Raw genomic sequence first — 56,152 nt, forward strand, 5'->3', positions numbered from 1 at the left:
CTCCCCAAAAAACCAACCACAAACCCCACCCCCCCCCCCCCCCTGGAGCTCCCCCCGCGGCCGTCCGGGGGCGCGGCGACGCGGGTAGCCGGACGGGGAGTCGACCGGGAACGACGAGGATCCGGTGGACGGCGGCGGCACGGGGCGCCGGACCCGAGGTCGCCGAGGATCGATCCCCACCGACGGAGCGCGCAGCTGGGCCGCTCCTGGCAGATGAGCAGTTGAAGGAACCATATGCGCACCATCACCCATCGCACCGCGTCCGTCTCGGTGGCCGTGACACTCGCCCTCACCCTGGCCGCCTGCGGCGGCTCCGACGACGACGCGGGCAGCAGCGACGAGCCCGTTGTCATCGGCATCCCGGCCGGCTGGGAGGAGGCGCTCGCGACGGGTCACCTGTGGCAGCGGATCCTCGAGGACCGGGGGTACGAGGTCGAGCTCGAGACCGTCGACATGGCGGTGCTGTGGACGGGTCTGGCCGAGGGCGAGTACGACCTCAACTACGACGTATGGCTCCCCGACGCCAACGCGCCGCACATCGAGGAGTACGGCGACCGGGTCGAGGAGATCGGCATGTGGTACGAGGAGGCGCCGATGACCATCGCGGTCAACGAGGACGCCCCCATCACGTCCCTCGACGAGCTCGCTGACCACGCCGACGAGTTCGGCAACCGGATCGTCGGCATCGAGGAGGGGGCCGTGCTCACCGGGCTCACGGAGGACGAGGTGATCCCCACCTACGGGCTGGAGGACATGGAGCTCGTGACCTCGTCGACCACCGCGATGCTCTCCGAGCTCGACGCCGCCGTGTCGTCCGGTGAGAACATCGTCGTGACATTGTGGCGCCCGCACTGGGCGTACGACGCCTTCCCCATCCGGGACCTCGAGGATCCGCAGGGAGCGCTCGGCACCCCGGACGACATCTACGTGTACGGCACCGCGGGCTTCTCGGAGGACCACCCCGAGATCGCCGAGTGGCTCAGCGGCTTCTACATGACCAGCGACCAGCTGCACTCCCTCGAGAACATCATGTTCAACGAGCTGGGCGGCGAGTCGAACGACGAGGCCGTGGACCAGTGGCTCGAGGAGAACCCCGACTACGTCGACGCGATGCTCGCGGGGGAGTACGCGGGAGGGCCCGGCGCAGAGTCGAGTTCGGAGTCCGGTTCCGGATCCGGGTCCGGGTCCGGGTCCGGGACGGAATCATCCGACGACGACGAGAGCTCCGAGACCGAGAGCTGACGCCCGGGGCGGGGGACGGTCGGCGTCGGTGCGCTCAGCGCGTGGCGTGCGGACCGGCCCCCGGCCCCAGGCCGTCCGGGGCGCGAGCCCCCGGTCGCGGCACCGTCGGCTCCGCGTACCCGGGTGGCCGCGGCGTCCGGAACCTCAACCACGACACCACGCTCACGAGCGGCACGAGGACCGCGACGAGGACCGCCACCAGGACGAACGCCTCGCCGTCCTCGAACGCGACGAGCCCGACGAGCGGCCCGGCCGGGGCCATCAGCCAGGCGGCCCCGATCCGGGACACCTTCGCGACCCGTGAGCGGGGCGCCAGTAGCCGCGGGTCCCCCTTCCGTGGCTGTGCCTCGCCGGCCCAGACCTGCGCGGTCGCCCCGCGCAGGGCGAGCAGTCCGGCACCGGCGCCGACCGCCGCGAGCCCGCTCTCCGGGTGCCGGGAGAGGTCGATAGCCGGCAGGACCACCAGCGGCGGGATCGTGAGCAGAGCGGCCTGGACGAGGTCGACGAGCAGCACGGCGCCGGTGCCCATCGATCGCGCGTCGCCGCGTCCCTCGTACCAGGGTCGGCCGTTGCGCCACCGCCGGTAGACCGGCAGGACGACGAGAGCGACGACGAGTCCGACGGCCGCGGCCGCAATCGCCGCGGCCGGCGCGCCGTCGGTCCCGTCGAAGAGGTCGACACGCAGACGGCCGGTGTCGTCGAGCAGCGCGGGGGCGAGGGTGGCGGCGACGAGCACGGCCACGACCGCCATCGTGGTGGTCGCCACGAGGTCCCAGCCCGCCGACGGCCACGATCGGCGTCCCGGCCACAGCTCGTCGGCCGGCCCGCGGTCGGGGGCCGGCCAGGGCCGTCCGTCCGGCGGCCGGCTCATCGGTCCTCCCTCGGCGGCCGGCTCATCGGTCCTCCCTCGGCGCCCTGCTCATCGGTCCTCCCTCGGCGCCCTGCTCATCGGTCCTCCCTCGGCGCCCTGCTCATCGGCACCCCCGTGGCGCGCAGCTCATCCGCGCCCCCTCGGCGCGTCCCTCACCCGCGCACCTGCTGCTTCCGGCGCGCTCGTTCCTGGCGCTCGGCGATGATCCGCTCGCGTCGTCGGCCCTCTTGCCTGTCCCAGCGGTCGTTGAGCCGGAGGAACACGCCGGCGGCCGACCCGAGCACGAAGATGATCGCGAGCATCATGCCGAGCACGGGGCGAGGCTCGGGCACGAGCGCACCCGCAGCCGCCCCGGCGGCCGCGAGCACGAGGCCGAGCAGCATGCGCAGGAGCCGGGACGGGACGGCGCGCCGGACGAACCCGACCACCGGCTCGTAGCGCGCGGACTGGTTCGGTACCTGACGCAGGCCGGTGTGGAGGAGCGGCCAGCGCACGGCCCACATCGCGGTGAGGACGCCGAGCACGACCGCGCACGTCGCCCCGGTCAGGGCGAGGTCCCGGTCGCCCCGCTCTGCGGCGAGCACGGTGAGCACCACGGGCGGCGCGTAGAGCAGGACTCCCTGGACCTGGTCGAGGACCAGCGCGGTGGGCAGGCTCATCGACCGGCGGTCGCTGCGCGGCGTGTACCAGGACCGGGCGTCCATGCGGAACCGCTGGACGATGCGGACCACCGCGTAGGCGACGGCGCCGGTGCAGGCGGCGATCGTGGCGTTCGCGCCGGGTGCGTCCGGATCGGCGTACGTGGCCATGAGGTGGAGGACGCCGACGGCGGCGGCCGTCATGAGGAGCGCGCCGAGCGTTGTCGCCGCGATGTCCGAGATGCTCGACCTGCCGCCGTCGAGCGGCGGCTGCTCCCAGGTCATCGCGCCCGCTCCTCCGGTCGGGTGCCGCCGGGGGCCGTCGAGAAGGCCTTGCGCTCGACCTTGTCCCACCAGGCGTGGATGCCGAAGAAGATCCAGCCCGCGATCGCCATGACCATGAGGATCCCGACCATCATCCCGGCCTCGGGCGTGGGCTCGGGGACGACGACGGCCACCGCGCCTGCCGCCGAGCCGAGCACCACCCCGAGCAGGAACCGTGTCCAGCGCGTGGCCCGGCCGCGCCGGGCGAAGCCGTCGACGACCTCGTGGATCCACTCGTGGCGGAGGTTGCGCCGGAACCCGTCGCCGCGCAGCGGGTCGCGGGAGCCCCACACCGCCAGCGTGAGGCCGACGAACATGGTCGAGGCGAAACCGGCGAGCGAGAGCAGGCGCTCGCCGGCCGCCGCTGCGCCGATCGCGAGGCCCACGGGTGCCGCGTAGCCGAGCAGGGCCTGCGCGAGGTCGAGGCCGAGCGCGGTGAGCGGGCCCATCGAGCGGGCGTCGCTGCGCGCGACGTACCAGGCACGCTCGTGCACCCGGAAGCGCTGGAGGAGGAGCACCACGCCCCCGACGACGACACCCGCGCCTGCCGCCAGCGTCGCGATCAGCCCGGGGGCCATGTCGTCAGGCCCGTTGGCGTCGATGAGGACGGCCGCCGGCGCGGCGACCGCGGTGAGGACGATCGAGGCGATCGTCGTCGTCGTGAGGTCGGAGCGTGTGGACCTGCCCGGGTCGATCGGACGTCCGGAGCGTGCGCGTGGGTCGTCGCGGAGCTGATCGACCGACAGGCCGCCCGGTCCCCCGGGCGGGAGCTCCCAGAACCGGCCGTTCCACACGCTGCCGTCAGCACGGCGTGCGCCAGGTGGCGGCGCGGCGTGCTGCTGCGCCATCAGAGGCCGCCCGGGAGGATGTGCCCGAGGAGGTAGCCCACCCACGAGACCACGAGGGCGCCGACCAGCAGGATGAGGCCGAGGACGACCTGCTCGCCGCCGTACCCCGGCACGAGGAGGATCGGCGCCAGGCTGAGCAGCCCCAGCAGGAGCGCGACCAGCGCGCGGGAGACGCGCGTCCGGCGGGTCGCGCGACGGTCGTCGGGGCCGTGGTCGAGCAGGCGCCAGGGGATGCGCAACGCGGCGACGTAGCCGAAGGTGGCCGACGCGAGCGCACCCGCGAGTGCGAGAGGTGCGTCGTCGAGGCCGTTGCCGGCGCCGGCGACGACCGCCGCGGGGACGATCGCGAGGAGGCCACGCAGGAGGTCGAGCCACGGGTTCTTCGGCTCGGTCACGTTCCGTGCGCCGCCCGACCAGCGTCGGTAGGGCAGGGCGGCGAGCAAGATCCCGTAGCCGAGCAGCGCGACGACGAGGACGCCGGCGACCGTGATCACCTCGTCGAACGTGGTTCCGCGGAAGTCGGGGATCTCGCCGAGGATCGGGAGGGCGACGGCCGCGGCGGCGGTCGCGAGCAGCGCGCCCGTCCCGATGGCGATGGTGCGGCGGCGGGCGAGCCGGCGGACCGTCGTCCGGGCGAGGGGCGGTGCCTCGGCGGCATGCCGGCCCTGGACGGTGTGGGCGCCGGGCGACGGGTGCGCCCCGTAGGGGTCGTGCATGCCCGGACGGTCGTGCGCCCCGTGAGGCGAGCTACCGGGTGGTGGGCCCGCCGAGGGGCCGCCCGGCCCGCCGGGCGGGAGCTCCCAGAAGCGGCCGTTCCACACGCTCCCGTCGGGGGCGCGCGTGCCGGGCGCCGGGACGGGGTGATCGCCGTGCAGGGTCATGCGCCCATTGTCGGGTCTGCGGTTCCGTGTGGGCGCCGGGTCCGGGACCGGAGCCAGACCACGAACGTGATGATCGGGAGCATGACGGCAGTGACTGTGGCGCCGGCGTGGATGAAGTCGGTGTCATCGAACGCGAGCAGCCCGACGAGCGGGGCACCCGCCGCAGCAACCACGGCCAGTGCGACCCGGAGGAACGTCGCGCCCCGGCCGCGTCCCACGAGCGGACGGCTGTCGCCGGTACGTGGAGACGGTTCTGCCGCCCAGCCGAGCGAGCCGAGGGCACGGGAGATGTGCAGGAAGGCGGCGGTGCTCACCATCGCGAGGCCGACCTCCCGGTCCGCCCGCACATCGGTCGTCAGCAGGATCAGCGCCGGCGGAAGAACGAGGAGCACCGACTCGACGAGGTCGACGCCGAGGCACGCCCCCGGACTCATCGAGCGGGCATCGCCGCGGCCCTCGTACCAGTCTCGGCGGTCGCGCCAACGGCCGTGGAGCCGCAGGACCACGAGCGAGAGGACCAGGGCGATCGTGGTCGCGGTGAGTGCGGCGCCCGAATCGCCCTCGGGCATGCGGCGCCCGCCCTCGAGGCGGAAGTCGCCCTGTTCGTCGATCAGGAGCGAGGCGAGCGTGGCAGCGAGGAGGGTGGCGATCAGCGAGGTGGCGGTGACGGCCGCGACGTCGGCCGCCGCGGAGAGCCACGGGCGTCGTCCCGCATGCCGGTCGTCCCACGGGCCCCGGACAGGTGGCGAACCGGGAAACGGGTGGGCGTTCGCCCCGTCGGGCGTACCGGAGAGCAGGCCGGGGGCCTGGCCGCAGTGGGGCCCGATGTGCCGGTCAGGATGCTGCGGACCGGGGTGAGGCCCGACGAGTCGGCCAGGATGCTGCCCGGGGTGCGGGCCGCGGTGAGGTCCCGGATGCGGGCTGTGCGAGTTGGTCACCCCGGCATTCTCACCGGCGAGCTCCTGGTCGTCACGGTCCTCACGTGGTCCGTCCTCCCCACGACCGTCCGACCGCCGGTCAGGGCGGGGCGTGGTGACCGGCGCGTCGACGTCGTACCTCACCTTGTCGGTCGGCGACGCCGTCGGTGCTTCGTGGGACGATGGGCGCACCGTCCCCGCGCCCCGCGCGGAGTCACCCGACCGCGCGCACGGCCCGCGCGGCTGCACGACAAGGAGCACCGTGTCCGAGAAGCTCAAGCTCGTCTCGTCGGTCCAGGCGATCAACTGGAACCGCATCATCGACGACAAGGACCAGGAGGTCTGGGACCGCCTGACCTCGAACTTCTGGCTGCCGGAGAAGGTGCCGCTGTCCAACGACATCCAGTCGTGGGCGACCCTGACCGACGACGAGAAGCTGATGACGACCCGCGTCTTCACGGGCCTCACGCTGCTCGACACGGTCCAGGGCACCGTCGGCGCCGTCAGCCTCATCCCGGACGCCGTCACCCCGCACGAGGAGGCCGTCTACACGAACATCGCGTTCATGGAGTCGGTGCACGCGAAGTCGTACTCCTCGATCTTCTCCACCCTCATCTCCACCGCCGAGATCGACGAGGCGTTCCGCTGGTCGGAGGAGAACGAGAACCTCCAGCGCAAGGCCGCCATCGTCATGGAGTACTACCGCGGCGACGACCCGGAGAAGCGCAAGGTCGCCTCGACGATGCTCGAGTCGTTCCTCTTCTACTCCGGCTTCTACGCGCCGATGTACTGGTCGAGCCGCGCAAAGCTGACGAACACCGCGGACCTCATCCGCCTCATCATCCGCGACGAGGCCGTCCACGGGTACTACATCGGCTACAAGTACCAGAAGGCCCTCGAGAAGGCCTCGCCGGAGCGTCGCCAGGAGCTCAAGGACTACACCTTCGAGCTGCTCTTCGAGCTGTACGAGAACGAGGAGCAGTACACGGCGGACCTCTACGACCCGCTCGGCCTGACCGAGGACGTCAAGGCGTTCCTCAAGTACAACGCCAACAAGGCGCTCAACAACCTCGGCTACGAGGGCCTGTTCACGTCCGACCAGACCGCCGTCAACCCGGCGATCCTGTCCTCGCTCAGCCCCAACGCGGACGAGAACCATGACTTCTTCTCCGGCTCCGGCTCGTCCTACGTCATGGGCAAGGCGGAGAACACCGAGGACGAGGACTGGGACTTCTGACGTCACCGGCCGCCGGCTGACCGGCGGTCACCACCCGACGACGACGGCGCCGCATCTCGCGCAGGGGCGGCGCCTTCGGCGTCCACGACCGAGCGTGTCCACGACCGAGGAGGACCGATGAGCGAGGGGGACCGATGACCGGGACGCCACCCGCGGACACCGTGGCCGGGCTCGTCGAGCTGGCCCGGCGGCACGGGCTCGACATCGATGCGGACTCGCTGCGGCTCGAGGAGATCGGGCTCGACTACCGGGTGGCCTTCGCGACCGCGAACGACGGCGAGCGGTGGGTCCTTCGGGTCCCGCGGCGGCCCGACGTCGCGGAGCGGATCGCCGACGAGGCCGCCGTCCTCGACGCCGTCGGTCCTCGCCTCACCGTGGCCGTCCCCGACTGGCGGGTCCGGTCGGCCGAGCTCGTCGCCTACCCGCAGCTGCCCGGTGAGCCGGGTCTGACGATCGACGCCGCGGGCGAGCCGGTGTGGCGGGTCGACCCGACCTCGACGGCGTACGCGCGAGCCTTCGGCGCGCTCGTCGCGGAGCTGCACGGCATCGACGTGGAGGTGGCGCGGGCCGCCGGGATGCCGGTCGAGTCGCCCGAGCAGGTCCGACGCCGGTGGTCCGGCCAGGTGGACCGGGTCGCCGAGGGGTTCACGGTGGCGCCCGAGCTGCTCGAGCGGTGGCGCTCCTGGCTCGCGGACGACTCCTTCTGGCCGACCTGGTCGGTGCTCACGCACGGCGAGCTCTATCCCGCTCACGTCCTCGTCGACGCCGACGAGCGGCCGACGGCCGTGCTCGACTGGACGACGGCGAAGGTCGGCGACCCCGGCGCGGACCTCGCCCTGCACCACATGACGGCCGGCACGGCGGCCTTCGCGGTGACGCTCGAGGCCTACGAGGCGAGCGGCGGCCGGACGTGGCCGCGCCTGGCCGACCACTGCGCCGAGATCGTGGCGGCGAACCCCGTGGGGTACGGGATCTACGCGCTCGAGACGGGTGACCCGACGCACCGGGCCGCGGCCCAGGAGCTGCTCGACCCGGCCTGACGGCTACGCGTCGTCGCGGTCCCGGCGGCGGCCGGGAAGATAGGACGTCACGACGGCGACGAGCAGTCCTGCGAACCCCCCGATCACGGCGCCGCGCGCGACGCTCGGGGCGATACCGGTCGCGTCCGGGCCGGCGACCTCGACCGACGGCAGTGCGACGAGGGCGTCGCCGGTGAACAGCGTCCAGGCGAGCGCGGCGAGCACGAGCAGGAGCCCGACGCCGGCGACCGCCCAGACGCGGGTCTTCTGCCGGGCCGGGAGTCGGCCGGCGAGCTCCGCCAGGTCGACCCCGCGGCGCCGCGCCCACAGCATCATCGTCCACGAGGGGATGGCCGTGAGTGCGACGGCGACCACCGGCACGACGAGCGAGCCGAGGACCGCCGCGACGAGCGCGATGCCCAGGCCCGCGTAGATCCCCGCCGACATGCCGACGGCGGCGGCCTCGTTGGCCACCGCGTGCTCGCGCTCGTCGCCGATGACGGACGGTGCGGAGACGGATCGGCGCGGGTGGGCCGCGGGCGTGGTGGGCTCGGGGTGATCGGTGCGGGGCGACGCGTCGTCGGTGGTGGCGAAGGAGGACTCGGGGCCGGCGGTGCGGTCGTCGGTGCTCATGAGGGGTCTCCTGTGTGGCTCGGGGTGGCGTCGGGGTGCGCGCCGAACAGGTCCTCGACCGTGGCGTCGAGGACGCGCGCGAGGCGGAGGGCGAGGAAGACCGAGGGGGCGTAGTCGCCCTGCTCGATCGCGATGACGGTGTGGCGGCTGACGTCGACCAGCGCGCCGAGCTCCGCCTGCGTGAGGCGGTGCTGCTTGCGGCGCTCGCGGACGGGGCTCTCGGTGCCCGCGTCGGTGCGCGTCGGTGGCGTCATGCGTCGATGTTAAGGATCCTCGACATAGAATGTCAAGGATTCTCGACACTCGTGTCGAGGATGTTCGACATCCTGGTCGGGTGACAGGCGAGGAGGTCAGCCCTCGGGGACGGTGACGAGGTAGTCGCCGGCCTCGTCGTCCCACTCGAGCTCGACGTGCCCGCCCGCCTCGGCGCCCCGCACGAACTGGAGGAAGCTGCGGTAGCCGAGCGCCTTCTCGCTGAACTCCGGTCGCTCCTTGCGCAGGCGGTTCTTCAGCCCGGACAGGGCGAACGCGCCGTCGTCGTTGCCGTCCCCCTTGGCGACGATCTCGACGAGCACGTCGAACGTGTCCTCGAGGTCGCTCCCGCGGTCGGGCAGCGAGACCTCGGGGTCGCCGGTGGCGGGGCCGGGGGAGAGGTCGACGACGCCCCGGCCGGCCAGGTGCCGCAGCACCTCGCCGAACGAGCGGAACCCGAGGTCCGACTCGCTGAACGTCGGGTCCTTCCGCAGCAGCGCGCGCTTGAGCACCGACGCTGTGACGGAGTCCGCCGTCGAGGCCAGACCGGCGAGCGTCTGCGCCACGCGGACCTCGATCGGCTCGGACTCCGCAGCCTCGTCGGGGGAGCCGTCCGCGTCCTCGGCCGGGACGACGGCGGAGGGGGAGGCGGGGGTGTCGTCGTCGGGCGTGCCGACCCGTGCCGAGCCGGAGGAGTCGGCCTGTCCCGTGCCGCCCTGGCCGGTTCCGGCACCGCCGCCGGACGTCGAGCTGGTCCCGCCGGCGCCGCCCGCGCTCCCCGCGCCGGCGCCACCCGCGCTCTTCGCGGTCGAGCCGGACCCGCCGGCAACCGACGACCCCGCGCCGGTCCCGCTGCCCGACGGCAGCACCACCTGTGCCCCGTGCCGCGCCTGGGCGGCGGGACCCCGGGCGTGCGCGCCTCGTCGTCGGGGGGCCTCGTCCCCGGGCTCCACGCCCTCGAGGCGGTCGTAGAAGAGGAACTCGTCGCAGGCCGGCGGCAGGAGCCGGGAGGTCGAGAGCTCGACCCCGACGCCGATCACGCGCTTGTCGAGCTCGCGCAGCTTGTGGACGAGCGGGGAGAAGTCGCTGTCCCCCGTGCACAGGACGAAGGTCGAGACGTAGTCGCGCTCGAAGGCCATCTCGATCGCGTCGACGACCATCTTGATGTCGGCCGCGTTCTTCCGCGAGGCGCCCATGCGCTGCGGGATCTCGATGAGCTCGAACTGGTGGCGCGTGAGCATCCGACGGTCCTCGTCGAAGTACGACCAGTCGGCGTACGCGCGGCGGGTGAGGCTGCGGCCGCGGACGGCGAGCGCATCGGCGATCGGCCCGAAGTCGAACGTCATCCCGCCCAGGTGGTCGCGCGCGCCGAGCGCGAGGTTCTCGTAGTCGAGGAACACGGCCATCCGTGCGTCGTCGTCCATGTGGCCAGCCTATGGCGCCGCTCGGGCGGGAAACTCCGCCGACGACGCGGGCGCCCATGGCGCCACGGCCGCTGACGAGACCTGCGACACTCCCGCACCCGCCGAAAGGCATTGACCCCGCCCCGCCCACTGTGTCTACTGTCTATGCACAGTAGCAACACAGGAGGTGGACCATGCTCGTCGTCGACGGACTGACGAAGCGCTACCCGGGATTCCGGCTGGAGGACGTGTCCTTCGAGATCGAGCCCGGCTACATCACCGGCTTCATCGGCGTGAACGGGGCCGGCAAGACCACGACGCTCAAGTCGATCCTCAACATCGTGCGTCCCGACGCCGGCACCGTGACCTTCGAGGGCCGGGACATCTACGCCGACGAGGCCGGGGCCAAGCAGCTCATCGGGGCCGCCCTCGGTCCGCTCGACGTCTACCCGAAGCACCGGGTGCGCACCGTCGTCGACGTCTACCGGCGGTTCTACGACCACTGGGACGGGCGGCTCTTCGCGCGCTACCTCGAGCGGTTCGGCACCGACGACGCCAAGAAGATCAGCGAGCTGTCGACCGGAATGCGCGTCAAGCTCGGCGTGGCCATGGCGCTCTCGCACGGCGCCCGGCTCATCCTGCTCGACGAGCCGACGAGCGGGCTCGACCCCGTGGCGCGCGACCAGCTGCTCGGGGTGCTCCAGGAGGTCGTCGAGGACGGCGACCGCGCCGTCCTGTTCTCCACGCACATCACGAGCGACCTGGACAAGATCGCCGACCTCATCGTCTTCATCCGCGACGGGCACGTCATCGCGGACGACACCAAGGACGACCCCATCGACGGCCACCGGCTCGTCGGCGGCTCCCGCGAGGAGCTGACCGACGACCTGCGCGGCCGGCTCATCGGCCACCGCGACCACGCGTTCGGATTCTCCGGCCTCGTCCGCACCGCCGACCTGGCCGAGGTCTCGCCGCACGTGCAGGCCGAACGACCGAACCTGGAGGACCTCATGGTCTTCTACGACCTGGAGGGAGCACGATGAGCATCGCCACGCTCGTGCACAAGGAGGCACGCCTCGTCGTGCCGCCCGCCTACCTGGGGTTCGCCGCTCTCACGCTGTTCAACCTCATCCCGCACTACCCGATGATCATCGGCGTCAGCTACTTCATGCTCGCCCTGTTCATCGCCTTCTCCGAGGCGAACGCCAACAGGGACCATGTCTTCAGCATCTCGCTGCCGATCGCGCGCGCCCGGCTCGTGACCGGCAAGCACCTCATCGTCGGCGCGGTCGAGCTCGTCCAGCTCGCCGCCCTGGCGGTGGTCGCCGTCGTCGTCGCGCAGATGCAGCCGGGAGGCAACGCCGTCGGTCTCGACGGCAACCCCGCCTTCTTCGGCTTCGTCCTGCTGGCCTACGGCGTGTTCAACATCGTGTTCCTGCCCGGGTACTTCACCACCGGGCACCGCATCGGCCGCCACGGGGTCCTCGCCGGGATCGCCTTCGCGGTCGTCTACGGCGCAGCCGAGCTGGCCGTCGCCCTCCTGCCCGGCGCGAGCGGCGTCCTCGACACGCTCGACGCCGCGGATGTCGGTCCGCAGCTGCTCGTGCTCGCGCTCGGGGCGCTCGCGTTCGCCAGCCTCACCGCAGCCTCCCATCGGCTCTCGGTGCGCGCCTTCGAGCGCGTCAACCTGTGAGCCCGGCGGGTTCGGTGGACCTCGTCCTCTCACCGCGCGGCAGCGAACCGATCTACGAGCAGATCAGGTCGCAGATCGCCGCGCAGATCCTCGACGGGTCGCTCGCCGCCGGCGAGATGCTGCCGTCGATCCGGTCGGTCGCCAAGGAGCTCGGGATCAGCGTCATCACCATCAAGAAGGCGTGGGAGCTCCTCGAGGCCGACGACCTCATCTACACCCGCCAGGGCAAGGGGGCCTACGTCTCCGAGCACGCCGCCGACGGGCTGAGCGCCAAGCGTCACGCGTTCGCCGTCGAGCGGTTCCGCACCAACGTCGACTACTACCGCTCGCTCGGGCTCACGCGCGAGGAGCTGATCCGCATCGTGGAGGAGGAGTACTGATGTCCACGACGAAGAACCCACCGACCACCCGCGCCGCCCCCGCGACGAGGCGGCTCGTCCACATCGACCACCTCCGCGTGTTCGGCACCCTGCTCGTGGTCGCCCACCACGTGGCACTCGCCTACGGCAACCTCGGGATCTGGCCGAACTGGCAGGAGCCGGACTCCGAGCTCGCGGCGCTCCCGCTCGACCTGCTCGTGCTCGTCAACCAGACGTTCTTCATGGGCCTGTTCTTCATGCTGTCCGGCTTCTTCGCGCCGGGATCGGTCGACCGCAAGGGGCCCGGGCGCTGGGCGCTCGACCGCGTCAAGCGCCTCGGCCTGCCGTTCGTGGCGTTCATGGTGCTGCTGCGCCCGCTGTACTCGCTGCCGACCTACCTCGACCAGCCTCCGGGTGAGCGCGAGCCCTACTGGCTCTTCTACCTCACCGACTGGGAGGTGGGGCCGATGTGGTTCGTCCTCGCGCTGCTCGTCCTCTCGCTCGGCTACGCGCTGGTCCGGGAGCGTCGGCCGCGTACGGAGCCCGGCCCGACGACGCCGCGCACGGCGCCATCGGTCGGCGCCTCGGCGGCCCGCCGTGCCCCGGCGCCCGACGGTAGGTCGACGGCGGGGCTCACCACGCGGGGGACCGCCGTCTCCCTGCGCGCACGGCACGTCGTCGCGTTCGCGATCGGGCTCGGCGTCGTCTCCTACGTGTGGCGGATCTGGTTCCCGACCGGCTCGTTCATCCCGGTCATCGGGATCCCGAGCCCCGGGTACGTGCCGCAGTACGTGGCGCTGTTCGTCGTCGGGATCCTCGCCTTCCGCCGGGGCTGGTTCAGCGAGCTGCCGCGCCGCGCGGGCCTGCTCGGCGCGGGCCTCGTCGTCGCGTCGTTCGTGCCGATGGTCCTCGGTGGTTACCGGACGCTCGACACGGCCGACCCGGTGCCGGCGGGCCCCGACCCCGCGCACCTCGGGTTCGCCCTGTTCGACGCGCTGTTCGCGGTCGGGGTCATCCTCGTCCTGCTGCGCGTGTTCGAGCGGTACGCGTCCCGGTCGACGCCGGCGGGCCGGTTCCTCACCCGGAACGCCTTCGGCGTGTACGTGGTCCACGCGCCCGTCATCGTCGGCGTCGTCGCGCTGCTTGCTCCGCTGGGCCTCACGCCGGTGGTCGCGTTCGCCCTCGCGCTGGCGATCTCCGCGAGCGTCAGCTGGGCGGTCGTCGCGCTCCTGCGGCGCAGCCGGCTCGTGCGGGAGGTCATCTGACCCGGACCGGGAAGCGTGACCGACGGCGGGGGCCGGACGAGTGGATGCTCGACCGGCCCCCGCCCTCGTTCCTGGTCGGCGCATCCCCGGCGGGTCGCACGTGCGAGCACCGGTGGGCGCGCGGGTGCCCGGACGCCCGACGCGAGGAGCGCCGGACCTCACCCGCGCAGGTCGTGCCAGAGTGAGGCCCACTGCTCGGGCCCGACGTCGCGGGGCAGCGCCCGCCCGTCGACGCCGGCCCGGGCGAGCGCCCGCTCCGCCGCCCGGCGGTCGACGCGGGCCGCGCGCTCGACCACTCGGGCGATCCGCCCGCCGCGGCCGGTGAACACCGCGCGGACGAACGCCTCGTAGCCGCGCCGCTGGGAGACCGGAACGAGTGGGCGCGGTCGGCGCACGATGCTCAGCACACCGCCGTCGACGCCGGGCACGGGCCGGAAGTGCCGGGCCGGCACCCGGAACTCGATCCGGACCTCGAACCACGGCGCGCCCTGGGCGGTCATCATGGTGCCGCCTCCGACGCCGGCCCGCTTCCGCGCCACCTCCCACTGGGTGAGCAGGACGGCGTGCTGCCACCGGCCGGCGGTGAGCAGCCGACGCAGCAGCGGGCTCGTGAGGTGGAAGGGGATGTTGCCGGCGACGACGGGGGCGTCGAGCGGGACACGCATCGCGTCGTCGTGCTCGATGCGCACGGTGGCCGTGCCGGTGCCGGTGCCGGTGCCGGTGGTGGTTCGGGGGTCGGCTGTCGTCGCGGTACCGCCGCGACGGAGCATCCGGCGCAGGCGCTCGACCCGGTGCTCGTCGATCTCGACGGCGGTCAGCGGACGGCCCAGGCGGGCGAGCTCGCGGGTGAGCGCACCGTCGCCGGCGCCGAGCTCGAGGATCGCGCCGTCCGTCTCGCGCACGAGGTCGGCGAACCGCCGCACGGTGGGCGGGTGGTGGAGGAAGTTCTGGCCGAGCTCGTGCCGTCCTCCGGCGGCCGAGCGAGGGGCGGTGTGCGGGGTCGTGCGTCGAGGCATGGGTGGGCTCCACGAGAAGGAGGTGGAGCACCCCGGGGCAGGGTGGCGGTGTGCGTGGGCGCTGCGCGTCCGAGGTGCGAAGGGCTCTCGGAGCGACGACGCGTCGACGCCCGGCGCCGGTGGCGCGGGGCGGACGGACCTGCGGGTGGGACCGGACGCGCCGTCAGGCGCGGCGGTCGCGGTAGTCGCGGGCGGCCGTCGTCGCGGGCCCGCTGCACAAGATGCCTGCCATACCGCGATGCTAGACAGCCGCGGGTCGGCGGCGTCCAGGGAATTCTCGGGGCGACGGGCAGGTGGGGACGGCACGGCCGACGGCCGGCACGCCAGGCACGACGGCCGGCACGGCAGACGGGAGGGCCGACGACGACGGGGGGTTCGTCGTCGTCGGCCCTGTGGTCCGCAGATCGGGTGCGCGGGGCTATGAGGGACGGGCCCTGGTCAGAGGATCGCCTCGAGGAACGACCGGGTCCGCTCGTGGCTCGGGTTGGTGAAGATGACGTCGGGCGGCCCGTCCTCGACGATCTGGCCGCCGTCGAACATCATCACGCGGTGGGAGACGTCCTGGGCGAACTGCATCTCGTGCGTGACGATGAGCATCGTGATGTCCGTGTTGTTCGCGACCTCGCGCAGGACCCACAGGACGTCCTTGACGATCTCGGGGTCGAGGGCGGAGGTCACCTCGTCGAGGAGCAGGATCTCGGGGTCCATCGCGAGGGCGCGGGCGATGGCGACGCGCTGCTGCTGACCGCCCGAGAGCCGCGTGGGGTGCTCGTCCGCCTTGTCCGAGAGGCCGACCTGCTCGAGCAGCTCGAGACCGCGGCTGCGCGCCTCCTCCTTCGAGCGGCCGAGCACGTGGATCGGCGCCTCGGTGATGTTCTCCAGCACCGACATGTTGGGGAAGAGGTGGAAGTGCTGGAAGACCATCCCGATCCGGGTGGTCATCCTCGCGACGTCCTTCGCCCTGCGCTCGACCCGTCGGCCGCCGCGCAGCTCGTGGGTGAGCGGCTGGCCGTCGACGTAGATGTAGCCGCCGGTGAGGTGCTCGAGCGTCATCACGAGCCGCAGGATGGTCGTCTTGCCGGAGCCCGAGGGGCCGATGAGCGTGACCCGCTCGCCGCGGTCGACGCTGAAGTTGAGGTTCTCGAGGACGGTGTTGTCGCCGAACTTCTTGACGACGTTCTCGAACCGCAGCTTCGGCTCGCCCGTGGCGGGGCTCGGCGTGATGCCGGCACCGGGCGCGGAGTGGTCAGTAGGTGGCAAGGCGATTCTCCATCTTGCGTAGCAGGACCGAGGTGCCGTAGCTCGCGACCAGGAAGATGAACCCGGCGAGCACGAGCGCCTCGGTGTAGGTGAACGTCCTCGAGCCGTACCGCTCCGCCTCGCGCACCATCTCGGTGACGAAGATGACGGTGAGGAACGGGGTGTCCTTGAACATCGAGATCACCCAGGTGCCCAGGGCGGGCAGGGTCGTACGGATCGCCTGCGGGATGATGACCTTGACCCAGGTGCGGGTGCGGGACATCGACAGGGCGGTCGCGGCCTCCCACTGTCCCTTGGGGATCGCGTCGATCCCGGACCGGTAGACCTCCGCCATGTAGGTGGCGTAGTGGATCCCGAGGACGACGATGCCGATCGTCAGGCCGTCGATGCTGTTGAACGTGTAGTAGGCGAACAGCAGCTGGATGACGACCGGGGTCATGCGGATGAACTCCATGACCGCGTGCACCGGCATCCAGAGCCACTTCGGCATCACCCGGCGGGTGATGGCCACGATCAGGCCGAGCACCGCCGCGATCGCCGACCCCAGGACGGTCGCGACGAGCGTGACCTGCAGGAAGGTCATGAGGAGGTCGGGGAAGACCTCCGCCGCGCGGTCCCAGCTCCAGATGTCGTCGTTCACAGTGGGGTCACCTCGCTCGGCTTGCCCGCGGTCACCTTGAACATCTGGTTGAGCGGGGCGGCCTGGCCGAGCTTGTGCTTCGCGTGCCGCTCGAGGAGGGCCGCGAGCAGCACGATGACCAGCGAGATGAGGAAGTAGATGACCATGCCGACGCCGTACGAGAAGAAGGTGCTCCCCGTCTGCTGGCGCAGGATGTCCGTCTCCCACGTGAGGTCGTGCATGAGGATGATGTAGGCGACGGCCGTGCCCTTGAGCAGCATGACGGCGAGGTTGCTCAGCGACGGCAGCATGATCGCCCACGCCTGCGGCCAGATCACGCGCCGCATGTGGTGCAGCGGGCTGATGCTCAGCGCCGTGCCGACCTCCCACTGGCCCTTGGGCACGTTGTTGATCGACCCGCGGACGACCTCCGCCCCGTACGCGCCGTAGTTGAACGACAGGGCGAAGATCCCGCAGAAGAGCCCCGTCAGCGTGATCCCCACCTGCGGCAGCACGTAGAAGAGCACGTAGAGCTGCACGAGCAACGACGTCCCGCGGAAGAACTCGATGAGCAGGCGCGCCGGGATCCGCAGGTACCAGTGCTCGCTACGGACCACCAGGCCGAGCACGATCGCGATGACGAAGGCGCCGATGATCCCGCCGGCGGTGAGCTGGAGGGTGACGAGGACGCCCTCCCACAGCCGGGGGAGCGCCTCGACGAGCGTGTCGAGGTTGTCGCTCACGCGATCAGATGTCGCCGGCGCAGAGCTGCTCGGTCGACAGCTCGCCGGTGGGGCGCTCCTCGGCGGTGAAGCCGAACTCGCCGACGATCTCGAGGTAGCGCTCCTCGTCCTCGACGATCTCCGCGAGCACCTCGTTGTAGGCGTCGCGCAGCTCGGTGTCGGCGTTGCGGAACACGGTGCCGCCGGCGCCGACCTGCTCGACGCCGTCGATCTCGGCCACGAACGACTCGGTGACCTCGATGCCGGCGTCCGGGTTGTTGTCCGCCATCCAGTTGAGCGAGATGCCCGTGAGGGCGAAGACGTCGGCGCGGCCGTTGACGACGGCGTCCATGCCGTCCTGCGGCGTGCCGACCTCCATCGAGTCGATGCCGAGGTCGGCGGCGTAGGTGGACTCGATGGCGCCGGTCATCGACGCCATCTGCACGTCGGACTCCTGGACGGACTGCATGCTCGGCTCGAGCCCGTCCGGGTTGCCCTCGGGAACCATGAGCGCGGTCGTGTACATGAACTCCGGCTCGGAGAAGATCGCCTGCTCGCAGCGCTCCGGGAGGATCGACATACCGGCGGCGACGACGTCGAAACGCTCGGCGTCGAGCGCCTGGATGAGCTGGCCGAACTCGGCCTGGACGCCCTCGACCTCGTCGACACCGAGCTCCGCCCAGATCGCCTCGTGCAGGGCGACGGTGGCGCCCGTGAGCTCTCCGCCGTCCTCGAAGCTGTAGGGGGCCTCGCCGGCGAAACCGACGGTGACGCTGCCGGCCTCCTGGAGGTCCTCGAGCGTGAGGGCCTCGCCGCTGCCGCCGCCGCTGTCTCCGCCACCGCCGCCGCGGTCGGCCGACTCCTCCTCGCTGGCGCAGGCGGCAAGGGTCAGCGCGAGGGCGGCGAGGGTCGCGGTGGGGACGATGGTGCGGGCGCGACGCTGTGCGTTGGTGGTCAAGGGGTTCCTTCCGGTGGGCGCCCGGCGCCATGGTGGACAGACGCGCGAACGTTGCGTGACAGCGCCCGAACGTGCGTACGGGCCCTTGAGTGGCCCCACCGTATGGGGGGTCGTCCCGGTCATCAACCGGCCGGATTCGGGCGTCCAGGGGTCGTTTTGGGGTGGTCGCGGATCGGGACCTTTTCCCATGCTGGTGCGGATCGCGCGGGGTCGGCGAGTGGCGTGGGCCACGACGGGGAGGCCGCTTTTGAGGTCGGGCATTGTTACCCGCTTGTGATTGTTCGACGCGATCGTGACCGAGAACTGTGACGGTTCGGGCAGAGGGGGTGCGTCGTCGTGCTCGTCGAGGAGGTCGGGACGCTGCTGCCCGCGCGCGGAGGACGACCACCCGTCAGGGGGCGGTGACGTCCTGGGGCTCGTCCAGCTCGCTGATGACGGACGTGGTCGTCGCTGTGCCCGCCGAGGTCGTCACGTTGTTGACGGACCGGAGTGCGACGTAGTCCTGGGTGAGGAAGTACTCCACGGCGATCTCCTCGCCGTTCGCGCCCTCGCCCGTGCCCGTGACGACGGCGACCTCGGTGCCGTCGATCGTGGCCGAGCCCGTCACCGCCACGTCGATGGGTTGGGTGCCCCCGGCCGCGACCGAGGGGTCGTGCAACTGCTGGAGCGACCGGGCCGCACCCTCGGCGCTGCTCAGCCGGGGGATCTCGGCTGCCTCTGCCGGCTCGAGCCAGTCGCCCTCGTCCGTCGCGGCCCACCAGTCGTCCCCGACGACGAGGACGTGGGCGACCCCGAGGTCCGCCTCGACCGCGAGCTGCTCGCCGGTGGAGACGCGCAGCTCGGTGCGGGCGTCGGCTCCGGCGTCGGTGGTCTGGACGTAGCCGGCCGTCTCCGCGAGGGACTCGACCTGGCAGGCGGCGAGCTCGGTGGTCGTCAGCTCCGTGCGCCCCTCGGCGAACGGGTCGGTGCACAGGCCCGACGCCGAGTCCCGGGGCTCGGAGGTCTCCTCCGACAGCCAGGCCGGGTGCTCATCGACCTGGTCGGCGACGGGCGCGAGCTCGTCGACCGGGGTTGCCTCGGAGGTGTCGCCGCTTCCGCCCGATCCGTTGCCGGAGTCGCTGGAGCCGTCGGAGCCGTCGGAGTCGTCGCCCGAGCCGCATGCCGCCAGGGTGGCCGCGAGCGCGAGCACGGTCGCCGCGAGCGTGCGACGTGCGCGTCCCGGTGCGTGGCGACGCGCGGCCGGCCGCGGCTGAGTGCCGGCCCCGGTGGCGACGGGGCGGCGGACGGATCGGTTCGGCTGGCGCACGTCGACAGGGTGGCACGCCGGGCCGCCGCGGTGGTGCCGCGTGCAGGGCCCGTCCCGCGCCGACCCGGCCACCGCCGGGGCTCCGTCCCGCACCGACCTGGTACCCGCGCCCTGTCGGTCTCGGGACGGCCGCACATGGGTCCTCAGGCCTCCCCGGGTGGTCGGCCGCCTGCCACACTGGAGGCATGCGACTCCCCGTCTCGCGACCGGTCAGGGTCCTTGTCGTGTGCACCGGCAACATCTGCCGATCCCCGATGGGTGAGCGGATGCTGGCGGACGAGCTCGAGCGCGCGGGCGTCGATGCCGACGTGACGTCGGGCGGGACGTCCGACTACGAGGTCGGTAACCCGATCGACCCCCGTGCGGCGAGCACGCTGCACCGACGCGGCGTCCCGGTCGAGGCACACACGGCGCGGCAGGTCACGGCCGAGGATCTGGGCGCGGTCGACCTGGTGCTGGCGATGACCGAGGAGCACGCCGTGTGGCTGCGTCGGCTGGCGGAGCGGTCGGGCGTGGACCCCGGCGTCATCATGCTGTGGCGCGCGGCGGAGGGACCGGACGCCCCCGGTGCGGGGAGTGCGCGCGACGTCGGGTCGCTCGACGTCCCGGACCCGTGGTGGGGCGACGACTCCGACTTCGAGTCGACCTACGAGCTGCTCGCGCCCGGTGCGCGCATGCTCGCGGCAGCGCTCGCCGCCGGGCGGACCGAGCTGCACCCCTGACACTGCGCGGCCCGTTCGTCGAGACTGCGGTTGGGGCACCAACCGCACTCTCGACAGGTCGGGGTGCTCCCAACCGCAATCTCGACGAGCACCAACCGCAATCTCGATGGCGACGAACCGCAATCTCGACGAGCACCAACCGCAATCTCGGCGAAAGTGAGAGCGGGCGGGGCTACTCGATGCCCATCTCCGCGTTGCCCTCCTCCTGCGCCTGGGCGAGCGCCTCCTCGACCGGGATCGCGCCGAGGAACATGTCCTGGAAGATCGGGGTGATGACGTTGGAGCCGGCGTTGATCTCGGCGCCGATCGGCGAGGGTGCGGTCGGCTCCTGGGCGGCGTCGACGAAGACGGACACGTCCACGCCCTGCTCGGCCCAGTAGTCGATGTATCCCTGCTGGGCGTCCACGGCTCCGGGGAACGCGGCACCGGTCTCGCCGAGCGGGGCCTGCCCCTCGGCGGACCCGAGCCAGCGCAGGACCTCGGTCGTCGCGTCGAGGTGCTCGGACTCCGCGTTGCCGACGGCCGCGACGCCGTGCACCACACCGATGCGCCCCTCCGGCCCGCCGACCATCGGCGCGATGCCCCACTCGAAGTCGGCGTTCTCGGCGATGTGGGGCAGGGAGTACGGGCCGGACTGGAACAGGCCGAGGTCGCCCTGGACGAACAGGTCGCGCGAGAAGTCGCCGTTGACGTTGGTGTCAGCGGCCGACGGCGCCACCTCGTGCGTGTTGACGAGGTCGACGAGGTACTGGAACGCCTCGATGCCCTCGGGGGAGTCGAACGCGAAGCCGTCGGTCTCCGGGTCCTGGAACAGCGCGCCGTTCTGGGCGAGGAAGTCGACGTAGATCGCCTGGAGGTCGGCCTGGCTGTTGAAGCCGTAGGTCTCCCGCGCCCCGCCGTCGAAGCCGTCCTCGCCGGGGTGGCGGCCCTCGGAGTCGGTGGTCAGGGCGGTCGCGGCCTCGAGGAGCGTGTCGCCCTCGCCGGCGCCGGGTCGCCACTGGAGGTCCTCGACGTCGATCCCCGCCTCCTCGACCAGCTCCGCGTTGTAGAACAGGGCGATCGAGTCCCACAGCTGGGGCACGCCGTAGTTGACGCCGTCTCGCGTGTAGAGGTCGACCACGGACTGCTCCCACTCGTCGTGGTCCTCGCCGAGGGCCTCGTCGATGTCGATCAGCGTGCCGTTGTCCGCGTACGTGCCGAAGTTCGAGGTGTTCGTCCAGAAGATGTCCGCCATGTCCCCGGACTGGACGTCGAGGGGGAGCTGGGTCCAGTAGTCGGCCCAGGGGATGACCTCGACCTCGACGGTGATGTCGGGGTTCTGCTCCGTGAACGCGTCGAAGGAGGTCTCGTACGCCTCGGCCGCCACCTCGTCCCAGAGCCGGACGGTGACGGTGGTGCCGCCCTCGCCGCTCCCGGACTCGCCGGAGGAGTCGTCGGACCCCGGCGAGCACGCGGCCAGGGTCAGGGCCGTCGCCGCCAGCAGGGCGGTGGTGGTCAGCGGTCGACGGGCACGGCGCATGGGGTCCTCCAGGGAGCCTCCGGTCACGGGAAGTTGAATATTACATGAGTTGACCGTCACATCCCGCGGATGTTCGCGGGTCGGGACGTGGGACGAGGGTGACGTCGGCCGGGTCTGCGGTCACCACGCGGGACCGGCGACGATCGGGGTCGGCCACCACTGATGGTCGACGACGACGATCGGGTGGGCCGTCAGCGCACCGCGCCCACGCCGATCGCCCGCGTGATGTGCCGCTGGAAGATGAGGAACAGCACGATGAGCGGCGTCATCGCCACGACGGCGGCGGCCATGACGAGGACGATCCGGTCGTCGTACTGGGTCTGCATCGCCGACGTCGCCGTGGTGAGCACGTGCCACTCCGGCCGCGGCGCGATGATCGACGGCCACAGGAAGCTGTTCCACTGCGTGACCACGGTGATGAGCAGCAGCGTGACGACGATCGGCCGGTTCATCGGCAGCACGACCGACCACAGCCGGCGCAGGACGCCCGCGCCGTCGAGGGTGGCGGCGTCGAGGAGCTCGCGCGGCATCGACCGGAAGTTCTGGCGCAGCAGGAACACGGCGTAGGGGGAGCCGAGGACGAACGGGACCACGAGACCGGCGAACGTGTTCTTCAGGTCGGCGAGCGTCATCATCGTGTACAGCGGGATGATCGTGACGACCGCCGGGACCATGAGCGTGGCGAGGTAGCACCAGAACAGCAGCTCGCGCCCCCGGAACTCGAGCGTGGCGAACGCGTAGGCGGCGAGGATCGAGCTGACGAGCTGGCCCACCACGAGCACGACCACCATCTGCAGCGTCACCGCGAGCGGGACGATGAAGTCGCCCTCCTCGCCGAACAGGGCGCGGAAGTTCTCCAGCGTGAAGGGGTCGGGCAGGGCGAGCGGTCCGTCGGCCACGTACTGCCGGTTCGTCTTCAGCGCCGTCATGAGCGGGAGCAGGAGCGGGGCGAGCGTGACGACAGCCCCGGCGAGCAGGAGCAGGTAGGTCAGTGCGTGCGCGGCGCCGCGCCCGAGCGAGAACGGGCGACGGCGGCGCGCGGGGCGGGGGGTGTCGTCGTCGGGGGAGGTCTCTGGTGGAGGACCGGCCGCAGAGAGCTGGGTGTCCGGCTGGTTGGTGCTCATGACATGTCGTAGGTGGTGCGCGACGCGAACCACCGTTGCTGGACGAGGGTGACGACCACGAGGAGGGCGAACAGGACGACAGCCATCGCCGACGCGCTGCCGAGGTCGAGGGCGACGAACGCCTCGTGGTAGATCCGGGCGGCGATGACGTCGGTGCTGCCGGAGGGGTACCCGGGGCTGCCGCCCGTGAGGCCGTACACGAGGTCGTAGACCTGGAAGCTCGAGATGATCGTGGTGACGAGGACGAAGAACATCGTGGGCCGCAGCAGCGGGATCGTCATCGACGTGAGCAGCCGGAACGGTCCGGCGCCGTCGAGCCGGGCGGCCTCGTAGATGCTCGGCGGGATCTGCTGGAGACCGGCGAGGAAGAACAGCGAGACGTAGCCGATCGAGGACCAGGCGGAGACGACGGCGACCGCCGGCAGCGCGAGGGCGGGGTCGCTCATCCACTCGACGCGCTGGCCGAGGACCGCGTTGACCGCGCCGTTGCTGGGCGCGAGCATCCACTGCCACACCACGCCCAGGGCGAGCGGGGAGCACACCCACGGGAGCACGTAGATCACGCGTAGCATGCCCGAGCCCGGCAGGTGGCGGTTGAGCAGGACGGCGAGCCCGAGGCCGGCGCCGACGGTCAGCGGGATCGCGATGAGCACGTACAGGGCCGTGACGAGCAGGGAGTTGCGGAACTGGGAGGAGCTCGCCAGATCGACGTAGTTGTCCACCCCGGCCCAGGTGGGCGGGGAGAGCAGGTCGTAGTCGGTGAGGCTCATGGCGAGCACGAGCAGGACCGGAACCGCGAGGAACGCGATCAGCCCGATGAGCGACGGCGCGAGGAGGGCGTAGGCGGCGGCGGTCTCCCGGCGGCGCCGTGCGCGGGCCGACGGCGGGAGGGCTGCGTGGCTCGTCCCGCCCGTCGACGGCGGGGGGCCGGAGGGGGGCGGCGTGGCGGCCGGAGGTGCGGAGGCCGGTACCGGGGCGGACCGGGCGGTCGGGGTCACGCCGCCCCCCGGACGTAGGTCCACTCGATGACCGCGGCGCTCGTGCGGGTGCGGGGGCAGCGGCGGCACAGGTAGGTCGCGCGCGGGCGCTGGAAGCGCTGGTGCTCGTGCCCGGCGGGGCAGCGGCCGACCCAGGGGGCGGGGACGGTGGGGCTGTCGGGCCGGGTGGTGCGGCGCGGGGTGCCGCCGATGCGGACGACGGCCGCGCGCCACCGGGGGCCGTGGCCTGCCTGGGCTCCCGCGAGGGCGTGCCCGATCTCGTGGAGGATCACCTCGCGCACCTCGTCCTCGGTGTAGAGGCCGACGAGGTGGCGGGACAGGGTGATCCGCTGGTCGCGGTAGTGGGTGGCGCCGGCGCGTCGGACGGCGCGGTCGAGCCCGACGGACCACCCCCGCAGGCCGTGCTCGGCCACGAGGGAACGTGCGAGGCGCAGCGCGCCCGGTGCGTCCATCGCCCTACGCCCGGCCGGTGTCCGGGTCCGCGTCGGCGTCGCCGGCCGGGTTGGTGTCCGGGGCGTGGCCGGTGGCCGGGCCGGGGTCGTCCGCCGGGCCGGCGGAGCGGTGGTCGTCGCCGGGCGGGGTCGTGCCGGCGGGGGGCTCGTCGTCGTCGGAGGATGCCCGGCGAGCCCGGGCCGCGCGCCACGCGCTGAGGGAGGCCACGAGGATGACGGCGAGCATGAGCCAGCGGACGGGGCCGCGCGTGGCGCTCGCGACGATGACGACGATGACCGCGAACGCGATGACCGAGACCGTCGGCATGCGGTGGAGCGGCGAGCGGCCGAAGCGGACGGGCTCGTAGGGGCGCGAGGCGTCGTTGCGGCGTCGGCCGTCCCGGTGCGCGTCGTCGCGCTCCGGCGAGTCGTCCATGGTCACCGGGCCACGGTACGTTCCCCGGCCGCCGGTGGTCCCGCGCCCGGCCGACGACGTGTGGATCCCCACGCATGAGGGCGCCCTGTGTGACGGCGTGCCGGCGGTGCAGCCGGGGTGGGGCCGGTGGCGAGGCGCGAGGCCTTCGTAGACCGGTGGAGGGTGGACCCGCCGGGTACCGTCGCGATCATGGACGGCCGGGCGACGCATCCCGACCGCGGTGCGCCCGAGGCGGTCCGGCCGTCCGACCCCGACGAGCGCGGCGCGACCGCCGTCGCGAGCGGAGAGGACGTCGACGTCGACGACGGCGCCGGTGCTCTGCGTGACGACGGTGTCCTACGCCAGGACCGCGACGACGAACCCCTCCGCGACGGAGGCGGCGAGCGGTGGGGCGAGTACGTCGGGTCGCGGGAGCCGCGGCCGGGTCCGACCGGCTGGGTCCCGGTCCTCTCACCGACCGGCGACCCCGACGGCGAACGGCTCACCGTCCGGCCGCGCCGCCTCCCCGGAGACCTGGGCGTCGACGGGGCGACCGACGAGAACGGCCACCCGATGGATCGCGGGCGGGAGGATGCGCGGGAGGTCGACGTCGTCGTGATCGGTGCCGGCCAGGCCGGCCTGTCCACTGCGAACCGGCTGCTGCGGCGCGGGTTCGTCGGGTACTCGGGCGACCCGGCCGAGCAGGTCGGCGCGCCGCGGCACCGGGGGGACGTGCGGGACTTCGTCGTGCTCGACGCCGAGGACGGGCCCGGCGGGGCGTGGCGGCACCGCTGGCCCACGCTGACGATGGCGACCGTCAACGGGATCCACGACCTGCCGGGCGCGGGTTTCCCGCAGCCGGACCCGCGCGAGCCCGCGGCCACCGCCCTCCCGCGGTACTTCGCCACGTACGAGGACATGTTCGACCTGCCGGTCCTGCGGCCCGTGGTCGTCACGAGCGTCGAGCGCGTCGACGACGACCCGCGCGGCCGCCTCCTCGTCCGCACCGACCACGGGAGCTGGGCTGCGCGGGCGGTCATCTCGGCGACCGGCACGTGGTCGCGACCGTTCTGGCCGAGCATCCCCGGGTCGGAGACGTTCCGCGGCCGGCAGCTCCACACGCACGACTACGAGGGCCCCGAGGATCTCGAGGGCGAGCGGGTGGCGATCGTCGGGGGCGGCATCTCCGGAGTGGGGCACGTCCTCGAGATCGCGCGCGTGGCGGAGACGTTCTGGTACACCCGCACGCCGCCGCGGTGGAAGACCGACATGTTCGACCAGGACGCCGGGCGCGGGGTCGAGGAGCGGGTGGCCGCACGGGTGGAGCAGGGGCTCAGGCCGCTGCCGGTGGTCGCCGAGACGGGGCTGTTCCTCGGGCCGGCCACGCAACGCGCGATCGACGCCGGGATCCTGGAGCGGCGGCCGATGTTCGGCTCGATGACGACGAGGGGCGTGGTCGAGGCCGACGGGACCGTGACGCCCGTCGACACGATCGTGTGGGCCACCGGCTTTCGCCACGAGCTGCGCCACCTGCGGCCGCTGCGGATCCGCACGCGCGACGGCGGGGTGCTCGTGCGCGGGACCGCGGTGGTCGACGAGCCGCGGCTGCACCTTGTGGGGTACGGGCCGGCGGCGTCGACGATCGGGGCGACGCGGGCCGGGCGCCGCGCGGTCGCGGCGATCGTCGAGCTGCTCCGGGAGGCGTGAACCCGCGGGGGTGTGCGCGTGCGGTGCAGCGTCGGCGTGCGGCGGCTTCGCCGGCCCCCACTCCCGCGGTCAGCGTCCCCTCACGCCCGGATGTCGGCGAACTCCGGGTGGCTGTCCATGTAGTCGACGACGAACGGGCACACCGGCCGCGCCGTCCCGCCCCGCTCGCGCACGTCCGTCAGCGCGAACTCGACCAGCCGGCCGGCGAGCCCCTGGCCCCGCTGCTTAGGGTCGGTGAAGGTGTGGTCGAAGACGTGCATGCCACCCTCGAGGACATAGGTGGCCTCGCCGGCCTCCTCGCCGTCGACCGTGATGACGTATCGGCTCTTCGCGGGCTCGTGGGAGATCTCGGTGCTCATACAGCGACGCTACGGCCCCCGGCGCCTCAGCGCTCGGGGGCCGTAGCTGGTGTCGTTCGTCGTCGGGCAATGGTGGTTGTGATGGCCGTGTCGGCCGCAGGACCTTTGAGAGGTCAGCCGGCGACATGCCCGCCGCCGCTGCGTCAGGCGGCGGCCAGCTGCAGGGACGAGTCGATCGCGTCGACCATCTCGGTCGAGTCGCCGTTGACCGTGACGGTCAGCTGCAGGAGATGGCCCGTCGCGGAGTTCTCCACGATCCAGTGGACCTCGCCGGGCTCGAGTCCGATCGTCTCGAACCGGTAGATCCGCATGCCTTCGGGTGCGGCCACCTCGGCGTCCTCCCAGGAGATGCGCGGCGGGAGGTCGGACGACATGGTCTCCTCGAACTCGGCGATCTCCTCCTCGAAGGTGCCGGTCATGCCGTTGTTCTGCGGGCCCTGCACCACGAGCTGCTCGGACGCGTGCGGGTCGGTGGCCTCGGTCGCCGGCATCTCCCAGGTCCAGTAGCCCTCGTCCGCGCGGTTGGACTGCGCGTCGGCCGGCAGCTCGAAGGCGAGCCAGTCGGCCTCGGCGAGCCCCCCACCGGACTCCGCCGGCGGCTCCTCACCCTCGGCCGGCGGCTCCTCGCCCTCCGCAGGGGGCTCCTCCGCGACGGGCGGCTCCTCGCCCTCCGCAGGCGGCTGGGCCTCGCCCGGGTCGGTCTCGGCAGGTGCCTCGTCCTCGGGCGCCTCGTCCTCGGGTGCCTCCTCCTCCGGCGCCTCGCCCTCGGGCGCGTCGGGCTCGTTCTGCTCCGGAGGCGCGACGTTCGAGTCGGGCGGGGTGGAGCCGTCCGGGTCGACGGTGTCGTCCCCGGTGCTGCACGCGGCGATCGAGCCGGCGAGCAGGAGGGCGGTCGTGGTGGCTGCGGCGTATCGGCGGATGGTGGACATGGTGTCCTCCTCTCGGGACCGGTGGTCCCTGTGGACCCGATCGGGTCCGTCGCGTCGTCGGGGATTCCCCCTCGGTCATGGAGGCGATGACCTGCCTCCGACTTGCGTGCCAACGACGCTATGAGCCGTCCGGTGCCGCCGCACGGCCGGTCGGCGGGTACTTGATACCGGGGACCTCTGTCCCCGGCGTGGGACGTCGCCGCAGGTCCGGGGCGAGGGCGCACAACCTTGCACGACGACGAACCCCTCGTGCCCCGCCGCGCGGTGTTGCCGGCGCCCGCGCGTCCGCACCGATCACCGCGGCCACGAACTCCCGGGACTACGGCACGTACGGGGCGTGCGGCACGGGCCGCTGGTCGTCCTCGATGTACGCCCAGGCGCACGGGAAGTACCCCGGCATGCCGGCGAGCGCCGCGGGCTGCTCGTCGTACATCAGGTGGACGAGCATCCAGTTCGGGCGCCACAGGAAGTGGTGGCCGGACACGTCGACCTCCATCCACCAGTCGGGGGCGGGCTCCCCGATCGGCGCGGAGCCGTCGGTCGGCGCGGCGTGGATCTCGACGTCGCCCGCGGGCCACATCTCGTCGCCCGCGTACTCGACCTGCGGGCAGATCCCGCCCTCCCCGGCCATGCCGCCGGCGAGCACCGGCCAGCCGTCCTCGAGCGTCACCTGCCGGGTCACCGGGATGGTCCCGCCATCGACGCAGGGTGCAGCGCTGCCTGCCGGTCGAAGCTCCTCGACGACGACGTACACCTCCCCCTCGCCGGTGACCGAGAGGACGTCGTCGCCGCAGCCCGACTGCCGGGCGATCGGGCTCTCCACCTGCACCGCCGCCTGCGACTCGGGGTCCCAGCGCCAGACGTACCAGGTCTCCTCATACGCGTTGCCGTCGAGGACCTGCAGCGACGCGGCGGCGTCCTCGTGCCCGTCCCCGTCGACGTCGGCGTAGGCCACAGCGTCCGACACGGTGAACTGGCGCAGCCCGTCGCCCTCGGCGGGGACGACGGTCTCGCCGGTCAGTGCCTGCCGCCAGGACTGCGCGGCGAGGTCGACGTCGCGGATCGAGGGCCCGGGCTCCTCCGTGGCGGGCGCGTCGGTCGGCTCGTCGGCGCCCGATCCGTCGGCGGGGAGGGCCTCGCCCGTGGCTGTGCCGTCGCTCGCCGCCTCGCCGGAGGCGGACTCCGCGGCGTCCGGCGAGCCGGCGTCGGCTGCGCTCCCCGTGCCGTCCCGGCCGGGGTCGGCGTCGTCGGGCGGCGCCTCGGCGGGCGGACTCGCGGATCCGTCGTCCTCGGTCGATCCGCCGCACCCGGCCAGGGCGAGGGCGAGCGCGACGACGGGCACGGTGCGTCGGAGCGGGGAGGACATGGGTGGGGCCTTCCTCGTCGATCCCCCTGCGTCGGCGCTCGGGGGTGCGCCTGCCCAGATCCTTGTCAGTCCGCGCCCCGGCCGCAAGACCCTGCACGACGACGAACCACGCCGCGTCCGCTGCGCCGCACCATCGACGAGAGGACGGGCTAGCCCGCGAGGGCCGCCGCGATCGCCTTGCGCACCCGGGTCGTCGAGACCTTGACCGGCGTGCCGAGCTGCTGCGCGAACAGGGAGACCCGCAGCTCCTCGATCAGCCAGCGGACCTCGTCGAGCCTGGTGAGCGCCCCGACGTCGTCGCCGGCGCGCTGCCGCGCGGTCGCGAGCTCGTCGACCATCTCCTGGACCTGCCAGGCGGCCGCGTCGTCGGCGTGGACGTTCTGCGCCGCCCGCTCGAGCCGGCGCTGCGCGGCCGTGAGGTACCGCGCGACGTGCACGAGGTGGGCGGGACCGGTGGCCGAGACGAACCCGTCGAACACGAGCTCCCCGACCGCCGCGCGCACGTCCGTCACCGCGCCGAGCAGGTGGATGCTGTTCGAGTCCTTGATCGTGGCCTGCAGCTCGCGCCAGGCGTTCATGATCCGCACGACGATCCCCGCGAGCTCGGCGACCCGGTCCTCGAGCCGGGTCCGCACGTGCGCGATCAGGGCGTCGAACTGCGCCTTCTCCCGCAGCATCCCGGCGCCGCCGGTCACGTGCTCGGCGCACCAGTCGTCGACGATCTCCGTGGCGGCTGCGAGCTGGAGGTCCGCCACGAGCGCGCCGGTGCTCGGGTAGGGGGAGGTGGCGAGGGCGAGCGCGTCGCCGCCGGTCCACCGGGTGGAGACGCGCTGCTCGGCCAAAGCGGTCGCCGCGAGGGCCAGCCGGCGCACGCCGCGGCGGTGGGCGCGGACCTGGGCGGCGGCGTCGGGCAGGACGCGCAGCGACACGTCGGTCCGCTCCTCGACCAGCGCCGGGTAGCCGCGGACCACGAGTCCGGCCGGGCCGAGCGTCTCGACGCTCGCCGGGATCGTCCCGCCGCTCACCTCGGGCCAGCCGGTCAGCTTCTCCTGCTCGACGCCGGAGCTCGCCCCGGGTGCACCGGGTCCGCCTCGGCCGGCGCCACCGCGGCCGGCACCCACCCCGCGCGAGTCGGCACCACTGCCGGCGGAGCCGGCGTCGTCGCCCCGGTCGTTCGTCCCCGGGCCGCCGCCGGACCGCCCGGGCGAGCCTTCGGCGTCGGGCCCCGTTCCCCGGCCCTTCCGGCCGCGACGCGAGCCGCGGGAACCGTCGGCACCCGGGTGGCCGGCCTCGGCCATCGCCACCGCGACGGCACCGCGCACCGCCGTGGCGACCGCCGACTCGACGGCGGGGGCGAGCTCGCGCTGGAGGGCGAGCAGCGAGTCGCCCTCGCCGAGCACGGCCCCCTTGGCGGAGACGACGCGGAACTTCATCCGCAGGTGGCCGGGCAGCTCGGCGGACTCGCGCCAGGCGGCCTCGTCGATCTCGACCCCGCGGACCTCGCGCACGGCGGCCGTGAAGGCGTCCTGCCAGGCCGGGACGGTGGTCGGGTCGACCCAGCCGCCCCTCGCCTCGGCGTCCCCGGGCGCGGCGGCGACGGCCTCGTGCCAGCCGGCCATCGCCGCGAGGACGGCGCGTGAGACATCCGGCGCCGGCACGAGCTCGCGCCGCACGCGCTTGGGCAGGGCGCGGATCGTCGCGACGGCGAGCTCGTCCAGGTAGCTGGGCACGAGCCAGTCGAATCCCTCGGGGCGCAGGCGGCCGAGCACCTCGACCGGGACCGTGGCGGTGATGCCGTCGGCCCAGGCACCGGGCGTGAAGTCGTAGGAGAGGGGGAGGGTGAGGTCGCCCTGTCGCCAGGTCGAGGGCTGGTCGGCCTCGGTCACCGGGTTCTCCGGGACGAGGTCGGCGAGGGTGAGCGTGAGCAGGTCCGGCTGCTCCCGCTTCGTGCGCTTCCACCACGTGTCGAAGTGGCGGGCGGAGACGGCCTCGGCGCCGACGCGCTCGTCGTAGAAGGCGAACAGGGTGTCCTCGTCGCCGACCACGCCGCGCGTGCGCAGGCGGGCCTCGACCTCCTTGGCCTCCTCGATGACCGCGGCGTTGTCCGCGACGAACCGGTGGTGCGTGCGCCACTGACCCTCGACCAGGGCGTGGCGGATGAACATCTCGCGGGCCAGCTCGGCGGCGGTGGCGTCGCCGATCGGCTGGCCGCCGAGCTTCCCGAGCAGGGCGGGGCGGTCCGCGGCCAGCGTCATGCCGTAGAGCAGGACGCGCTCCTTGACCATCGCGGCCCCGTTGCGCGTGGACCAGTAGGGCTCGGAGTACGTGCGCCGCAGGAGGTGCTCGGCCGCACGCTCGACCCAGTCGGGGTTGATCCGCGCGACCGTGCGCGCGAACAGGCGCGACGTCTCGACGAGCTCGGCGGCCATCACCCACGCGTAGGTCTTCTTCGACAGCCCCGATCCCGGCCACACGACGAACCGGGTGCCGCGGGCGCCGGCGTAGTCGCGCTTGCGCTCGTCGTAGGAGCCGAGGTTGGAGAGCAGTCCGGTGAGCAGGGCCTGGTGGACGGAGTCGGCGCTCGCGGCGTCCGAGCTGCGGCCGAGCGCGGCGACGGTGGAGGCGACGAGATCGGTGTCGGGGGTGTCGACGTCGGCCGCCGGCGGGAGTGCGAGCGGCTTGAGGTGCAGGCCGAGGGGCTTGGCCAGCTGGCGGAGCTGGGTGACGACGTCCTGCCACTCGCGGATGCGCAGGTAGTTGAGGTACTCGCCCTTGACGGTGCGTCGGAAGGCTGAGCCGGACAGGTCGCGCTGGAGGGTGCGCAGGTAGCGCCACAGGTTGAGGTAGGCGAGGAAGTCCGAGGTGTCGTCGGCGAACCGGCGGTGCTTGGCGTCCGCCTGGGTCTGCTTCTCGACCGGCCGCTCGCGCACGTCCTGGACGGACAGGGCCGCGACGACGATCATCACCTCCGCCGCGCAGCCGAGCCGTTCGGCCTCGAGCAGCATGCGGCCGAGCCGGGGGTCGACCGGCAGGCGAGCGAGGTCGCGGCCGACGCGGGTGAGCTCGGTCGAGCCGGGCTCGAGGGCGCCGATCTCCTCGAGCTGCTGGACGCCGTCGCGCACGGCCTTCGTGTCCGGCGGGTCGACGAACGGGAACTGCGCGACGTCGCCGAGCCCGAGCGCCGCCATCTGGAGGATGACCGAGGCCAGCGAGGTGCGCAGGATCTCCGGCTCGGTGAACTCGGGTCGGTTCTCGAAGTCGCGGCGCGAGTACAGGCGGATCGCGACGCCGTCCGCCACGCGGCCCGAGCGCCCCGAGCGCTGGGCGGCGCTCGCCCGCGAGATCGGCTCGATCGGCAGTCGCTGGACCTTGGTGCGCGTGGAGTACCGGGAGATGCGCGCGGTGCCCGGGTCGATGACGTAATGGATCCCCGGCACGGTCAGCGACGTCTCGGCGACGTTGGTGGCGAGCACGACGCGCCGGGTCTGGTGCGGGGCGAACACGCGGTGCTGCTCGGCGGCGGTCAGGCGCGCGTAGAGCGGGAGGATCTCGACGGCGCCCGGCACCGTCGAGCGGCCGCCCGGTGCGAGGTAGCGCTCGCCCAGGTGCTCGGCGAACGCCACGTGGGTGTCCCGGATCTCGCGCTCGCCGGAGAGGAAGACGAGGATGTCGCCCGGTCCCTCGGCCTCGAGCTCGTCGTAGGCCTCGAGGATGCCGGTGACCTGGTCGATCGGCTCGTCGTGGCCGGTGGAGGCGTTCCGGTTCGTGGGGGTGGTGCGGGTTGCGGGCGCGTTGCGGCCGGCCGCCGAGGAGTCGGGGCGCCGGGCGGGGGGTTCGTCGTCGGGCCGTTCGTCGTCGTGGGCGTTGTCGGTCTCGTCCTCCGTGTCCGCGACGAGCGGGCGGTAGCGGACATCGACCGGGTAGGTGCGGCCCGTGACCTCGACGACCGGCGCCGGGCCGGCCATGCCCGCAGCCTTGCCGAAGTGCTCGGCGAACCGCTCGGAGTCGATCGTGGCGGAGGTGATGACGAGCTTGAGGTCGGGGCGGCGGGGGAGGAGCTGGGCGAGGTAGCCGAGGAGGAAGTCGATGTTGAGGGACCGCTCGTGGGCCTCGTCGACGATGATCGTGTCGTAGCGGCGCAGGAGCGGGTCGCGCTGGATCTCGGCGAGCAGGATGCCGTCGGTCATCAACTTGACCAGGGTCGTCGCCGAGACCTCGTCGGTGAACCGGACCTGGTAGCCGACCTGCTTGCCCATCTCGACGTCGAGCTCGGACGCGATCCGCTCCGCGACGGACCGCGCGGCGAGCCGGCGGGGCTGGGTGTGGCCGATCATGCCCTCGACGCCGCGGCCGAGGTCGAGGCAGATCTTCGGCAGCTGGGTGGTCTTGCCGGATCCGGTCTCGCCCGCGACCACGACGACCTGGTGGCTCGCGATCGCCGCCGCGATCTCGAAGCGGCGCTCCGCGACCGGGAGCTCCTCGGGATAGCTGATCACGGGGACGGCTGCGCGCCTGGCCTCGATCTGCTCCGGCGTGAGGGGGCGGGGGCCGCGGGCGACCCGGTCGGCGCCGCGGGCGGCTCCTCGGTTGCGGCGGTTGCCGCGGTTGCGGGTCCGGCCTCGGTTGCCGGTGGAGCGGGAGGCCATGGTGTCGCTGCCGGAGCTCGTGTCGGTGCCCCCGTTGCCGTTGCTGCTGCCGTTGCCGTTGCTGTTGCTGTTGCTGTTGCTGTTGCTGTTGCTGTTGCCGTTGCCGTTGCCGTTGCCGTTGCTGTTGCCGTTTCGGCTGCGGCTTGAGCGCGTGGTGCCGGCTCCGTTCCGGGTGGGGCCGTCGTTGCCGCGCCGCTGCTGCTCCCCCTGGTCGGGGGTGCGCGGATCGGGGTCGGCGGAGGTCACGGGCGTCCATTCTTCGGCATCGGGCCACCAGGATGCACCGGGAATCGGGTGACGAGGGGCGCACTGGGCTCGTCGGGGGCAAGCTGTGCGCCGAGGGAGCGGGATCCGTGCCGAACAGTCGGGTTGTGTGCCGAACAGAGGGTTGGTGTGTCGAACAGTCGGTTTGTGTCTCGAAAGGACCCCTGCCGCCCGACGTCTCGGTGCGTTGACCGACTCCTCGGCGGGGAACCGACTCCTCGGTGCGTTGACTGACTGCTCGGCGCTGAGCCGCACGCCGGCTGAGCTGCCCTCTCGGAGCGTTGACCGACTCTTCGGCGGGGAACCGACTCCCCGGTGCGTTGACTGACTGCTCGGCGCTGAGCCGCACGCCGGCTGAGCTGCACTCTCGGAGCGTTGACCGACTCTTCGGCGGGGAACCGACTCCCCGGTGCGTTGACTGACTGCTCGGCGCTGAGCCGCACGCCGGCTGAGCTGCACTCTCGGCGGGGAACCGACTCCTCGGCGACGAACAACCCCTTCGACGACGAACAACCCCTTCGACGACGAACCCCCCGCCGCTCAGCCGCACTCTCTACGCCAACCCCGGGAACGGGGACCGCTACCCCGGGTCGGACTCCCCGCCCGGGGGTGGCTCGACCACGGTGCCGTGACCGACGATGGAAGGTATGCGCAGGGGGGCGAGGGTGATTGCCGTGGTCGCGGCGGTGCTCGTCGCGCTCGCGAGCCTGTACTCGCTGCGCCCCCTGTGGCTGAGCGAGCGGATCCCGGTGGCGCAGGTGGTCGCGCTCAAGGGTGTCCTCGCCGCCGTACTCGTGGGGCTCGGGCTGGCGATCGCGCTCGCGGCGGGGCTCGTCGTCTACACCAGGGGTCGTCGGACGCGGGTGAACTCGGCGGACGGACCCGGGGGCCGGCGCCGGACCGCGCGCATGACCACCGCGGTGACCGTGGTGCTGGTGGGCGGCGTCGTCACCGCGCTCTCCGGCGTCGCGCACGGGCTGGCGCTCGCCGATCGGGGCACGTCCGGCGGGCTCGGACCGGTCTCGGACGACCCGCCGACCCCTGCCTCCTTCACCGTCCTCACGCTCAACACGCTCGGCGGGGCGAGCTCGCCGTCCGACGTCGTCGCGCATGCCGTGGCCACCGGCGCCGACGTCCTCGCCCTGCCCGAGACGACCGCCGAGCTGGCCGTGCAGATCAGCGACGGACTCGAGCAGCGCCTCGGTGAGGGCTTCACGTCCTACACCGACGGGTCCGGCCCCACCGGGTCGACCTCCCTGGTGGTGGCGGACGCGCTCGGGCCGTACGAGCAGCTGACCGGCGCGACCACCGGCGGATTCGGGCGCGTCCACCTCGACCCGGTCAGCGACGACCCCGACCAGCCTGCCCTCGTCGCCGCGCATCCGATCCCGCCCGTGAGCGGCAACATGGCGGCCTGGCGCCAGGAGAACCTCGCGATCCTCGGTACCTGCCAGCGGGCAGCGCGGCCCACCGTCATCGCCGGTGACCTCAACATGACGCTCGACCACGGCACGCTGGTCGGCATCGACGACCCGGGCGGCCGCTGCCACGCCGCGGGCGTCGACGCCGGGATCGGGGGGATCGCCACGTGGCCGACCTCCTGGCCGACCTGGGCCGGCGCCGCGATCGACCACGTCCTCGTCGCGGGAGGGCTGCGCGGGGTCTCGGGCACGGTGGACGAGGTCGGCGGGTCGGACCACCGGGCCGTCGTCGTCGAGGTGCGGCTCGTCACCGCCGCGGAGACCAGCGTGCCGCGCGTGCCGGGCGGCGAAGGTTCGGACGCCCGGTCGCGCTGAACCCGATATCCGGGCACGACGACGACCACCACCCCCGACGACGACGAACCGCGCGTTCGACCACCGTGGCGGCTCCCAACCGCAATCTCGACGACGACGACTACCACCCTCGACGACGACGACCACCACCCTCGACGACGACGAACCGCGCGTTCGACCACCGTGGCGGCTCCCAACCGCAATCTCGACGACGACGAACCGCAATCTCGACGACGGGGGAGGGGCGCGTGACCGGTTCGAGACCCCGTTCCTGCGGACCCCCGCGCGCGGGTACGGGACACTGACCCCGTGCGCATCGTCATCTGGATCGTCGTCGCGGTGATCGGGCTCCTCGCCGCCCTCACGCTTGATCCCGAGCTGCCCGGGCGGATCGTCCCTCCCCTTGAGGGGCTCTCCGGGATCGCACCGATCGCCCAGGTGGTCGCGCTCAAGGGCTGGCTCGTCCTCACCCTCGCGGTGATCGGGGTCCTGTTCGTCGGCATCGGACTCGTGCGGCGCCAGCTCATCCAGGCGGGCACGGCGATCATGGTGCTCGGCGGCATCCTCGTGGTCGTCGCGATCGGCCACCTCGCGATCATGTTCGACCGTGGCACGTCGGCGGCCACGGAGATCAGCCGCACCGACGACACGGCCGCCGCGCCCGACGCCGCCCTGACGATCCTCACGGTCAACATGGAGGAGGGCGACGTCGAGCCGTCCGACCTCTCCGCACCGATCGTCGACCAGGGCGTCGATGTCGTCGTCCTGCCCGAGATGCTCGAGGAGAACGCGACGGCGCTCGCCGCCGAGCTCACCGAGTCCGGGCACCCGTTCACCGCCTACGGGGCGGGGTCCGCCACCGAGGACCGGGGCGCCACGGCCGTCCTGCTCGCCGACTCCCTCGGCGGCTACGTCCCTGTCGACGCCGAGCCGACCGCCGAGGCATTCGCCCTGCGCCCCGTCTCCGGGGTCGGGCCGACGATCGTCGCCGTCCACCCGACCGCGCCCCGGCCGGACGAGATGGACGTGTGGCGCCAGGAGGTCGAGCAGGCGCTGACCTGGTGCCGCACCGGCTCCGGCCCGGTCGTCGTGGCCGGCGGGCTCAACGCGACCGTCGACCACGCGCCCGCCCGGGACCTCGGCCGCTGCGTCGACGGCGCCCAGGAGGCCGGCCTCGGCGGCGTGGCCACGTGGCCCGCGAACATCCCGTGGTTCTTCGGCTCGCCGATCGACCGCATCCTCGTCGACGAGGCCAGCTACCGGGTCGCCGAGGGCGCGGTCTTCGACGTCGGACGGGCCACGCACCGCGCACTTGTCGTGCGGGTCGAGCCGGTCGGCTGAGCGTCCGGCCGCAGATCTGGCGAGTGAGCGGATGACCTTTGCGCGGCACTGAGCCGCACTCTCGACGACGAGACGGGGTCGGGCCGCCGAGGCGGTGGGTGCGAACGCGGTGGCGGCGTCGTCGGGGGAAAAATCGCGTGCGGGCGCGCGCCCGCCGGCGCCATCCTTCCCGCATGACTTCCACCGACGCACGTGTGACGGTCGAGCGGCCGGCGGGGCTGCCCGCGGACGTCCACCTGTTCCACCTCGCGGCGCCCGCGGCCGAGGAGCTCGACGCCGGCGCCGCGCCGTCGGCCGCCTTCCGCGCCCTGACCGAGATCGACGGCGAGTACCTCCTCGAGCGGCTCGGCGACACGGACCTGCTCGGCGACCCCGGTACCCGCCTGCGGACGTACGCCGACCAGACCTCGGTCCTCCGGGTGGGGATCGTCGCCGCCACGGGGCCGGCCGCCGACCGGCTGGCCGCGGACGGCGCGACCGCGACACCCGCTGCGGTGGCCGCCGGCGCCGAGGACCCCGGGCCGGGGACGGACGACGTCGTCGGGTACCTCGCCCTCGACCTCGACCTGCTCGACAACACCACCTCGTGCGGCGTGGAGGTCTACGTCCGCGCCCCGCACCGGCGCCGCGGGATCGGGGACGCGCTGTGGCGGGCGGGGACGACGATCGCCCGGGCGGACGGCCGCACCACCGCCCAGGCGTGGGTGGACCACGAGGCGCCGGTCGACGGCGAGGAACCCCTGCGCCCGACGAAGAGCGAGGGGGCGATCGCCCGCGACCTGCCGGCCCGCTTCGCGATCGACCGCGGGCTCGTTCTCGAGCAGATCGAGCGCCACTCGGTCGTCCACCTGGCGGGTCGGGCCGACAACTGGCGCGACCTGCTGGAGGCCGCGCGCGCCCGGATGGCGCCCACGGACGAGATCGTCACCTGGGCGGGCGCGACCCCGGAGGCCGAGCTCGCCCACGTCGCCGAGCTCATGCGCCGGATGAGCACCGACGTGCCGCTCGGCGGGCTCGAGTGGGAGGAGGAGGCCTGGGACGCGGACCGCGTGCGGACCACCGAGGCCGCGCGGCTGGTGTCCGGCGGGCGCACCTTCCTGCACTCCGCGGTGCGCGACACGACCACCGGCGTGCTCGTCGCCTTTACCAAGCTGTCGATCCCGATCGGCCGGCCCGCCGCGTGGCAGGACGAGACGCTCGTGATGAAGGAGCACCGCGGCCGCCGCCTCGGGACCGTGGTCAAGCTCGCCAACCAGCTCGCCCTGCTCGAGCAGTTCCCCGCGGTCGAGCGGATCCACACGTGGAACGCGTTCGAGAACCGGCACATGCTCGACGTCAACCACGCCGTCGGGTTCGAGCTCGCGTCGCTCGCCGGCGCCTGGCAGGGGCGGCTCGGCTGACGATCAGGCGCCCCTCAGGCGGCCGAGAGCAGGTCCGCGAGACGGGCGAACGCCGTCTTCCAGGTCGACTTGAGCTCGGGGATCGCGTCGCCCGACGCGAGCCCCGTGTGCTGGACGGACAAGCGCACCCGGTGCCGGCCGTCGGCGCTCGGCTCGAGCCGGTCGATGCGCAGGGTGACCCGCTCGTCGCCGTCGGCGAAGCGCACCGACGTCGGCTCGGTCTGCCCCGTGACCTCGAGGTGCTTCTCCATCCAGTCGTTCCGCAGCGACTTCTCGGCGAGGTAGGGCCACAGGTCATCGGCCGTGACGTACAGCGTCTTCGACGCCGACGCCTCCCAGCCCCCGTCGCGCCGCTGCCCGGGTTCGCGCAGGCCGCGCGCCTGCTCGTACGCGACGGTCACGCCCTGCGCCCACCACCCGTCGACGTCGTGCTCCTCGCGCAGCCACGTCGCGATGCGGGTGTGGTCCCAGGTGGCGGCGTCCTCGGCGTCGAGGAGCGCGAACCACTCCTCGCGCGGGCGGCCCGTCGCCTCGCGCACCTTCTCGTCGCTCACCGTGTTGTCGATGGACCGCGCTCCCGAGGACATGTGATCCAACCTACAACCGGGGCACGACGACGAACAGCGCCGTTCGTCGTCGGACCGTGGCTGTGAGCCGACCCGGTGACAGGTCCGACCTCTGATCCGCACTCTCGAGCGCATTCATCGAAACTGCGGTTGGTGCACGAACCCCCGCTCGACCAGCCGGGGTGGCGCCGCGCCCGCTCATCGAGATTGCGGTTGGGGCCCCAACCGCAATCTCGGCGACGACGAACCGCAATCTCGACGGGTTGTGCGGCTCCCCACCGCAGTCTCGGCGTGCACCAACCGCAGTTTCGATGAAAAAGGCACGGCTACCAGCCGCGCGCCTCCCATGAGTCGAGCGCGGGGGCCTCGGCGCCCACCGTGGTCGGCTCGCCGTGCCCGGGCGCGACCGTCCACGCCAGGTCGAGGGTGAGGAGTCGCTTGCGGATCGAGGTGATGATCTGGTCGAAGTCGCTGTAGTCCCAGCGGGTGGCGCCCGGGCCGCCGGGGAAGAGCGTGTCGCCGGTGAGCACGGTGGCGGCGTCGGGCACGAGGAACGAGCAGGCGCCGGGCGTGTGGCCGGGCGTGTGCGCCACGGTGACCTGCGAGCCCGCGACGTCGAGGACCAGGTGGTCGGCGAGGTCGCCTGTGGCCACGTCGGGGTGCGAGCCCTCCCAGAGGAACCGGTCGGCGAGGTGGAGCAGCGGCTCGACACCCCACTCGCGGGCGAGCTCGGGGGCGGGACCGACGTGGTCCCAGTGGCCGTGCGTGAGGACGAGGCCCACCACGCGCCGGTCGCCGACGCAGGCGCGCACGGCGTCGGCGTCGTGGGCGGGGTCGACGACGAGGACCTCGCGCTCGTCACCGACCAGGTAGGTGTTGTTGGGGAAGGCCCCGCCGTCCGGTCCGGTGCCGACGATCTCGTGCCGTTCGACCTGGACGGACATGGCGGGGCCTTCCTTCAACGGTGGTGCGTCAGAGCGAGTCGACGGCGGTGACCGTCACGGGGACGTTGCCCCGGGTGGCCTTGGAGTAGGGGCACAGCTCGTGGGTGCGGTCGACGATGGTCTGCGCCTCGTCGATGCCGAGGCCGGGGATGTGCACCTCGTGGTCGACGGTGAGGGCGAACGACTCGCCCTCGGGGCCGAAGCCGACCTTGGTGCGGACGGTGGCCTCGGAGACGTCGACGTTCTTCTCCTTGCCGGCCAGGCCCAGCGCGCCGGTGAAGCAGGCGCCGTAGCCGAGGGCGAAGAGCTGCTCGGGGTTGGTCCCCTCGCCGGAGCCGCCCATGTCCTTGGGCGAGGTGAAGGTGAGCTCGAGATGGGGGTCCTCGGAGACGCCGGTCCCCGTGCGGCCACCGGTGCTGGTGGCGGTGGCGGTGTACACGATCTTGTCTGGTGTGTTGGCCATGTGAGCCAGCCCATCACCCTTCGTGCGGACCCGCAACAGGTGTCCGGCGCGTCGGGAGCACAATGGGGCATCGTGATGACCATGTCCCGTCCCGACGTGCCCGCGCGGGCGCCGGATCCCGCACGGATCCGCCGCTGGCGAAACAACCTCGCCGAGGAGCGTGCCGAGGGCGCGACCTACCGGAACCTGGCCGAACGGAAGACCGGCGAGGAGCGCGAGATCCTCCTCGGGCTCGCCGAGGCCGAGAAGCGCCACGAGCAGCACTGGCTCGACCTGCTCGGGCCCCATGCCGAGCGGCCCGGCCGTGCCTCGATGCGCAGCCGCCTGCTCGCCTGGCTCGCCCGCAGCTTCGGGTCGGTGTTCGTCCTCGCGCTCGCCCAGCGCGCGGAGCTGAGGGCGAACTACGACGACGACGCCGACGCGACAGAGCGGATGGCCGCCGACGAGCGCGTCCACGGGGAGGTGGTCCGGGCGCTCGCCGCCCGCGGTCGGGCCCGGATGTCCGGCACGTTCCGGGCCGCGGTGTTCGGCGCCAACGACGGCCTGGTCTCCAACCTCGCGCTCGTCCTCGGGATCGGCGCCACCGGCGTGAGTACCTCCGTGGTGCTCGCGACCGGGATCTCCGGCCTGCTCGCGGGGGCGCTGTCGATGGGCGCCGGCGAGTACGTCTCGGTGCGCAGCCAGCGCGAGCTCCTCGAGTCCTCCACGCCGAGCACCCGCAGCGCCCACGTGGTCCCGGCACTCGACGTCGACGCCAACGAGCTCTCCCTGCTCTACCGCGCCCGCGGCATGTCCGCCGAGGACGCCGACGCGCACGCCCGCGCCGTCATCGCCGCCCACGCGCACCAGCCGGCCGCCGGCGCGGCGGAGGACGAGCCCCGGCCGGCCGAGGCCGCCTACGAGGAGGTCGGGACCGCCTGGCAGGCGGCGTCGTCGAGCTTCCTGTTCTTCGCCTCCGGCGCGATCATCCCCGTGCTGCCCTACCTGTTCGGCATGACCGGGCTCGCGGCCGTCGCGGTGGCGAGCGCGCTCGTCGGCGTCGCGCTGCTGATGACCGGCGCGGTGGTCGGCATCCTCTCCGGCTCCGCGCCCCTGCCGCGCGCGCTGCGCCAGCTCGCGATCGGCTACGGCGCCGCCGCCGTGACGTACGCGCTCGGCCTGCTCTTCGGCGGCGCCGTAGGCTGAGCGGGCCATGAGGCGCCCCTGCCCGGACGAAGGAGTTCCCGCATGCTCGTGATCGTCGCCCCCGACTCGTTCAAGGAGTCGATCGACGCCGCCGACGCGGCCGCCGCCATGGCCGCCGGGATCCGCGACGCCGTGCCGGACGCCGAGGTGCGCGAGCTGCCGATGTCCGACGGCGGGGAGGGCTTCACCGAGTCCGTCGCCGCCGCGCTCGGGGCCCGCACGATCGACGTCCCCGTGCGCGACGCGCTCGGACGTCAGGCCACCGGGCAGGTCGCGATCGCCGGGCGGCGGGCCGTGCTCGAGGTGGCGACCGCCGTCGGGCTCGGGATGATCGACCCCGGCGAGCGGGACATCATGGGAGCGGACTCCACCGGGGTGGGCGAGCTCGTGGCCGCGGCGCTGGACGAGGGGGCGGGCGAGATCGTCGTGGGCCTCGGCGGCTCCGCGACCAACGACGCCGGCGCCGGCATGCTCCGCGTTCTCGGCGCGCGCTTCCTCGACGAGTCCGGGGCCGAGATCGGCACCACCCCGCGCGAGCTGGCGCGGCTCGCCGAGATCGACCTGTCCGGGCTCGACGAGCGCCTGGCAGACGTCCAGGTGCAGGCCGCGTGCGACGTGAGCAACCCGCTGCTCGGCGAGGCCGGCGCGAGCGCGGTGTTCGGTCCGCAGAAGGGCGCGACGCCGGAGCTCGTCACGGAGCTGGACGAGATCCTGGCCCGCGTGGCCGAGGTCGCCGGGCACGCCGGCGAGGGCGGGGCCGCGCACGTACCCGGCGCCGGGGCCGCGGGCGGCCTGGGCTACGCACTCATCGGGTTCCTCGGGGCGCGGATGCGGCCCGGGGTGGAGCTGGTGGTCGAGACCGTCGGGCTCGAGGAGGCCGTGGCGGGCGCCGACCTCGTCCTCACCGGCGAGGGCTCGGTCGACGCGCAGACGCTGTCCGGCAAGACGCCCGCCGGGGTGGCTGCCGTGGCCGCGCGGGCGGGGGTGCCGTGCGTGGTGCTCGCCGGGCGGGTCGCCGACGACGCCGCCGTGCTGCTCGACCACGGGGTCACCGCGCTCGTGCCGATCGTGCCGGGCGTGACGGACCTGCCCACGGCGCTCGCCGAGGGCGGGGCGAACATCCGCCGCGCGTCGTCGACAGTCACGCGCATCTTCGCGGCGGGCCGCTCAACGACCTGACCGACCAACTCTTCGTCGAGATTGCGGTTGGTGCACGTCGAGATTGCGGTTCGTCGTTGCCGAGATTGCGGTTGGGGCCCCAACCGCAATCTCGATGAAAGGGGCGACTGCGGCTCAGGGCCCGCCTCTGGTCGAGAGTGCGGTTCAGGGCGCCCGGACAGGGTCGGCCTACTCGTCGAGGTCGTCCTCGTCGTCGTCCCAGTCCCACTCCTCGAGGACGACGACCTCCCACTCCTCCTCGTCGTCCTCCTCGTCGGTGTCCCAGCTCGCGCGGGTGACGGCCTCGGCGGCCTGCGTGACGGGGTCGTCCACGAGGACCACGAGCGGCGGGGTCATGAAGGAGGTGGCGATGGCGATGCCGTACCCGTCGGTGCGGCCGGGCGAGACGATCGTCCGGGCGGCGGAGGCGGCCACGTAGTAGGAGAGTGCGTCGGAGTCGATCGTCCAGGCGTTGACGGCGGGGGAGGGTGTCGGGTCGGACGGCGTGGGGGTGGATCCGGAGTCGTGCACGGGTCCATCATGCGCACGATCTCCGACAACCGGCGACGTCGTTCCGCCGTGTCGCCGCTCACCGGGCGGCACACCCCCCACGGTCACCACAGGCCGAGGTGCACCCGCAGGGCGTCGTCGAGCCTGTTCTCCAGGTCGGCCGGCAGCCTGCCCACGGCCTCCCGGAGCCGGCGTACGTCGATCGACCGCACCTGCTCGGCCTGCGCCTTCGAGTCCCGGCGGAGTCCCGAGCTGCCGGCGGGGACGAGGACCTGGAACGAGTAGACGGAGGACACGTTGGTCGTCAGCGGGACCACGGTGACGACGCCGTGCCCCCGCTCGACCGCGGCCGAGGTCGCCCCGTCATTTCCGACGACGACGACAGGCCGGACCTTGTTCGCCTCCGCGCCCCGCACCGGCTCGAGGTCCGCCAGCCAGATCTCACCGCGCTGCATCGCCGCTCAGACCCTCATCGCCCAGCCCACTCCCGCCGAGCCCGTTCCCACCCAGCCCGTCCGTGGTCGCCCGGTCCCACGCCTCGGACTCGTCGGACGCGTCCCACTCGTCGAAGGCGGCCGCGTACTCGGGCCTGAGCTCCTGCGCGCGCAGCGATCGCACGGCGCGCTGCAGTGCGGCGGAGCGGGACGACAGCCCGGCGCGGGCGGCGTACTCGTCGAGGAAGCGCACGTCGTCGTCGGGGATGCTCACACTGACCTTCATACCCGCGATGCTACTCCGGTAGCACCCCGCGTCGACGGGACCCCCGACCTACCGCCGGGCGTGCCCCCGGCTGGCCGCACACGTCGCACCTCGCCGATAACGTGACGACATGGCCACGATGATTCCCGACGACGTGCGTTTCACGGCCGGTCTCCACGGCGAGGCGACGGTCTGGTCCGCCCTCCGCGACCAGCTCCCGGAGAACGCCGTGGTCCTCCACTCGACCGCCGTCCGGCAGCAGGGCACCGAGCGCGAGGTCGACCTGCTCGTGCTGTGGCCGGGAGTCGGCGTCGTCGTGGTCGAGGTCAAGGGCGGGTGGGTCGAGTACCGCGACGGCGTGTGGCGCAACGGCCGCGGGCGCAGCGAGGCGCAGCCGATCGAGGACCCGGCCGACCAGGTCAACGACGCCCGGCACCGGCTCGTCGAGTGGCTGCGCGACCGGGGGACCGCGGCGAGGCGGGCGACGCAGGCGCGCTGGGTCAGCGTCGTCGTGCTTCCGGCGGTGGACGTGCCCGCGGACTGGCACCGTCCCGGCCTGCCGCGCGAGTGCCTCGTGGGCCGCCGGGACCTCGACCGGCTCGCGGAGCGCCTCGCGGTCGCGGCCAACCTGCACGGTCGGGGCGTGCGTCCCCTCGACGACGACGACACCCGCGCCCTCGTCGGCGCGATCGTCCCCGAGCTCGTGCCGGACGAGGTGCAGTTCCAGGTCGCCGACCAGGCCGAGGAGGTCCGCCGGCTGACCGCCGAGCAGGAGGACGTGCTCGACGCGATCCGTGAGTTCCCGCGCGCCCGCGTCATCGGCGGGGCGGGCACCGGCAAGACCGTGCTCGCGCTGCGCAAGGCCCGCCAGCTCGCGCACGACGGCGAGCGGGTCGCGCTCATGTGCTACACCGTGGGGCTCGCGAAGTCCTTCGAGCGGGAGGTCGCCACGTGGCCGCGGAAGGACCGGCCGGCCTACGTCGGGACCTTCCACGACCTCGCCCACCTCTGGGGCGGCGCCGAGGGGGACCGGACCGACCAGTCGTACTGGGAGGAGGCGCTCCCGGAGAGCCTGCGCGCCAACGCCGCGACCCTGCCGCGCGAGGAGCGCTTCGACGTGGCCGTCATCGACGAGGCGCAGGACTTCGGCGACTCCTGGTGGGACGCGGTCACGGCCTGCCTGCGCGACGGCGACGAGGGCGGCCTGTTCGTCTTCCTCGACGACGGCCAGAAGCTGTTCACCCGCCACGGCCGCGACCCCATCGACCTCCCGCCGGTCTCGCTCGTGCGCAACCTGCGCAGCTCGAAGCAGATCGCCCAGCTCGCCGGGGCGTTCGCCACCACGCCGACCAGCCCGAAGGCCCGCGCCCGCCGGCCGGTGCTCCACCTGGACGTCCCCGCAGAGGAGGCCGTGGACGCGGCGGACGACGTGGTCGACGCCCTCATCGCCGACGACGGCGCGGACGGCTTCACCGCCGGCCAGATCGCGCTCCTGACCACCGGGTCGCGCCACCCGATGCAGCCGAGCATCTACGAGGAGGAGGCGCGCGAGGCGTACTGGGAGGAGTTCTTCGTGGGCGAGGAGGTCTTCTACGGGACCGTCCAGGGCTTCAAGGGGCTCGAGCGACCGGCGATCGTCCTGTGCCTCAACGGCGTCCACGAGGCCGCACCGGCGCGGGACCGGATCTACACGGGCATCTCGCGGGCGACGACGCTGCTCGTCGTCGTCGGGCCCCGTGCTCTTCTCGAGGAGACAGGTGGGGAGGCGGCGCGGCGCAGGCTGAAGGACGTGCGGCCGTGGACGGTGCCGGGCGACGCGTAGCCGGCGGATCCGGGGGCCCGCCGACTACCGGGAACCGGGCCGGCACGGAAGGATCGAGGCCAGCGGGCGACGAGAGGGAGCCCGACGACGAAGGAGCGGCTTGTGGCTGTCGGACGGATCATCGACAACGCGTCGGTCATGGACATGGCCGAGATGGACGAGAAGTGGGGCCGGATCCTCGCGCACGGCGAGAAGTTCGAGCTCGGCTACAAGACCATCCGCGACCGGTTCATGTTCACGAACTACCGTGTGATCCTCATCGACGTGCAGGGCGTGACCGGGTCGAAGGTCGACTACCACTCGGTGCCCTACCGGGCGATCACCCAGTTTTCGCTCGAGACCGCCGGCACCGCGGACCTCGACGGCGAGCTGAAGTTCTGGGTGAGCAGCCAGGCGGACCCGTACGTGCGCAAGCTCGGCCGAGGCGTGGACCTGTTCCTCATCCAGGCGCTGCTGGCGGGGTACATCGCGCACGTGTGACGGGCGGGGCGGGCCCTGACGGCCCGGTGACCCGGCGGTCCCGGCGACCGTGGCCGCCGAGACCACTCGGGCCACCAGGCTCAGTCGATCGAGATCCGGACGTCGCCGCCCGCGGCATCGACGCTGTCGAGCATCGACGACGGGATGCGGAACGCCCGCCCGGGCGCCGCGGGCCAGGCGAGCCTTCGCCGTGCGACCTCACGCCCACCCTGGGACGCCGTGACCACCGGCCGCGGCACGAGCCGGTCCACCCAGCACACGAGCCGGTCCCGGGCCGGGGCCGGCCCGCCAGGAGCCCACCGCGACGGCGACACCCACCTGATCGGGTCGTCCGCCACGAGGCGGACGCTCGCCTCGGGCGCCGGTCGGCCGCCGAGGTGCTCGAGGATCCGCTCAGCGGCGACCGCGCCCTCGATCGCGACGACGTCGGCGGTCTCCACAGGGTGGTTGACGTTGCCGACCGCGAAGACGTTCTCCTTCGAGGTGCGCATGGCGGCGTCGACGACGGGGGACCCGCTCGCGGGGTCGAGCTCGACGCCCGCCGAGCGCAGGAGTTCGTGGTCCGGGATCCAGTCGCCCGTGAACACCACGGTGTCGCACTCGAGGACCTTCCGGTCACCGGTGCGTGTGTCCTCGATCTCGACCCCGGTCACGCGGCGGCGACCCTGGATCGACACCACCCTCGACGTCGTCTCGACACGGGTGCGGAACGCGACCCGGCCGGGGATCCGGAAGAGCGAGTACGACTCGCCGACCGGGTGCTCGGAGACGAGTGCCTCCGTGCGGCACCCCGACTCCGCGAGGGTCATGACCGCCGACCAGCTGACGAGCTCGGCGCCGACGACGACCGCCCGCGTGCCGACCTTCTGGTGCTGGACGTGGACGAGGTTCTGCAGCTGCCCCGTGGTGAGCACGCCGGCCGGCCGGGTGCCGGGGACGAGCCGCGCGGTGCGGGGGCGCTCGCGAGCACCGGTGGCAAAGCAGAACACGTCCGGCCGAACGAGTACGCGCCCACGAGGCGTGGTGACCTCGAGGGTGTCGTCGTCGGCCCAGCCGGTCACGGTCCATCCGGTGAGGATCTGGGCGCCCGCTGCGCGGGCGTCCGCGACGAGCGTCTTCGCGTAGGAGGGGCCGGACATGAAGCGCTTCCGGTCCCGGATCCCGTACCCCGGGTGGTCGGAGTGCCGGGGGATGCCGCCGGCCTGCTGCTCGCGGTCGAGGACCACGACCTGGTCGAGGTGGGGCGCGAGCCCGGCTGCGGCGCTGAGGCCGCCGGGTCCGCCGCCGATGATTGCGACGGTAGGGGTGAGGAGCTCAGCCATCGTCGGCCTCCGTCGTGATCCCGCACGCGTGGTGCTCGTCGAAGAGTCGCTGGACCTCGACGCCGCAGTAGAAGCCTTGGCAGCGCCCGTTCATCGCCCGCGTGCGGCGCCGCAGCCCCTGGAGACTGCACGGCGGGACGGTCGACGCCATGGCGTCGCGGATCTCCCCGCGTGTCACACGCTCGCAGAAGCAGACGACCGTCCCGTACTCGGGGTCCTGCTGGATGCGGTCGTCGTCGGCGAACGGTCGCACCTGGTGCTCCCCGAGCGGCGGCATGACCGGAGGGGCGGGCAGGCCGCTACGCTCGTCGAGTTCGAGGTCGGCCCCCGCGGCCTCGAGGAGCTCCACCACGTGCTCGGCAACCGCCGGCGCGGAGGTGAGCCCGGTCGACCGGATGGCCGCCGCGACGACGTACCGCTGCTCGGCGTCGACCTCGATGAGGTAGTCGGACTGGTTGTTCGCCGCGCGCAGTCCCGCGTACGAGGCGGTGACCTCCTCGTCCAAGAGCGTGGGCATGATCCGGCGGCCCTTCTCCAGGAGGAACTCGAACCCGTCCTCGCTGGTCGAGGTGTCGGCCTTGTCCTCCATGTCCTCGGCGGTGGGGCCGAGCATGATGTTGCCGAAGATCGTGGGACTGATGAGCACGCCCTTGCCGACCTTCGACGGGGCCGCGAGCACGATCGTGTCGACCAGCGGTGCGGCGAGCTTGTCGTAGACGAGCAGTTCGCCCTTGCGCGGGTGCACGTCGAGCCGGGAGTAGCCGAGCATCTCGTCGACGGCGTCCGCCCCGAGCCCGGCGGCGTTGACGACCCACCGGGCGGTGACGTCGCCTCGGTCGGTGCGGATCGTCGTCGTCGAGGGGCCGACCTCGACCGACTCGACGCGATGCTCGCGCAGGAAGGTCGCGCCGCGCGTGACCGCCTCGGTGGCGAACGCGAGGGGAACCGACCAGGCGTCGATGACGGCCTCGTCGGGGACGGTGAGCCCGCCGGTGACGCCCGGGCCGAGGTTCGGGAGGCGGGCGTACACCTCGTCGGGACCGATGATCTCCGAGGCGAGGTAGCCGTTGTCCACCGCCTTGGCCTGCAGTCCGGGCAGCGACTCGGCCTGCTCCTCGTCCCACGCCACGAGGATCGCCCCGGTCTTCCGGAGCCCGATGTTCGCCGCCGCGCAGTACTCCGTGAGCAGCTCGTAGCCGCGGGCGACGAGCCGTGCCTCGAGCGTGCCGGGCTTCGCGTCGAAGCCCGTGTGCAGGAGGGCGGTGTTGGCCTTGGTCGTGCCCTCGCCGACGTCGTCCCGGGCGTCGATCATGACGACCGAGCCCGTGGTGCCTGACAGACGGCGGGCGATGGCGGCGCCGACGACGCCGGCGCCGATCACCGCGACGTCGTAGGTGGTCTCGGTCATGTCTCATCCTGTCGAGCGGTGGCCGGGTCCTGGGCGAGGGCGAGGGAGTCGGTGCTCGCGTCGTAGGCCGGGTAGCGCTTGAGCGAGATGGCGTAGGCGAGCGCGGTGGCGGACACCGCGGCGGCGATCTTGCCGACGATCATGGGAGTGATCATGTCGGGTGCGACGCCGGCCGTGAAGCCGAGGTGGTCACCGAGGAGCGCCATCGCCGAGATCGACCACGCCGTGTTGATGAAGATGCCGCGCCGGTCCATCTGGCCCATGAGCTTGAAGGTGGGGATGGCGTTGGCAAGCGACATCACGAGGCCGCCGGAGGCCACGTCGTTGACGCCGAGGAGGCGCCCCATGCTCGACAGGGGCTTGGCCGCGACCTTCGTGACGAGGTACATCAGCGGGAACGCGCCCATGAGGAACAGGCAGATCTGCGCGACCACGGTGAGGCCGTCCATCACCGGGGCGAGCTCCCACCCGCTCGGCATGATCTGCCAGCCGGTGAGGAACTCGAAGGAGCCGATCGCGAGGGCGACCGAGATGATGGCGACGAGGAACTTGCCGAACAGGAGGAAGCCGCGCGTCATGGCGCCAGGGAACTTCCACAGGCCGAACGCGATGAGCAGTGCCGCGATGACGATGGGCACGAGGTTGCTGAGGATGAGCATGAGGTCGAAGCCGGCGACGAGTCCGCCGACGAGCACGCCGACGGGGATCGTGATGACGCCGACGAGCACGCCGGACGCGAAGTAGGGGCGGTTCCCCTCGGAGACGATGCCGAGGCCGACGGGGATGGTGAAGACGACCGTGCAGCCGAGCATGGCGGCGAGGATCGCGCCGGCGAGCAGGCCGGCCTCCTCGGTCTGGGCCATCTCCATCGAGAGGTGGTAGCCGCCCATGTCGTTGGCGAGCAGGGAGCCGGCGAACATCGCCGGGTCGGCGCCGAGGAGCTCGTAGATCGGCACGACGACCGGGTTGAGGACCTTGGACAGGATCGGGGCCAGGGAGATCATCCCGACCATCGACAGGGCCAGGGGCCCGAACGTGTTGATGCCTTCCTCGAACTGCTCGCCGAGGCCGAACCGATTCCCGATCGCCCGGTCGAGGCCGCCGATGACGAGGAAGACGGCCATGATGACGACGATGATCTCGTTGATGCCCATGGTCAGAGTCCCATCGTGGTCTCGACCGCGTTCCGCCACGAGGTGCGGAACTCGGTGACGTCCTCGAGGGTGCGCTCCGGGGTGTAGGTGGCCTCGGGCTCCCAGGAGAAGGGCGCGTCCTCGACCGCCAAGTCGGGGTGCAGTGCGAGCCGCATGCAGGCGGCCGTACCGAGGGCGGTGGCGTGCGCGGAGGGGTAGGTGTCGACCGGCGCCTGGAGCATGTCGGCCTGCGACTGCATGAGGCGCACGGACTTCGTCAGTCCGCCGTCGACCCGGAGCCGGGTGAGCGGCTGGCCGAGCTCGGGGAGCGTGAGGTCGGCGAGCTCGGCGATCTGCGCGGCGATGCCGTCGAGCACGGCGCGGACGATCTGGGGCTTCCCGGTGGAGAGCGTCATCCCGACGACGAACGCCCCCGCCTCCGGCTTCCACCACGGTGCGGCGAGGCCGGCGAAGCTGGGCGCGCAGAGGACGCCGCCGGTGTCGTCGGCGGCGATCTCGTCCATCTCGGCGGGGCCGGTGATGATGCCGAGCTCCTGCATCCAACGCACGGCGGACGCGGCCGTGTAGACCTGGCCGTCCGAGCAGTAGGAGGTGCGGCCGCGCAGGCGCCACGCGACGGAGGTGGTGAGGCCGTTGTCGAACCGTGGGGCGGTCTCACCCATGTTGACGAGGATGAACGCGCCGGTGCCGTACGTGCACTTGGCCTGCCCGCGCTCGAGGCAGCCCTCGGCGAACAGCGCGGCCTGCTGGTCGACGATGAGACCGCCGACGGGCACCTCGGCGCCGAAGACGGAGGTGGTGCCGACGATCTCGTCGCAGGCGACGATCCGGGGGAGCTTCTCGTCGGACAGGTCGAAGAGGTCGACGAGGTGGGGGTCCCACTCGCCGGAGTCGACGTCGACGAGCAGGGAGCGCGATGCGGTGGAGACGTCGGTGACGAACTCGCCGGTGAGGCGATGGAGCATCCACGTGTCGGTCGTGGTGACGACGCCCTCGCGGGTGAGGTTCTCGCGCAGCCACGTGAGCTTGGGGGCGGTGAAGTAGCAGTCGAGGACGAGCCCGGTGCGTCGGTGGACGTCCTCGGAGTGCTCGCGCAGGCGCTCGACGACGGACTCGGCGCGGCGGTCCTGCCAGACGATGCAGGTGGTGAGCGGGTCACCGGTCTCGGGGTCCCAGGCGAGGACGGTCTCGCCCTGGTTGGCTAGCGAGACGCCGTCGATGGTCTTCCCGGCCTGCTCGACCGCCTGCCTCCCGGCGTCCACGACGGAGGCGTAGAGCTCCTCGGGGTCCTGCTCCACGGCGCCGCCGGGGAGGTACTGCGGGTGGATGGGGATCTCGACGACGGCGTGGATGCCGTCGGCGTCGACGACGATCGCCTTCGATCCTGAGGTTCCCTGGTCCAGGGCCAGAATTGCCACGATGCAACCCCTTCGAGTCGTTGCGGTCCGGACGATGGTGCCCGGTTCGTCCCGTGCGCCCGAGATCGGGCACTGCGGAGAGCCTGGGCCGGTGTGGACTTGCGGGCAACCTGTGTGGAATGTTGTGGACTTCAGGGGTCGTCGGTGCCGGTGGGCCGACGTGGTGACCGGGCCTGACCGGTTCGACGTGCGGAGGTCGGAGTGCTCGTCCAACAGCGGTACCGCTACATCGTGCGGGCGCTCCAGTCGCAGGCGTCCGTGTCCACTCTCGAGCTCTCCCGTGCGCTGCGCGTCTCGGTGGAGACCGTGCGCCGGGACCTCGTCCGTCTCGAGGAAGAGGGCCTGCTCCGGCGCGTGTACGGCGGCGCCGTGTCGGTCACGAGGCAGCGCAGCAGCGAGCCGTCGTTCGACCAGCGCAGCGGGATCCGCGCGGACGAGAAGCGGGTGGTGGGCGAGCTGGTGCGGTCGCTCGTGCGGCCGGGGCAGTCAATCTTCCTCGACGTCGGAACCACCGGTCAGGCGGCCGCCGCTGCCCTGGCACCGTCGTTCGAGGGCACGATCGTCACCCACTCGCTGCTCGTGGCGAACGAGATCGGACGCGGTGCCGGCGCCGAGCTCGTGCTCGCCCCGGGCCGGTTGAGGCGGGGGGAGTGGTCGGTGTCCGGGACCGCGACGCACTCGTTCATCCGGCAGATGCACTTCGATCTCGCGCTCCTCAGCTGCGGGGGCGTGGACGCCGCGGCCGGGCCGACGGACTTCGACTTCGACGACGTCGAGGTCAAGCGCACGGTGGCGCGGAACAGCGAGCGGTCCTACATCCTCGCGGACTCCTCGAAGCACGGCGTGGTGGGGCGGTACGTCATCGGCGAGTGGTTCGACGTCAACGGACTGGTGACAGACGCGCCGCCGCCCGAGGGGCTGGCGGTGGCGGTGCGCGCGGGTGGCGGTGAGGTGATCGCGCCGGGGAGCGGTCGGAGCGCCGGAACGGACTCGGCCGACATGAGTGCCAAGGGAGAGTACTGAGTATGAAGAGCAATTGGTCAGCGTGGAGGTGACGAGTTAGCTCGCCGCGACAGTGGTCGAGGAGAACATGTCGGCTGGCATCGGAGTCTCGAGTCGCCAGGTGAATGCGATCGGACGCTCACCGGAATGGGAGACATAGGAAGCCGGTCCAAGGTAAATGTATGGGCTCGTGCCAAACTCGTCCTCCCTCTCTTTGCGAACGAAAAGTAGTACGGTGCTCGATCCTGAAATGTATTTTCTGCCGGTGGGTGACTCTACTCCGGTAGTTGACTGGCTTTCCCAATGAAAGAGCTCACGACTGATCGGAAAGTCCCGGTACATCGTGGTTGGTGAGTATCGTTCTTCGGTCTTGTTGAGAGTCACGAAAAATGCATCGATGTTGAGGTTTGGTTCGTAGAGTACGCCCTCGCGGAACGAGTTGGGCTTGCGGCTAAGTGACGAGTATCCGAGCGCCACGAGAACTTCTTCACGCTGGTATCGCGCATGGATACGAAGGGGGAGTGTCGCGAGTCGACCGGGCGTCGGCGCAACCGGACGGCGCGCGGACTCGTACGCGAGCTCAATGACGGTCCTGAGTTCGTCGACGAATTCAGGCTCCATTGCGAGGGTTCGCAGACCTTCCGCCACGCTCGCATGGCCACCACCGCCCGGCCATAGCGAGAAGAACAGCATCTCTGCCAGTTTGTCGTCAAGAGTTACGTCTCTGCCCTCTGTGATTTCCCGAAGTGTCCGCTGGTAGCCCTCGTGTCGAATGGGATCATCGACGTGTGTGAATGCGCGTAGGCGCTTTGCGAGTACTGCCTCGAGGTTCGACCTTTGCGATTCGAGATGCCCCGCCTCGCGGCGCAGCTCAGTCCAGGAGCGATTGCCTTTACGAAGAATTGTCGCAAGCGTGTATCCGGTGCGATCGATGAAGTTGGGAAGATCAATATCTGGATCGAGTGCGCGGAGTTGAGCAACGAGATGTGGCCAACGTGCATTGATTTGTGACCTGAGGCTTTGAAGCACGACCTCCTGTGCGCGTCGATCAAGGACAACTTGACTACCTGCGGGAAGGAAGGGAAAGCCGTCCTCGAGATCTTTTTCGAGCCGCCGCAAAGGACGCCCTGTCAGTGCCTGAAGTTTAAGGTCAAACCTGAACTCCTCCCGCTGGTTGCCAACGAAATCGAGGACCGTAAGAACTGGCTTGTCAGGGCGCTGTCGCAGACCTCTGCCGAGCTGCTGGAGGAAAATCGTGGCACTGCTGGTCGGCCGCAGGAAGAGGATGGTGTCGACGTCAGGTATGTCGATCCCCTCATTGAAGAGGTCGGCTGAAAATATGATGTCAACTTCGCCCCTACGGAGGCGTTCAAGTGAAGCTCGTCGATGTTCAACGGTACTGCTTCCGTCGAGCGCAATGGCGTTGATGCCTCGATCTGAGAACACCCGAGCCATGTACTTGGCGTGCTCGACGCCTACGCAGAATCCAAGGGCGCGCATTGAGTGGACGTCAAGTACCTTGTCGTGAACCTCCCGAAGGATCACGCGGCTTCGCGCATCGTTTCCGGTGTACAGGTTCTCGAGTTGTGCCGGTTCGTAGCGACCGCGTACCCAAGGAACGTCGCGCAGGTCGGTACCGTCCGAGCACATGAAGTAGTGGAAGGGCGACAGAATCCCAGCATCCAGTGCTTCCCACAGCCTCAATTCAGCTGCGGTCCGCCCGCCAAAGAATCCACGCACGTCGAAACCGTCAGCTCGTTCGGGCGTGGCAGTCAGACCGAGGAGCTCGCGTGGCGTCAGGTGTTCGAGCAGCGCTGTGTAGCTTGCGGCTGCGGCGTGGTGGAACTCATCGATGACGACGATGTCGAACGCGTTAGGTGGGACCGTGCGAACGTCGGTGGAACGGAGCGACTGAACGCTGGCGAAGACATGTTTCCAGCGCTCGGGCCGGTTGCCGGCGACGTATAGCTCTCCAAAATTTGGGTCGGAGAGCACTTCCTGGTAGGTACGCCGGGATTGCTCCAGTATTTCCGCTCGATGGGCAACGAACAGGAGACTCGGATAGGTTTTTGTCGACGCGTTTGAGAGGCGCCTGTAGTCGAGGGCGGCGACGACAGTTTTCCCAGTTCCTGTCGCCGCGACGACGAGGTTACGATGCCGGCCGTGAAGCTCACGTTCGGCTTCGATGGCATCGAGGATATGTTGCTGAAAGGCGTAAGGCCTTACGTCGAGTCCGGAAAGGTTGAGGCTCTGGACCCCAGCGATCTTTTTTCCGCCGGCCACGGCGAGTGCATGATCGAGTTGGTTTCGCTGTGATTCGTCGGTGGGATCGTACGGTCTGAACGTAGGGTCGTTCCAGTAGGTATCGAATGTCCCATTGAACTTCTGAATCAGATGGGGTGTGGCGACATTCGAGAGGCGAACGTTCCACTCGAGCCCGTCAAGTAGCGCGCTGCGGGAAAGGTTGGACGAGCCAACGTACGCGGTATCGAGTTTGGATTTGCGATGAAATAACCATGCTTTAGCGTGAAGTCGAGTCTTTGCCTCATCGTAGTGGATTCGGACCTCGGCGCCAAACTCCTCCACGAGACGGTCGATCGCGCGCCGTTCAGTGGCGCCCATGTAGGTCGTAGTGATGACCCGAAATGGAATCCCTCGGTCTCTCAGGTCGCGAAGGTTGTCTTCGATCACCCGCAGACCGTGCCACTTGACAAATGCACACAGCAGATCGACCTGATCGGCCGAGGCCAGTTCCGCGCGTAGCTCGGCACCGAGACTTGGCTCACCTCGCACATTTGTCAGGAGAGCCGCGTCGCTGAGAGGCGTTGCGGGGCGCGCTGGTGCGTCAGGACTTGTGTGATTCGCGAGGCGCCGAAAGTAGCGCAACTGGCGGGGAGGTTCATCGACGACCTCCTGAGGGTCGATCGCATCGATGAGTCGATTGGCTAACTGGTTGCGCTCGGCGCCGTCTGCCGACCGTAGCTTGTGCTCGACTAGCTGTCCCACGTGTCGGGCAAGCACGTGAGGTAGTTCGGCGTCCTCAATGTTCTGCCATGTGACCTTTGGTGCGTCAAGGCTCGCGATCTCATTGAGAAGTCTCCGTGTGCCGAGGGATTCGTAGAGTCCGTCCTCCATGCCACGAGTCTTTCACTGTGTGGCGCATTGATACCCGGTTTGCGTGAATCCGGCGCGTGAAGTGGAGTTGCGACGGTGCATACAGTTCAGTCTGTGGTGTGGCGATCAAGATCGCCGCAGAGGTTGGTGCCTTATGCGTCACCCCGTCGCCTCGTAGAGGTGCTGCGGCCGCCCCGACCGCCCGAACCTCGGCCGGACCTCCGCGCGACCCGTCGCCGCCAGGTGCTCGAGGTACCTCCGCGCCGCCACGCGGGACATGCCGACCCGCTCCGCCACGTCGTCCGCGGAGACCGGCCCGCCCACCTCTCGCAGTGCCTCGGTCACCATCTCCATGGTCCGTTGCGCGAGGCCCTTGGGGAGCTGAGTGTTCGTCGTCGTGCGGGGTGTTGCTCGTCCGCCGCCGAGAAGGCGGTCCACCTGCTCCTGG

General features: G+C 71.9%; 52 protein-coding genes (1 of these 52 only partly in view). 17 read left to right on the forward strand and 35 right to left on the reverse strand.

The window, feature by feature from the left end; all coding sequences use genetic code 11:
• Positions 1 to 234 precede the first annotated feature (234 nt).
• On the forward strand, positions 235 to 1,242 hold the full coding sequence (locus ACZLMO_RS12320) for a glycine betaine ABC transporter substrate-binding protein (RefSeq protein ID WP_463653911.1): 1,008 nt from the start codon (positions 235 to 237) through the stop codon (positions 1,240 to 1,242).
• A gap of 34 nt (positions 1,243 to 1,276) precedes the next feature.
• Here ACZLMO_RS12320 and ACZLMO_RS12325 read toward each other — a convergent pair whose 3' ends face one another.
• The 5 genes from ACZLMO_RS12325 to ACZLMO_RS12345 form a co-directional block, all read right to left on the reverse strand.
• Positions 1,277 to 2,113 (reverse strand): hypothetical protein, encoded by an 837-nt coding sequence (locus ACZLMO_RS12325; protein WP_463653912.1) that lies wholly within the window; start codon positions 2,111 to 2,113, stop codon positions 1,277 to 1,279.
• A 152-nt stretch (positions 2,114 to 2,265) separates the two neighbouring features.
• Positions 2,266 to 3,036 carry a hypothetical protein gene (locus ACZLMO_RS12330; protein WP_463653913.1) on the reverse strand — a complete coding sequence of 257 codons (771 nt, stop codon included), beginning with the start codon at positions 3,034 to 3,036 and terminating at the stop codon, positions 2,266 to 2,268.
• The gene (locus ACZLMO_RS12335; protein WP_463653914.1) at positions 3,033 to 3,923 is read right to left on the reverse strand and encodes a hypothetical protein; all 891 of its coding nucleotides are present in this window, start codon (positions 3,921 to 3,923) and stop codon (positions 3,033 to 3,035) included. Before ACZLMO_RS12335 ends, ACZLMO_RS12330 begins: the two co-directional genes overlap by 4 nt.
• Positions 3,923 to 4,804: a hypothetical protein gene (locus ACZLMO_RS12340; RefSeq protein WP_463653915.1), complete on the reverse strand. Its 882-nt coding sequence runs from the start codon at positions 4,802 to 4,804 to the stop codon at positions 3,923 to 3,925. Before ACZLMO_RS12340 ends, ACZLMO_RS12335 begins: the two co-directional genes overlap by 1 nt.
• Positions 4,801 to 5,742, reverse strand: coding sequence for a hypothetical protein (locus ACZLMO_RS12345; protein WP_463653916.1), 942 nt, complete (start codon positions 5,740 to 5,742; stop codon positions 4,801 to 4,803). Before ACZLMO_RS12345 ends, ACZLMO_RS12340 begins: the two co-directional genes overlap by 4 nt.
• A 241-nt stretch (positions 5,743 to 5,983) precedes the next feature.
• On the opposite strand from ACZLMO_RS12345, the gene nrdF reads away from it, so the two are divergent.
• Both nrdF and ACZLMO_RS12355 read left to right on the forward strand, forming a co-directional pair.
• Complete coding sequence (gene nrdF, locus ACZLMO_RS12350) at positions 5,984 to 6,958, forward strand: class 1b ribonucleoside-diphosphate reductase subunit beta (RefSeq protein WP_425715688.1); 975 nt, start codon at positions 5,984 to 5,986, stop codon at positions 6,956 to 6,958.
• 134 nt (positions 6,959 to 7,092) lie between these two features.
• Complete coding sequence (locus tag ACZLMO_RS12355; RefSeq protein ID WP_463653917.1) at positions 7,093 to 7,998, forward strand: macrolide 2'-phosphotransferase; 906 nt, start codon at positions 7,093 to 7,095, stop codon at positions 7,996 to 7,998.
• Between the two features lie 3 nt (positions 7,999 to 8,001).
• On the opposite strand, the gene ACZLMO_RS12360 is transcribed toward ACZLMO_RS12355, so the two are convergent.
• The 3 genes from ACZLMO_RS12360 to ACZLMO_RS12370 all read right to left on the reverse strand — a co-directional run bounded on the left by ACZLMO_RS12360 (position 8,002) and on the right by ACZLMO_RS12370 (position 10,286).
• Positions 8,002 to 8,610, reverse strand: a complete 609-nt coding sequence (locus tag ACZLMO_RS12360) for a hypothetical protein (protein WP_463653918.1) — start codon at positions 8,608 to 8,610, stop codon at positions 8,002 to 8,004.
• Positions 8,607 to 8,864, reverse strand: coding sequence for a helix-turn-helix transcriptional regulator (locus tag ACZLMO_RS12365; protein ID WP_425715691.1), 258 nt, complete (start codon positions 8,862 to 8,864; stop codon positions 8,607 to 8,609). Before ACZLMO_RS12365 ends, ACZLMO_RS12360 begins: the two co-directional genes overlap by 4 nt.
• Positions 8,865 to 8,960: 96 nt before the next feature.
• A complete protein-coding gene (locus ACZLMO_RS12370; protein ID WP_425715692.1) occupies positions 8,961 to 10,286 on the reverse strand; it encodes an NYN domain-containing protein in 1,326 nt (441 codons plus the stop codon).
• A gap of 173 nt (positions 10,287 to 10,459) precedes the next feature.
• Between ACZLMO_RS12370 and ACZLMO_RS12375 the strand changes: the two genes are divergently transcribed.
• Genes ACZLMO_RS12375 through ACZLMO_RS12390 form a run of 4 tightly spaced genes read left to right on the forward strand, consistent with a single transcriptional unit; the run spans position 10,460 to position 13,582 of the window.
• A complete protein-coding gene (locus ACZLMO_RS12375) occupies positions 10,460 to 11,308 on the forward strand; it encodes an ABC transporter ATP-binding protein (protein WP_463653919.1) in 849 nt (282 codons plus the stop codon).
• Complete coding sequence (locus ACZLMO_RS12380; protein WP_463653920.1) at positions 11,305 to 11,958, forward strand: ABC-2 transporter permease; 654 nt, start codon at positions 11,305 to 11,307, stop codon at positions 11,956 to 11,958. Before ACZLMO_RS12375 ends, ACZLMO_RS12380 begins: the two co-directional genes overlap by 4 nt.
• A gap of 14 nt (positions 11,959 to 11,972) precedes the next feature.
• Positions 11,973 to 12,338: a GntR family transcriptional regulator gene (locus tag ACZLMO_RS12385; RefSeq protein WP_463653921.1), complete on the forward strand. Its 366-nt coding sequence runs from the start codon at positions 11,973 to 11,975 to the stop codon at positions 12,336 to 12,338.
• Entirely contained in the window at positions 12,338 to 13,582 is a 1,245-nt protein-coding gene (locus tag ACZLMO_RS12390; protein ID WP_463653922.1) for an acyltransferase family protein, read from the forward strand. Before ACZLMO_RS12385 ends, ACZLMO_RS12390 begins: the two co-directional genes overlap by 1 nt.
• 158 nt (positions 13,583 to 13,740) lie before the next feature.
• On the opposite strand, the gene erm is transcribed toward ACZLMO_RS12390, so the two are convergent.
• The 6 genes from erm to ACZLMO_RS12420 form a co-directional block, all read right to left on the reverse strand.
• Entirely contained in the window at positions 13,741 to 14,598 is an 858-nt protein-coding gene (gene erm / locus ACZLMO_RS12395; RefSeq protein WP_463653923.1) for a 23S ribosomal RNA methyltransferase Erm, read from the reverse strand.
• A gap of 438 nt (positions 14,599 to 15,036) precedes the next feature.
• Entirely contained in the window at positions 15,037 to 15,822 is a 786-nt protein-coding gene (gene ehuA / locus ACZLMO_RS12400; protein ID WP_425715718.1) for an ectoine/hydroxyectoine ABC transporter ATP-binding protein EhuA, read from the reverse strand.
• 22 nt (positions 15,823 to 15,844) lie between these two features.
• Entirely contained in the window at positions 15,845 to 16,441 is a 597-nt protein-coding gene (gene ehuD, locus ACZLMO_RS12405) for an ectoine/hydroxyectoine ABC transporter permease subunit EhuD (RefSeq protein WP_463653978.1), read from the reverse strand.
• A 53-nt stretch (positions 16,442 to 16,494) separates the two neighbouring features.
• Complete coding sequence (locus ACZLMO_RS12410; protein ID WP_425715699.1) at positions 16,495 to 17,220, reverse strand: amino acid ABC transporter permease; 726 nt, start codon at positions 17,218 to 17,220, stop codon at positions 16,495 to 16,497.
• 4 nt (positions 17,221 to 17,224) lie between these two features.
• Positions 17,225 to 18,157, reverse strand: coding sequence for a transporter substrate-binding domain-containing protein (locus ACZLMO_RS12415; RefSeq protein ID WP_425715700.1), 933 nt, complete (start codon positions 18,155 to 18,157; stop codon positions 17,225 to 17,227).
• A gap of 391 nt (positions 18,158 to 18,548) precedes the next feature.
• The gene (locus ACZLMO_RS12420; protein WP_425715701.1) at positions 18,549 to 19,463 is read right to left on the reverse strand and encodes a hypothetical protein; all 915 of its coding nucleotides are present in this window, start codon (positions 19,461 to 19,463) and stop codon (positions 18,549 to 18,551) included.
• Positions 19,464 to 19,648: 185 nt separating this feature from the next.
• Between ACZLMO_RS12420 and ACZLMO_RS12425 the strand changes: the two genes are divergently transcribed.
• Positions 19,649 to 20,185, forward strand: coding sequence for a low molecular weight protein-tyrosine-phosphatase (locus tag ACZLMO_RS12425; RefSeq protein ID WP_425715702.1), 537 nt, complete (start codon positions 19,649 to 19,651; stop codon positions 20,183 to 20,185).
• Between the two features lie 172 nt (positions 20,186 to 20,357).
• Here ACZLMO_RS12425 and ACZLMO_RS12430 read toward each other — a convergent pair whose 3' ends face one another.
• The 5 genes from ACZLMO_RS12430 to ACZLMO_RS12450 all read right to left on the reverse strand — a co-directional run bounded on the left by ACZLMO_RS12430 (position 20,358) and on the right by ACZLMO_RS12450 (position 24,699).
• On the reverse strand, positions 20,358 to 21,731 hold the full coding sequence (locus tag ACZLMO_RS12430; protein WP_463653924.1) for an ABC transporter substrate-binding protein: 1,374 nt from the start codon (positions 21,729 to 21,731) through the stop codon (positions 20,358 to 20,360).
• A gap of 164 nt (positions 21,732 to 21,895) precedes the next feature.
• Positions 21,896 to 22,828, reverse strand: coding sequence for a carbohydrate ABC transporter permease (locus ACZLMO_RS12435; RefSeq protein WP_463653925.1), 933 nt, complete (start codon positions 22,826 to 22,828; stop codon positions 21,896 to 21,898).
• A complete protein-coding gene (locus ACZLMO_RS12440; protein ID WP_463653979.1) occupies positions 22,825 to 23,646 on the reverse strand; it encodes a carbohydrate ABC transporter permease in 822 nt (273 codons plus the stop codon). The genes ACZLMO_RS12435 and ACZLMO_RS12440 overlap by 4 nt, the downstream gene beginning before the upstream one ends.
• Before the next feature lie 176 nt (positions 23,647 to 23,822).
• Positions 23,823 to 24,278 (reverse strand): SprT-like domain-containing protein, encoded by a 456-nt coding sequence (locus tag ACZLMO_RS12445; RefSeq protein WP_425715706.1) that lies wholly within the window; start codon positions 24,276 to 24,278, stop codon positions 23,823 to 23,825.
• Between the two features lie 4 nt (positions 24,279 to 24,282).
• A complete protein-coding gene (locus ACZLMO_RS12450) occupies positions 24,283 to 24,699 on the reverse strand; it encodes a hypothetical protein (protein WP_463653926.1) in 417 nt (138 codons plus the stop codon).
• 183 nt (positions 24,700 to 24,882) lie between these two features.
• On the opposite strand from ACZLMO_RS12450, the gene ACZLMO_RS12455 reads away from it, so the two are divergent.
• Complete coding sequence (locus ACZLMO_RS12455) at positions 24,883 to 26,379, forward strand: NAD(P)-binding domain-containing protein (protein WP_463653927.1); 1,497 nt, start codon at positions 24,883 to 24,885, stop codon at positions 26,377 to 26,379.
• Between the two features lie 80 nt (positions 26,380 to 26,459).
• On the opposite strand, the gene ACZLMO_RS12460 is transcribed toward ACZLMO_RS12455, so the two are convergent.
• The 4 genes from ACZLMO_RS12460 to ACZLMO_RS12475 all read right to left on the reverse strand — a co-directional run bounded on the left by ACZLMO_RS12460 (position 26,460) and on the right by ACZLMO_RS12475 (position 33,679).
• Positions 26,460 to 26,738 carry a GNAT family N-acetyltransferase gene (locus tag ACZLMO_RS12460; protein WP_425715709.1) on the reverse strand — a complete coding sequence of 93 codons (279 nt, stop codon included), beginning with the start codon at positions 26,736 to 26,738 and terminating at the stop codon, positions 26,460 to 26,462.
• A gap of 143 nt (positions 26,739 to 26,881) precedes the next feature.
• Entirely contained in the window at positions 26,882 to 27,667 is a 786-nt protein-coding gene (locus ACZLMO_RS12465) for a hypothetical protein (protein WP_463653928.1), read from the reverse strand.
• 319 nt (positions 27,668 to 27,986) lie between these two features.
• The gene (locus ACZLMO_RS12470) at positions 27,987 to 29,033 is read right to left on the reverse strand and encodes a hypothetical protein (protein ID WP_463653929.1); all 1,047 of its coding nucleotides are present in this window, start codon (positions 29,031 to 29,033) and stop codon (positions 27,987 to 27,989) included.
• Between the two features lie 149 nt (positions 29,034 to 29,182).
• Entirely contained in the window at positions 29,183 to 33,679 is a 4,497-nt protein-coding gene (locus ACZLMO_RS12475) for a DUF3418 domain-containing protein (protein WP_463653980.1), read from the reverse strand.
• Positions 33,680 to 34,590: 911 nt separating this feature from the next.
• Here ACZLMO_RS12475 and ACZLMO_RS12480 point away from each other — a divergent pair.
• The 3 genes from ACZLMO_RS12480 to ACZLMO_RS12490 all read left to right on the forward strand — a co-directional run bounded on the left by ACZLMO_RS12480 (position 34,591) and on the right by ACZLMO_RS12490 (position 38,459).
• Complete coding sequence (locus tag ACZLMO_RS12480) at positions 34,591 to 35,739, forward strand: endonuclease/exonuclease/phosphatase family protein (protein ID WP_463653930.1); 1,149 nt, start codon at positions 34,591 to 34,593, stop codon at positions 35,737 to 35,739.
• Positions 35,740 to 36,027: 288 nt separating this feature from the next.
• Positions 36,028 to 37,059 carry an endonuclease/exonuclease/phosphatase family protein gene (locus ACZLMO_RS12485; RefSeq protein WP_425715714.1) on the forward strand — a complete coding sequence of 344 codons (1,032 nt, stop codon included), beginning with the start codon at positions 36,028 to 36,030 and terminating at the stop codon, positions 37,057 to 37,059.
• A gap of 173 nt (positions 37,060 to 37,232) precedes the next feature.
• Positions 37,233 to 38,459, forward strand: coding sequence for a GNAT family N-acetyltransferase (locus tag ACZLMO_RS12490; RefSeq protein ID WP_425715715.1), 1,227 nt, complete (start codon positions 37,233 to 37,235; stop codon positions 38,457 to 38,459).
• Between the two features lie 14 nt (positions 38,460 to 38,473).
• Here the strand turns inward: ACZLMO_RS12490 and ACZLMO_RS12495 are convergent, their stop codons facing one another.
• The 3 genes from ACZLMO_RS12495 to ACZLMO_RS12505 all read right to left on the reverse strand — a co-directional run bounded on the left by ACZLMO_RS12495 (position 38,474) and on the right by ACZLMO_RS12505 (position 40,432).
• Positions 38,474 to 39,046 (reverse strand): DUF4287 domain-containing protein, encoded by a 573-nt coding sequence (locus ACZLMO_RS12495; RefSeq protein ID WP_425715716.1) that lies wholly within the window; start codon positions 39,044 to 39,046, stop codon positions 38,474 to 38,476.
• A 305-nt stretch (positions 39,047 to 39,351) separates the two neighbouring features.
• On the reverse strand, positions 39,352 to 39,969 hold the full coding sequence (locus ACZLMO_RS12500) for an MBL fold metallo-hydrolase (protein ID WP_425715903.1): 618 nt from the start codon (positions 39,967 to 39,969) through the stop codon (positions 39,352 to 39,354).
• A gap of 28 nt (positions 39,970 to 39,997) precedes the next feature.
• The gene (locus ACZLMO_RS12505; protein ID WP_425715904.1) at positions 39,998 to 40,432 is read right to left on the reverse strand and encodes an Ohr family peroxiredoxin; all 435 of its coding nucleotides are present in this window, start codon (positions 40,430 to 40,432) and stop codon (positions 39,998 to 40,000) included.
• A gap of 75 nt (positions 40,433 to 40,507) precedes the next feature.
• On the opposite strand from ACZLMO_RS12505, the gene ACZLMO_RS12510 reads away from it, so the two are divergent.
• Entirely contained in the window at positions 40,508 to 41,617 is a 1,110-nt protein-coding gene (locus ACZLMO_RS12510; protein ID WP_463653981.1) for a VIT1/CCC1 transporter family protein, read from the forward strand.
• A 42-nt stretch (positions 41,618 to 41,659) separates the two neighbouring features.
• Complete coding sequence (locus ACZLMO_RS12515; protein WP_463653931.1) at positions 41,660 to 42,796, forward strand: glycerate kinase family protein; 1,137 nt, start codon at positions 41,660 to 41,662, stop codon at positions 42,794 to 42,796.
• A gap of 168 nt (positions 42,797 to 42,964) precedes the next feature.
• On the opposite strand, the gene ACZLMO_RS12520 is transcribed toward ACZLMO_RS12515, so the two are convergent.
• From ACZLMO_RS12520 to ACZLMO_RS12530, 3 genes are all read right to left on the reverse strand, one after another.
• Positions 42,965 to 43,306, reverse strand: a complete 342-nt coding sequence (locus ACZLMO_RS12520) for a hypothetical protein (protein ID WP_463653932.1) — start codon at positions 43,304 to 43,306, stop codon at positions 42,965 to 42,967.
• An 83-nt stretch (positions 43,307 to 43,389) separates the two neighbouring features.
• A complete protein-coding gene (locus tag ACZLMO_RS12525; RefSeq protein WP_463653933.1) occupies positions 43,390 to 43,740 on the reverse strand; it encodes a type II toxin-antitoxin system PemK/MazF family toxin in 351 nt (116 codons plus the stop codon).
• Positions 43,727 to 44,005, reverse strand: a complete 279-nt coding sequence (locus ACZLMO_RS12530) for a ribbon-helix-helix domain-containing protein (RefSeq protein ID WP_463653934.1) — start codon at positions 44,003 to 44,005, stop codon at positions 43,727 to 43,729. The genes ACZLMO_RS12525 and ACZLMO_RS12530 overlap by 14 nt, the downstream gene beginning before the upstream one ends.
• A gap of 109 nt (positions 44,006 to 44,114) precedes the next feature.
• Here ACZLMO_RS12530 and ACZLMO_RS12535 point away from each other — a divergent pair, with 109 nt between their 5' ends.
• Both ACZLMO_RS12535 and ACZLMO_RS12540 read left to right on the forward strand, forming a co-directional pair.
• The gene (locus ACZLMO_RS12535; RefSeq protein WP_463653935.1) at positions 44,115 to 45,806 is read left to right on the forward strand and encodes an NERD domain-containing protein; all 1,692 of its coding nucleotides are present in this window, start codon (positions 44,115 to 44,117) and stop codon (positions 45,804 to 45,806) included.
• Between the two features lie 102 nt (positions 45,807 to 45,908).
• Positions 45,909 to 46,286, forward strand: a complete 378-nt coding sequence (locus tag ACZLMO_RS12540) for a PH domain-containing protein (protein WP_463653936.1) — start codon at positions 45,909 to 45,911, stop codon at positions 46,284 to 46,286.
• Between the two features lie 80 nt (positions 46,287 to 46,366).
• Here the strand turns inward: ACZLMO_RS12540 and ACZLMO_RS12545 are convergent, their stop codons facing one another.
• From ACZLMO_RS12545 to ACZLMO_RS12560, 4 genes are read right to left on the reverse strand one after another with little or no spacing between them, the layout of a single operon-like run.
• Positions 46,367 to 47,608 (reverse strand): NAD(P)/FAD-dependent oxidoreductase, encoded by a 1,242-nt coding sequence (locus ACZLMO_RS12545; protein WP_463653937.1) that lies wholly within the window; start codon positions 47,606 to 47,608, stop codon positions 46,367 to 46,369.
• On the reverse strand, positions 47,601 to 49,016 hold the full coding sequence (locus ACZLMO_RS12550; RefSeq protein WP_463653938.1) for an FAD-dependent oxidoreductase: 1,416 nt from the start codon (positions 49,014 to 49,016) through the stop codon (positions 47,601 to 47,603). Before ACZLMO_RS12550 ends, ACZLMO_RS12545 begins: the two co-directional genes overlap by 8 nt.
• Positions 49,013 to 50,170: an ethanolamine utilization protein EutH gene (locus tag ACZLMO_RS12555; protein ID WP_463653939.1), complete on the reverse strand. Its 1,158-nt coding sequence runs from the start codon at positions 50,168 to 50,170 to the stop codon at positions 49,013 to 49,015. Before ACZLMO_RS12555 ends, ACZLMO_RS12550 begins: the two co-directional genes overlap by 4 nt.
• 2 nt (positions 50,171 to 50,172) lie before the next feature.
• Complete coding sequence (locus tag ACZLMO_RS12560; protein ID WP_463653982.1) at positions 50,173 to 51,591, reverse strand: FGGY family carbohydrate kinase; 1,419 nt, start codon at positions 51,589 to 51,591, stop codon at positions 50,173 to 50,175.
• A gap of 198 nt (positions 51,592 to 51,789) precedes the next feature.
• Between ACZLMO_RS12560 and ACZLMO_RS12565 the strand changes: the two genes are divergently transcribed.
• Positions 51,790 to 52,611, forward strand: a complete 822-nt coding sequence (locus tag ACZLMO_RS12565) for a DeoR/GlpR family DNA-binding transcription regulator (protein ID WP_463653940.1) — start codon at positions 51,790 to 51,792, stop codon at positions 52,609 to 52,611.
• Positions 52,612 to 52,647: 36 nt separating this feature from the next.
• On the opposite strand, the gene ACZLMO_RS12570 is transcribed toward ACZLMO_RS12565, so the two are convergent.
• Positions 52,648 to 55,725, reverse strand: coding sequence for a DUF3427 domain-containing protein (locus ACZLMO_RS12570; protein ID WP_463653941.1), 3,078 nt, complete (start codon positions 55,723 to 55,725; stop codon positions 52,648 to 52,650).
• A 138-nt stretch (positions 55,726 to 55,863) separates the two neighbouring features.
• Positions 55,864 to 56,152: the 3' end of a response regulator gene (locus tag ACZLMO_RS12575; protein ID WP_463653942.1), read on the reverse strand. It continues 422 nt past the right edge of the window; the window shows 289 of its 711 coding nt (coding positions 423–711); its start codon lies off the right edge, out of view — the gene reads right to left on this strand; its stop codon occupies positions 55,864 to 55,866.

This window comes from Georgenia sp. G2120 (genome assembly GCF_055326485.1).

Coding starts and splice junctions, on each gene's coding strand:
- ACZLMO_RS12535 (WP_463653935.1), top strand. CDS start 44,115: ATGGCCACGATGATTCCCGACGACGTGCGTTTCACGGCCGGTCTCCAC.
- ACZLMO_RS12435 (WP_463653925.1), bottom strand. CDS start 22,828: ATGAGCACCAACCAGCCGGACACCCAGCTCTCTGCGGCCGGTCCTCCA.
- ACZLMO_RS12570 (WP_463653941.1), bottom strand. CDS start 55,725: ATGGAGGACGGACTCTACGAATCCCTCGGCACACGGAGACTTCTCAAT.
- ACZLMO_RS12340 (WP_463653915.1), bottom strand. CDS start 4,804: ATGACCCTGCACGGCGATCACCCCGTCCCGGCGCCCGGCACGCGCGCC.
- ACZLMO_RS12370 (WP_425715692.1), bottom strand. CDS start 10,286: ATGGACGACGACGCACGGATGGCCGTGTTCCTCGACTACGAGAACCTC.
- ACZLMO_RS12530 (WP_463653934.1), bottom strand. CDS start 44,005: ATGAAGGTCAGTGTGAGCATCCCCGACGACGACGTGCGCTTCCTCGAC.
- ACZLMO_RS12480 (WP_463653930.1), top strand. CDS start 34,591: ATGCGCAGGGGGGCGAGGGTGATTGCCGTGGTCGCGGCGGTGCTCGTC.
- ACZLMO_RS12360 (WP_463653918.1), bottom strand. CDS start 8,610: ATGAGCACCGACGACCGCACCGCCGGCCCCGAGTCCTCCTTCGCCACC.
- ACZLMO_RS12365 (WP_425715691.1), bottom strand. CDS start 8,864: ATGACGCCACCGACGCGCACCGACGCGGGCACCGAGAGCCCCGTCCGC.
- ACZLMO_RS12515 (WP_463653931.1), top strand. CDS start 41,660: ATGCTCGTGATCGTCGCCCCCGACTCGTTCAAGGAGTCGATCGACGCC.
- ACZLMO_RS12525 (WP_463653933.1), bottom strand. CDS start 43,740: ATGCAGCGCGGTGAGATCTGGCTGGCGGACCTCGAGCCGGTGCGGGGC.
- ACZLMO_RS12495 (WP_425715716.1), bottom strand. CDS start 39,046: ATGTCCTCGGGAGCGCGGTCCATCGACAACACGGTGAGCGACGAGAAG.
- ACZLMO_RS12510 (WP_463653981.1), top strand. CDS start 40,508: ATGACCATGTCCCGTCCCGACGTGCCCGCGCGGGCGCCGGATCCCGCA.
- ehuD (WP_463653978.1), bottom strand. CDS start 16,441: ATGACCTTCCTGCAGGTCACGCTCGTCGCGACCGTCCTGGGGTCGGCG.
- ACZLMO_RS12505 (WP_425715904.1), bottom strand. CDS start 40,432: ATGGCCAACACACCAGACAAGATCGTGTACACCGCCACCGCCACCAGC.
- ACZLMO_RS12375 (WP_463653919.1), top strand. CDS start 10,460: ATGCTCGTCGTCGACGGACTGACGAAGCGCTACCCGGGATTCCGGCTG.
- ACZLMO_RS12490 (WP_425715715.1), top strand. CDS start 37,233: ATGACTTCCACCGACGCACGTGTGACGGTCGAGCGGCCGGCGGGGCTG.
- ACZLMO_RS12325 (WP_463653912.1), bottom strand. CDS start 2,113: ATGAGCCGGCCGCCGGACGGACGGCCCTGGCCGGCCCCCGACCGCGGG.
- ACZLMO_RS12455 (WP_463653927.1), top strand. CDS start 24,883: ATGGACGGCCGGGCGACGCATCCCGACCGCGGTGCGCCCGAGGCGGTC.
- ACZLMO_RS12470 (WP_463653929.1), bottom strand. CDS start 29,033: ATGTCCTCCCCGCTCCGACGCACCGTGCCCGTCGTCGCGCTCGCCCTC.
- ACZLMO_RS12500 (WP_425715903.1), bottom strand. CDS start 39,969: ATGTCCGTCCAGGTCGAACGGCACGAGATCGTCGGCACCGGACCGGAC.
- ACZLMO_RS12335 (WP_463653914.1), bottom strand. CDS start 3,923: ATGGCGCAGCAGCACGCCGCGCCGCCACCTGGCGCACGCCGTGCTGAC.
- ACZLMO_RS12550 (WP_463653938.1), bottom strand. CDS start 49,016: ATGACCGAGACCACCTACGACGTCGCGGTGATCGGCGCCGGCGTCGTC.
- ACZLMO_RS12355 (WP_463653917.1), top strand. CDS start 7,093: ATGACCGGGACGCCACCCGCGGACACCGTGGCCGGGCTCGTCGAGCTG.
- erm (WP_463653923.1), bottom strand. CDS start 14,598: ATGCCTCGACGCACGACCCCGCACACCGCCCCTCGCTCGGCCGCCGGA.
- ACZLMO_RS12445 (WP_425715706.1), bottom strand. CDS start 24,278: ATGGACGCACCGGGCGCGCTGCGCCTCGCACGTTCCCTCGTGGCCGAG.
- ACZLMO_RS12545 (WP_463653937.1), bottom strand. CDS start 47,608: ATGGCTGAGCTCCTCACCCCTACCGTCGCAATCATCGGCGGCGGACCC.
- ACZLMO_RS12475 (WP_463653980.1), bottom strand. CDS start 33,679: ATGGCCTCCCGCTCCACCGGCAACCGAGGCCGGACCCGCAACCGCGGC.
- ACZLMO_RS12390 (WP_463653922.1), top strand. CDS start 12,338: ATGTCCACGACGAAGAACCCACCGACCACCCGCGCCGCCCCCGCGACG.
- ACZLMO_RS12460 (WP_425715709.1), bottom strand. CDS start 26,738: ATGAGCACCGAGATCTCCCACGAGCCCGCGAAGAGCCGATACGTCATC.
- ACZLMO_RS12330 (WP_463653913.1), bottom strand. CDS start 3,036: ATGACCTGGGAGCAGCCGCCGCTCGACGGCGGCAGGTCGAGCATCTCG.
- ACZLMO_RS12465 (WP_463653928.1), bottom strand. CDS start 27,667: ATGTCCACCATCCGCCGATACGCCGCAGCCACCACGACCGCCCTCCTG.
- ACZLMO_RS12320 (WP_463653911.1), top strand. CDS start 235: ATGCGCACCATCACCCATCGCACCGCGTCCGTCTCGGTGGCCGTGACA.
- ACZLMO_RS12380 (WP_463653920.1), top strand. CDS start 11,305: ATGAGCATCGCCACGCTCGTGCACAAGGAGGCACGCCTCGTCGTGCCG.
- ACZLMO_RS12425 (WP_425715702.1), top strand. CDS start 19,649: ATGCGACTCCCCGTCTCGCGACCGGTCAGGGTCCTTGTCGTGTGCACC.
- ACZLMO_RS12555 (WP_463653939.1), bottom strand. CDS start 50,170: ATGGGCATCAACGAGATCATCGTCGTCATCATGGCCGTCTTCCTCGTC.